Source organism: Desulforamulus putei DSM 12395 (genome assembly GCF_900129195.1).
Lineage (GTDB): Bacteria > Bacillota > Desulfotomaculia > Desulfotomaculales > Desulfotomaculaceae > Desulfotomaculum > Desulfotomaculum putei.
This window is the reverse complement of sequence record NZ_FQUY01000015.1, coordinates 1-57671: the sequence shown is the minus strand read 5'-3', so window position 1 is coordinate 57671 and position 57671 is coordinate 1. Positions and strand designations below refer to the sequence as shown.

54 protein-coding genes (1 of these 54 running past the window's edge) are annotated in these 57671 nt (G+C 48.7%); 3 read left to right on the top strand and 51 right to left on the bottom strand.

The window, feature by feature from the left end:
• From truB to pdaA, 11 genes are all read right to left on the bottom strand, one after another.
• Positions 1-796, bottom strand: the 5' portion of a protein-coding gene (gene truB, locus BUB67_RS10495) for a tRNA pseudouridine(55) synthase TruB (protein WP_073239383.1). It extends 137 nt beyond the left edge of the window; only the first 796 of its 933 coding nucleotides appear in the window; the start codon lies at positions 794-796; its stop codon lies off the left edge, out of view.
• On the bottom strand, positions 780-1769 hold the full coding sequence (locus BUB67_RS10490) for a DHH family phosphoesterase (protein WP_073239382.1): 990 nt from the start codon (positions 1767-1769) through the stop codon (positions 780-782). The genes truB and BUB67_RS10490 overlap by 17 nt, the downstream gene beginning before the upstream one ends.
• Positions 1762-2121, bottom strand: coding sequence for a 30S ribosome-binding factor RbfA (gene rbfA / locus BUB67_RS10485; RefSeq protein WP_073239381.1), 360 nt, complete (start codon positions 2119-2121; stop codon positions 1762-1764). Before rbfA ends, BUB67_RS10490 begins: the two co-directional genes overlap by 8 nt.
• A gap of 36 nt (positions 2122-2157) precedes the next feature.
• Complete coding sequence (infB, locus tag BUB67_RS10480; RefSeq protein WP_073239380.1) at positions 2158-4884, bottom strand: translation initiation factor IF-2; 2727 nt, start codon at positions 4882-4884, stop codon at positions 2158-2160.
• Positions 4885-4924: 40 nt separating this feature from the next.
• The gene (locus BUB67_RS10475; protein WP_073239379.1) at positions 4925-5236 is read right to left on the bottom strand and encodes a L7Ae/L30e/S12e/Gadd45 family ribosomal protein; all 312 of its coding nucleotides are present in this window, start codon (positions 5234-5236) and stop codon (positions 4925-4927) included.
• A 2-nt stretch (positions 5237-5238) separates the two neighbouring features.
• Positions 5239-5505, bottom strand: a complete 267-nt coding sequence (gene rnpM / locus BUB67_RS10470; protein ID WP_073239378.1) for an RNase P modulator RnpM — start codon at positions 5503-5505, stop codon at positions 5239-5241.
• 12 nt (positions 5506-5517) lie between these two features.
• A complete protein-coding gene (gene nusA / locus BUB67_RS10465) occupies positions 5518-6690 on the bottom strand; it encodes a transcription termination factor NusA (protein ID WP_073239377.1) in 1173 nt (390 codons plus the stop codon).
• 23 nt (positions 6691-6713) lie between these two features.
• Entirely contained in the window at positions 6714-7175 is a 462-nt protein-coding gene (rimP, locus tag BUB67_RS10460) for a ribosome maturation factor RimP (protein ID WP_073239376.1), read from the bottom strand.
• Between the two features lie 240 nt (positions 7176-7415).
• Entirely contained in the window at positions 7416-7721 is a 306-nt protein-coding gene (locus tag BUB67_RS10455; protein ID WP_073239375.1) for a LapA family protein, read from the bottom strand.
• An 88-nt stretch (positions 7722-7809) separates the two neighbouring features.
• A complete protein-coding gene (locus BUB67_RS10450) occupies positions 7810-8844 on the bottom strand; it encodes a CehA/McbA family metallohydrolase domain-containing protein (RefSeq protein ID WP_073239374.1) in 1035 nt (344 codons plus the stop codon).
• A gap of 179 nt (positions 8845-9023) precedes the next feature.
• Positions 9024-9977, bottom strand: coding sequence for a delta-lactam-biosynthetic de-N-acetylase (pdaA, locus tag BUB67_RS10445; RefSeq protein WP_073239373.1), 954 nt, complete (start codon positions 9975-9977; stop codon positions 9024-9026).
• 173 nt (positions 9978-10150) lie between these two features.
• Here pdaA and BUB67_RS10440 point away from each other — a divergent pair, with 173 nt between their 5' ends.
• Positions 10151-11440 (top strand): hypothetical protein, encoded by a 1290-nt coding sequence (locus BUB67_RS10440; protein ID WP_073239372.1) that lies wholly within the window; start codon positions 10151-10153, stop codon positions 11438-11440.
• Positions 11441-11498: 58 nt separating this feature from the next.
• On the opposite strand, the gene BUB67_RS10435 is transcribed toward BUB67_RS10440, so the two are convergent.
• The 37 genes from BUB67_RS10435 to BUB67_RS16640 form a co-directional block, all read right to left on the bottom strand.
• Positions 11499-15767: a PolC-type DNA polymerase III gene (locus tag BUB67_RS10435; protein WP_073239371.1), complete on the bottom strand. Its 4269-nt coding sequence runs from the start codon at positions 15765-15767 to the stop codon at positions 11499-11501.
• Between the two features lie 114 nt (positions 15768-15881).
• Positions 15882-17048 carry an MGDG synthase family glycosyltransferase gene (locus BUB67_RS10430; RefSeq protein ID WP_073239370.1) on the bottom strand — a complete coding sequence of 389 codons (1167 nt, stop codon included), beginning with the start codon at positions 17046-17048 and terminating at the stop codon, positions 15882-15884.
• An 8-nt stretch (positions 17049-17056) separates the two neighbouring features.
• Positions 17057-18766, bottom strand: a complete 1710-nt coding sequence (locus BUB67_RS10425; protein ID WP_073239369.1) for a proline--tRNA ligase — start codon at positions 18764-18766, stop codon at positions 17057-17059.
• Positions 18767-18871: 105 nt separating this feature from the next.
• Positions 18872-19921, bottom strand: coding sequence for a flavodoxin-dependent (E)-4-hydroxy-3-methylbut-2-enyl-diphosphate synthase (gene ispG, locus BUB67_RS10420; protein WP_073239368.1), 1050 nt, complete (start codon positions 19919-19921; stop codon positions 18872-18874).
• Positions 19922-19932: 11 nt separating this feature from the next.
• A complete protein-coding gene (gene rseP, locus BUB67_RS10415) occupies positions 19933-20970 on the bottom strand; it encodes an RIP metalloprotease RseP (RefSeq protein ID WP_073239367.1) in 1038 nt (345 codons plus the stop codon).
• Between the two features lie 10 nt (positions 20971-20980).
• Positions 20981-22141 (bottom strand): 1-deoxy-D-xylulose-5-phosphate reductoisomerase, encoded by a 1161-nt coding sequence (locus tag BUB67_RS10410; protein ID WP_073239366.1) that lies wholly within the window; start codon positions 22139-22141, stop codon positions 20981-20983.
• A gap of 20 nt (positions 22142-22161) precedes the next feature.
• Complete coding sequence (gene ytvI, locus BUB67_RS10405) at positions 22162-23259, bottom strand: sporulation integral membrane protein YtvI (protein WP_238457020.1); 1098 nt, start codon at positions 23257-23259, stop codon at positions 22162-22164.
• 17 nt (positions 23260-23276) lie between these two features.
• Positions 23277-24071, bottom strand: a complete 795-nt coding sequence (locus BUB67_RS10400; protein WP_333870513.1) for a phosphatidate cytidylyltransferase — start codon at positions 24069-24071, stop codon at positions 23277-23279.
• A gap of 4 nt (positions 24072-24075) precedes the next feature.
• Positions 24076-24864, bottom strand: coding sequence for an isoprenyl transferase (locus BUB67_RS10395; protein WP_073239364.1), 789 nt, complete (start codon positions 24862-24864; stop codon positions 24076-24078).
• Between the two features lie 57 nt (positions 24865-24921).
• The gene (locus tag BUB67_RS10390; protein ID WP_073239363.1) at positions 24922-25086 is read right to left on the bottom strand and encodes a 4Fe-4S binding protein; all 165 of its coding nucleotides are present in this window, start codon (positions 25084-25086) and stop codon (positions 24922-24924) included.
• Complete coding sequence (locus BUB67_RS10385; protein ID WP_073239362.1) at positions 25076-25291, bottom strand: hypothetical protein; 216 nt, start codon at positions 25289-25291, stop codon at positions 25076-25078. Before BUB67_RS10385 ends, BUB67_RS10390 begins: the two co-directional genes overlap by 11 nt.
• Positions 25292-25846, bottom strand: a complete 555-nt coding sequence (gene frr / locus BUB67_RS10380; protein ID WP_073239361.1) for a ribosome recycling factor — start codon at positions 25844-25846, stop codon at positions 25292-25294.
• Complete coding sequence (pyrH, locus tag BUB67_RS10375) at positions 25839-26567, bottom strand: UMP kinase (protein WP_073239360.1); 729 nt, start codon at positions 26565-26567, stop codon at positions 25839-25841. The genes frr and pyrH overlap by 8 nt, the downstream gene beginning before the upstream one ends.
• 77 nt (positions 26568-26644) lie before the next feature.
• Positions 26645-27298 carry a translation elongation factor Ts gene (gene tsf / locus BUB67_RS10370; protein WP_073239359.1) on the bottom strand — a complete coding sequence of 218 codons (654 nt, stop codon included), beginning with the start codon at positions 27296-27298 and terminating at the stop codon, positions 26645-26647.
• Between the two features lie 246 nt (positions 27299-27544).
• A complete protein-coding gene (gene rpsB / locus BUB67_RS10365; protein ID WP_073239358.1) occupies positions 27545-28243 on the bottom strand; it encodes a 30S ribosomal protein S2 in 699 nt (232 codons plus the stop codon).
• Positions 28244-28678: 435 nt separating this feature from the next.
• Entirely contained in the window at positions 28679-29464 is a 786-nt protein-coding gene (codY, locus tag BUB67_RS10360) for a GTP-sensing pleiotropic transcriptional regulator CodY (protein WP_073239357.1), read from the bottom strand.
• A 24-nt stretch (positions 29465-29488) separates the two neighbouring features.
• Positions 29489-30889: an ATP-dependent protease ATPase subunit HslU gene (gene hslU, locus BUB67_RS10355; RefSeq protein ID WP_073239402.1), complete on the bottom strand. Its 1401-nt coding sequence runs from the start codon at positions 30887-30889 to the stop codon at positions 29489-29491.
• 26 nt (positions 30890-30915) lie between these two features.
• The gene (gene hslV, locus BUB67_RS10350; protein ID WP_073239356.1) at positions 30916-31446 is read right to left on the bottom strand and encodes an ATP-dependent protease subunit HslV; all 531 of its coding nucleotides are present in this window, start codon (positions 31444-31446) and stop codon (positions 30916-30918) included.
• A 23-nt stretch (positions 31447-31469) separates the two neighbouring features.
• Entirely contained in the window at positions 31470-32366 is an 897-nt protein-coding gene (gene xerC, locus BUB67_RS10345; protein WP_073239355.1) for a tyrosine recombinase XerC, read from the bottom strand.
• Positions 32367-32482: 116 nt separating this feature from the next.
• Positions 32483-33808, bottom strand: a complete 1326-nt coding sequence (trmFO, locus tag BUB67_RS10340; RefSeq protein WP_073239354.1) for an FADH(2)-oxidizing methylenetetrahydrofolate--tRNA-(uracil(54)-C(5))-methyltransferase TrmFO — start codon at positions 33806-33808, stop codon at positions 32483-32485.
• Between the two features lie 113 nt (positions 33809-33921).
• Positions 33922-36051, bottom strand: a complete 2130-nt coding sequence (gene topA / locus BUB67_RS10335) for a type I DNA topoisomerase (RefSeq protein ID WP_073239353.1) — start codon at positions 36049-36051, stop codon at positions 33922-33924.
• Positions 36052-36193: 142 nt separating this feature from the next.
• Complete coding sequence (dprA, locus tag BUB67_RS10330; protein ID WP_073239352.1) at positions 36194-37288, bottom strand: DNA-processing protein DprA; 1095 nt, start codon at positions 37286-37288, stop codon at positions 36194-36196.
• An 81-nt stretch (positions 37289-37369) separates the two neighbouring features.
• Positions 37370-38281, bottom strand: a complete 912-nt coding sequence (gene ligD, locus BUB67_RS10325) for a non-homologous end-joining DNA ligase (protein ID WP_143157055.1) — start codon at positions 38279-38281, stop codon at positions 37370-37372.
• Between the two features lie 101 nt (positions 38282-38382).
• The gene (locus BUB67_RS10320; protein WP_073239401.1) at positions 38383-39666 is read right to left on the bottom strand and encodes an ArsB/NhaD family transporter; all 1284 of its coding nucleotides are present in this window, start codon (positions 39664-39666) and stop codon (positions 38383-38385) included.
• A 153-nt stretch (positions 39667-39819) separates the two neighbouring features.
• Positions 39820-41268: an SLC13 family permease gene (locus tag BUB67_RS10315; RefSeq protein ID WP_073239350.1), complete on the bottom strand. Its 1449-nt coding sequence runs from the start codon at positions 41266-41268 to the stop codon at positions 39820-39822.
• 292 nt (positions 41269-41560) lie between these two features.
• The gene (locus BUB67_RS10310) at positions 41561-41929 is read right to left on the bottom strand and encodes a Na-translocating system protein MpsC family protein (protein ID WP_200798162.1); all 369 of its coding nucleotides are present in this window, start codon (positions 41927-41929) and stop codon (positions 41561-41563) included.
• Positions 41930-42250: 321 nt separating this feature from the next.
• The gene (locus tag BUB67_RS10305; RefSeq protein ID WP_073239348.1) at positions 42251-42682 is read right to left on the bottom strand and encodes an HTH domain-containing protein; all 432 of its coding nucleotides are present in this window, start codon (positions 42680-42682) and stop codon (positions 42251-42253) included.
• Positions 42683-42783: 101 nt separating this feature from the next.
• A complete protein-coding gene (locus BUB67_RS10300) occupies positions 42784-44067 on the bottom strand; it encodes an ArsB/NhaD family transporter (RefSeq protein WP_073239347.1) in 1284 nt (427 codons plus the stop codon).
• A gap of 79 nt (positions 44068-44146) precedes the next feature.
• Positions 44147-45598 carry an SLC13 family permease gene (locus BUB67_RS10295; RefSeq protein ID WP_073239346.1) on the bottom strand — a complete coding sequence of 484 codons (1452 nt, stop codon included), beginning with the start codon at positions 45596-45598 and terminating at the stop codon, positions 44147-44149.
• Positions 45599-45862: 264 nt separating this feature from the next.
• Complete coding sequence (locus tag BUB67_RS10290) at positions 45863-46237, bottom strand: Na-translocating system protein MpsC family protein (protein WP_073239345.1); 375 nt, start codon at positions 46235-46237, stop codon at positions 45863-45865.
• A 304-nt stretch (positions 46238-46541) separates the two neighbouring features.
• On the bottom strand, positions 46542-46817 hold the full coding sequence (locus BUB67_RS10285; RefSeq protein WP_073239344.1) for a hypothetical protein: 276 nt from the start codon (positions 46815-46817) through the stop codon (positions 46542-46544).
• Between the two features lie 487 nt (positions 46818-47304).
• Positions 47305-49026, bottom strand: coding sequence for a SulP family inorganic anion transporter (locus tag BUB67_RS10280; RefSeq protein ID WP_073239343.1), 1722 nt, complete (start codon positions 49024-49026; stop codon positions 47305-47307).
• A gap of 131 nt (positions 49027-49157) precedes the next feature.
• Positions 49158-49694, bottom strand: a complete 537-nt coding sequence (locus BUB67_RS10275; RefSeq protein ID WP_073239342.1) for a CBS domain-containing protein — start codon at positions 49692-49694, stop codon at positions 49158-49160.
• A 26-nt stretch (positions 49695-49720) separates the two neighbouring features.
• The gene (locus BUB67_RS10270) at positions 49721-50551 is read right to left on the bottom strand and encodes a WYL domain-containing transcriptional regulator (RefSeq protein ID WP_238457019.1); all 831 of its coding nucleotides are present in this window, start codon (positions 50549-50551) and stop codon (positions 49721-49723) included.
• Positions 50526-50906 carry a hypothetical protein gene (locus tag BUB67_RS10265; protein ID WP_073239341.1) on the bottom strand — a complete coding sequence of 127 codons (381 nt, stop codon included), beginning with the start codon at positions 50904-50906 and terminating at the stop codon, positions 50526-50528. Before BUB67_RS10265 ends, BUB67_RS10270 begins: the two co-directional genes overlap by 26 nt.
• Before the next feature lie 14 nt (positions 50907-50920).
• Entirely contained in the window at positions 50921-51418 is a 498-nt protein-coding gene (locus BUB67_RS10260; protein ID WP_073239340.1) for a CBS domain-containing protein, read from the bottom strand.
• A gap of 59 nt (positions 51419-51477) precedes the next feature.
• Entirely contained in the window at positions 51478-51621 is a 144-nt protein-coding gene (locus BUB67_RS16640) for a hypothetical protein (protein ID WP_200798161.1), read from the bottom strand.
• A gap of 449 nt (positions 51622-52070) precedes the next feature.
• On the opposite strand from BUB67_RS16640, the gene BUB67_RS10255 reads away from it, so the two are divergent.
• Together BUB67_RS10255 and BUB67_RS10250 are read left to right on the top strand one after the other, a co-directional pair.
• Positions 52071-53618, top strand: a complete 1548-nt coding sequence (locus tag BUB67_RS10255; protein ID WP_073239339.1) for an ATP-binding protein — start codon at positions 52071-52073, stop codon at positions 53616-53618.
• A 13-nt stretch (positions 53619-53631) separates the two neighbouring features.
• The gene (locus BUB67_RS10250; RefSeq protein WP_238457021.1) at positions 53632-54951 is read left to right on the top strand and encodes a sigma-54-dependent transcriptional regulator; all 1320 of its coding nucleotides are present in this window, start codon (positions 53632-53634) and stop codon (positions 54949-54951) included.
• 34 nt (positions 54952-54985) lie between these two features.
• Here the strand turns inward: BUB67_RS10250 and ligD (BUB67_RS10245) are convergent, their stop codons facing one another.
• The 3 genes from ligD (BUB67_RS10245) to BUB67_RS10235 all read right to left on the bottom strand — a co-directional run.
• Positions 54986-55906: a non-homologous end-joining DNA ligase gene (gene ligD, locus BUB67_RS10245; RefSeq protein WP_143157053.1), complete on the bottom strand. Its 921-nt coding sequence runs from the start codon at positions 55904-55906 to the stop codon at positions 54986-54988.
• 60 nt (positions 55907-55966) lie between these two features.
• Positions 55967-56803, bottom strand: a complete 837-nt coding sequence (gene ku, locus BUB67_RS10240; RefSeq protein ID WP_073239336.1) for a non-homologous end joining protein Ku — start codon at positions 56801-56803, stop codon at positions 55967-55969.
• A gap of 227 nt (positions 56804-57030) precedes the next feature.
• The coding region (locus tag BUB67_RS10235) for a SpoVR family protein (RefSeq protein ID WP_143157052.1) at positions 57031-57671 on the bottom strand (641 nt) is incomplete at its 5' end.

Genomic DNA, 57671 nt, shown 5'->3' with positions numbered 1-57671 from the left:
ACCTGGAACGAACACCCGAGGGATAAAGGGTGGCGCCGGAGGTTACGGATTTCTGAGCGCTGGGAAGAATCTCCACCACCGGTAAATGCTGTACCGCCTGTGACATGGGTATGACCGCTTCCGCACAGCGTTTTTCCCTGGCTAATATTGTCAACTGTTCCAGTGTAACAGCGCTGTCCAGGTCAAAGGGACCCACCCGGGAGCGCAGCAAAAAGGACATATAGGCGCCACACCCCAATGCCTTGCCAATATCCGAGCACAGGGTACGCACATATGTCCCCTTTGAACAAGTGACATCAAACAAAATACGGGGATGAGGTGTTTGCCAATGCCAGCTGTCAATGATCTTCAGGTGATAGATGGTCACCACCCGGGTGGGAACTGCCACGCTCTTACCTCGTCGCTCCAATTCATACAGGCGCTGCCCCTGTACTTTAATGGCCGAAGCCATCGGGGGGGTTTGTTCAATATTTCCCAAAAAGGAAGGAATAATTTCCCGAAACCGTTCAATGGTAATGCGGGAAGCATCCTGACAGGCCAGAATATCTCCAAAGGCATCCTGAGATGACGTGGTGATGCCCAGGGTGATCTCGCCCCGGTAGGTCTTGTCCCCCTCAGTCACGAACCTGGCCAATTTTGTGGCTTTACCCAGGCAAATGGGCAGCACCCCGGCGGCCCCGGGATCCAGGGTGCCGGTATGACCACACTTTTTACTGCCGGTAACCCTGCGTACAAAAGCAACCACATCATGGGACGTCATGCCAGGGGGTTTTAATATATTAAGAATGCCGTCCATGGGAATCCCCCCGAAAAAGTTCCTTTGCTTCCTTCAGGACCAGTTCCTTTACCTGTTCAAGCCGGCCCTCTATGGTACACCCCGAGGCCCGTACATGCCCCCCGCCCCCAAATTTTTTGGCTAAAAGATTGACATCCACCCGGTATTTTGATCGAAAACTCACTTTAACCCGCTGCTCATCCAATTCCCGGAAAACAATGGCCAGCTCAACCCCTTTAATTTTCCTGGGGTAATTAATGAGTCCCTCGATGTGCTGGTCACCGGCTCCCACGGATTTTATCTGCTCCCTGGAAATACTCATCCAGGCTATTTGACCGCAGTGGCTGACCGCCAGGGTCCCCAGGGCAACTTCCAACAACCTTAATGAAACCAGAGGCTGCTCGCCAAAGATTTGATTGGACAGGCGGGAAACCGGAATGCCGCACGCCAACAGCCTGGCCGTCCTGGCATGGGTTTCAGCAGTTGTATTTTCATAGCGAAAGGACCCCGTGTCGGTAACAATGGCTGTGTAGAGATTGATGGCCAGATCCAGGTTTAAAGGGACCTGTAATAAATCCAGGAGGTCCATAATAATTTCCCCGGTGGCGGCAGCTTCGGCCCGTACATAGTTGTAATGCCCGAAGGGTTGGTCATTGACATGATGATCAATGACCGCAACGGGCAACCCGTTGTTTACGAAAGCTTCCAGGGCTGAACCCAGACGCTCAGGCACCGAACAGTCCACCGCAACCAGTAAATCATAACGGCCTTCTGGCACTTTTCCAACAATCACAGTTTCCACACCGGGCAGAAAGTGATAAAGATCTGGTATGGGATCCGAACTGACAATGGTTACCTCTTTACCCAGCAACCGCAGGCCCAAACCCAACGCTAGGACCGAGCCCAGGCTGTCACCGTCAGGCATAACATGACCGCACAGCAGAGGCCGCCGGGCTTTTTTGATGGCCTCTGCCACTGCCATCAGGTTATTCATGGGGCGTGTTCTCCTGACGGTTGATCTCTTGGAGAATCTCCATGATGCGAGTCCCATGGTCTAAAGAGGTATCCAATTTAAAAATGATTTCCGGTGCATGCCGGATTTTGATTCTGCGGCCGATTTCTGAACGCATGTAGCCAGCACACTTCTGAAGTACGTTTAAGGTTTCCTTTCGCTGGTCTTCCGAACCCATAACACTGATAAAAACTTTTGCGTATGACAGGTCTCTGGTGACTTCCACCCCGGTGATGGTGACAAAACCTACCCTGGGGTCCTTGATGTCATTTCTGAGTATATCTGCTGTCTCTTTTTTAATAGCTTCAGCAATACGTTCCGGTCGGTGTGACATGCTACACACCTCCTGTATTTTTTGTCCTTAATAATTTTATGCAAGTTCTCTCTTAACGGCCTCTACCGTAAAGGCTTCGATGATATCTCCTTCCTGGATGTCGTTAAAATTCTCAATGGTGATACCACACTCATAGCCCTGTGCCACTTCTTTGACGTCATCTTTGAATCGTTTCAAGGAATCCAGTTTCCCTTCATGAATGACAATACCGTCACGAATCAGCCGGATTCCTGAATCCCTGGTAATCTTACCTTCGGTGACATAGCAGCCGGCAATGGTACCGATTTTGGAGGCCTTGAAGATCTTTCTAACCTCCACGTGCCCCAGAATGACCTCCTTATACTCAGGATCCAAAAGACCACTCATGGCTTTCTTAACGTCATCAATGACCTCATAAATGACACGGTAGAGGTGAATATCAATCTTTTCCGCCTCGGCTATTTTTCTGGCGTTGGCATCCGGGCGCACGTTAAATCCAATGACAATGGCATTGGAGGCAGAGGCCAGCATAATATCAGTTTCATTGATGGCGCCAACACCGCTGTGAATCAAGTTCACTTTAACCTCATCGGTGCTCAGCTTTTCCAGTGCCTGGGCCAGCGCCTCAATGGAACCCTGCACGTCGGCTTTTAGGATAATCGGCAGTTCTTTAATCTGACCTTCCTGGATGTGTTTAAATAAATCATCCAGCGAGATTTTGGCAGTTGCTTTGAGAATTTCTTCCCTCTTGCGCATTTGCCGTTTTTCCGCCACTTCTCTGGCCAGTTTTTCATCCTCCACAACCACCAGAATATCCCCGGCTTCCGGCACATCGGACAGCCCCAGGATTTCCACCGGTGTACTGGGACCGGCTTTTTTCACCCGGCGTCCCTTATCATCGATCATAGCCCTGACGCGTCCGTAGGCATGGCCCACAACAATAGTATCTCCCACATTCAAGGTGCCATTCTGGACCAGCACGGTGGCTACGGGTCCTCTGCCCTTATCCAGTTCAGCCTCTACAACGGTGCCTCGGGCACGGCGGTTGGGGTTGGCTTTTAACTCATTCACCTCGGCCACCAGCAAAATCATTTCCAGCAAGTTATCCAGACCCATGCGTGTTTTGGCTGATACAGGAACCGCAATAACATCGCCACCCCAGTCCTCTACCACCAGTTCATGCTGGGTAAGTTCCTGCTTTACCTTGTCGGGGTTGGCTTCCGGTTTATCCATTTTGTTAATGGCCACAATAATGGGAACATTGGCGGCCTTGGCGTGGTTGATGGCTTCCACCGTTTGGGGCATGACCCCGTCATCGGCGGCCACCACCAGAATGGCAATATCGGTAATTTGCGCGCCACGGGCCCGCATAGCTGTAAAAGCGGCGTGACCCGGAGTATCCACAAAGGTTATTTTCTTGCCGTTGTGCTCTACCTGATAAGCGCCGATATGCTGGGTAATCCCGCCGGCTTCACCGGCAGTCACATTGGTTTGCCGAATGGCATCCAGCAGGGAGGTCTTACCATGGTCAACGTGACCCATGATGGTCACCACCGGCGGACGGGGAACCAGCTGAGCAGGATCATCCTCCGGTTCAGCCATGATCAGAGCTTCTTTATCCACCGCCACTTTCAGTTCAGCCTCCACGCCAAATTCGCCGGCAATCAGGGCAGCGGTATCAAAGTCAATCTCCTGGTTGATGGTAGCCAGGACTCCCAAGTTCATCAGCTTCTTAATAACCTCTGCCGCGGTTTTCTTAAGTTTCTCAGCCAATTCCTGTACTGTAATGGTTTCACCGATTTGGATGGGTCGCTTATCCGGTATCGGCGGCGGAGCGGGCTGTTCCTGTTTCTTTTTGGCCTTTTGCTGGCGGTGTTTATTCAGTTTGGTGTTTTCTATGTTCTGGTCAGCCCATTTACCGTCTTTTTCATAATTTTTACGGCGGTCGCCCTTGGTTTTATCCGGCGCCTTGGTTGGTTTCGGCTGGGCAATCTGTTCCGGCGGTTTGGGAATGGTAGGATTGACATTGCGCGCGCCGCCTGATCTTCCTCCCTGGGACGGCTTACCGCCACCGGTGCGGTCTCTGCCTGCGCCGGCAGGTCGGTCTCCCTGGGGTGGTCTGGCGGTGCCGCCGGCACGCTCTGCCTGATTGGTACGATCTCCATGGGGGGGCCTGCCTTGTCCCCCGGCATTATGTTCCCCAAGGGCGCTTTTACCCTGGGGCTGGTTGGTGCGTTCACGCTGGTCGGGTCTTCCCTGGTGAACCTGCGGGGAGCGTTCTCCCTGGGGAGACCTGCCGCCCCCCTGCTGCCTCTGGGGCCGGTTACCGGCGCCGGCTGCATGAGGAGCCGGTTCCTTTATTTCTGTTTTGGCGGCATCCTTGCCGGGAGCGGTTTTCACTCCCCGGGCATCCTTTGGCGGACGCGGAGGGGCCTTTGGTTTATCCTCATATCTTCGATCGGGTGGGCGGTTGGGAACCCTGTCTACCAGTCCCGGTCCCTTGGTGTTGTCAGGTCTGAAAAATTGATCTCTTTCTTTTTTGCCTTCCATTCCTTGCCCCCTACCCCGTTCATGCGGATTTTGTTTGGTTACCGGCTCCGTTTTATTTTCCATATTGGGACTTTTCTTTTTGCCGTATTCCTTTAAGATCTTTTGGACATCACTATCTTCTAAGGCACTCATGTGCGACTTCACATTAATTCCCATTTCAACCAGTTTATTGATAAGATCTTTATTTTCTATGTTAAGCTCTTTGGCCAGTTCATGGACCCGTTTTTTTGCCATATATTCACCTCCATAAATTCAGCAACCGCAATCAAATCTTTTATTCCTCTCCCTTCTCCAGCAGGCGTCCTATGCCCCGGGCAAAATTTGCATCCAAAATCGCCACTGCGGCACGGGGGGATTTACCCAGGGCGGACCCCAATTCTTCCTTGGTAAAGGCCAGCACCGTAGGAATGTTCTTTGACTGACCCATACGGATATAGTCCTGCTTAATTCTCTCGGAAGTATTGGTGGCAATCACCAGCAGCTGTACGTTGCCCCTGGCGATATGTTGCCGTACAGCAAAATCTCCCGATACGGCCTTGCCAGCCCGCTGGCTTAAGCCCAACAGATGAAAAACAGGCCCATGCACTCCTATTTCACCATTCCCTGCTTAAGCGTCTCAATAATTTCCGGTGAGATGGAACATTCCAACGACCGCTCCAACCTTTTCCCTTTGATGGCCTTTTGCAGGCAGTCAGGATTAGGACAAATATAGGCTCCCCGGCCTGACTTTTTTCCGGTGGGATCAATTTCGACCGTTTCCTGGGGAGTTCGCACCACCCTTATTAGTTCCCGCTTGGGCTTCATTTCCTGACAACCGATACACATCCTGAGCGGAACTTTTTTGACCTTGGGCACTGCAAAACCTCCTTACTTCTCATCTTCCTCAAACACAGCACCTTCCGCAGGGTATTGACCGTAATCATCCAAATAGTCTTCTTCCAAATAACCTTCCGGGCTGTTCGGTCCGTCTTCCATATCTTCCATATTATTGTATTCCGGATAAAGTTCAGCCATCTGGGACTCACTCTTAATGTCAATTTTCCAGCCGGTCAGTTTGGCGGCCAAACGGGCATTTTGCCCCTCTTTCCCAATGGCCAGTGAGAGTTGGTAATCCGGTACAATCACCCTTGCCACCTTTTCATCCTCCCAAACTTCAACGGCAACAACCTTTGCCGGGCTGAGGGAAGATGCTACATATTTGGAGGGGTCTTGATTCCATTTGACAATATCAATCTTCTCTCCGTTCAACTCATTGACAATATTTTGTACCCGCATCCCCTTGGGCCCGACGCAGGCGCCCACCGGGTCAACATTTTCATCCTTTGAGTAAACCGCGATTTTAGAGCGGTAGCCCGCTTCCCGGGCGATGGACTTTAACTCAACCACGCCGTCTTGCAATTCCGGAACTTCCATTTCAAACAGCCGTTTCAGCAGCCCCGGGTGAGTACGGGAAACCAGAATTTGCGGACCTTTGGTGGTTTTACGCACCTCAACGATATAGGTTTTTAACCGGTCACCCTGACGGTATTCTTCATTGGGCATTTGTTCGGAGGGTGTCAAGATGGCCTCGGTTTTTCCCAATTCAATATATACGTTTTTATTTTCAATGCGCTGCACAACCCCGGTAAGAATGTCTCCTTCCCGGTTGGAAAATTCTTCGTATATAATGTTTCTTTCCGCTTCACGGATGCGCTGGACCACCACTTGCTTGGCGGTCTGGGCTGCGATCCGTCCAAAGTCCCGCGGCGTAACCTCGTTTTCCACCATATCTCCCAGATTATAACGAGGATCAAGTTTTCTTGCTTCCTCCAGAGAGATTTCTAACCGGTCGTCTTGAACCTCTTCCACCACCGTGCGCTGGGAATATACTTTAAAATCGCCGGTAGTCCTGTCGATATGAACCCTGGCATTTTGCAAAGAGCCGAAGTTCCGCTTATAGGCAGACAACAAAGCCGCTTCGATGGCTTCCAGAAGCACATCTACCGAAATACCCTTCTCTTTTTCCAGATCCTTTAATGCTTCTAAAAACTCACTATTCACTTTTTGCTCCTCCCGTTAAAAAATCAAAATTCCACTGCCAGGCGTGAAGCTGCAACTTGCTGATGGGGTAAAAGTATCTGCTTTCCTTTCACATCCAGTCGAATCCCTTCATTGGTGTAGTCCAACAATTTGCCGGTGAAGGATTTGGCTCCGTCAACGGGGGCAAAGGTGGTAATATGGACCAGATGCCCTTTAAAACGGTGGAAGTCTTCGGGTTTTTTCAGCGGTCGTTCCAACCCGGGTGAAGATACCTCTAAAAAATAGGCCTGGGGAATCGGATCCAATTCGTCCAGAATTGTGTCAATCTTTTCCGACACAGCCTGGCAATCATCCAGATCTACACCCCCAGGCTTATCAATGAAGACTCTCAGGTACCAGTTACCGCCTTCTTTGACATATTCAACGTCAACCAGTTCTAAGTTTGCTTCATCAATGGCGGGTCTAATGGCTTCTGTCACTTTTTCTACGATGGTACTTTTGGCCAAAGCAAATCCTCCTTACCGTTTTTGCCCAATGTAATACGAAAGAGTGGGAATGACCCACTCCTCTCCTAGCAAAAAAGATTGAAAGGTACAATAACAATCAAAAAGCATAATAAGTATATCATGGAAACTATTTCTTGACAAGGCCTCTGGTTTCAAGGTTTTTCTGCTTTTTTGGGGCAATTCTTTTTTACTATCGTATCTCTTTCCTATTAAATCTATGCACGGAAAATACAAAAAACCTTAGGATGGTTGGTTATTTTTCTCCTTACCGTGGCTCCCGGGTTTATATTTCAGCAACTCCTGTTCCAACAGCCTGGCATAGTCTTTCAGTTCATTCAATTGTTTGGATAATTGGTAGCGACGGGAAAAACCAAAGAAAAAGGCAATAATCATTCCCCCCAGGGCGGCTCCTAAAATGACCATCACCTGGGGAACGCCGGGAAGTTGCCAGAACAGGAACCGTATGGTGACCAACTCGGAATTCTGAATGGCAAAGGCGGCAACGGCCAGGGACGACAGGGTGGCCAGGGCAAAATAGAACTGCATTTCCATCACCTCCGGTTGGTTAATTCGATAACAAACAGCAAATCCCTCTAAAAAAAACAATTCCAGGGATTTTCCCTGATCCCTGGATTTACGAAGCCCTTACATAAATATGATTGGAAAAAATCCATGGACGAGGCCAAAATGTTCCTTTATAGACCTCCACCCTGTAAACACCGGGTCCCGGGTTGGGCAGCCGCACGAAGCGGGTGGTGCTCTGGGAAAACAGCCTGCCGTCTTTGATGATCCTTACATGGGCTTTCTCGGGTAATTCAATTTTAAAAACCATCCCCGGGCAGTGCTGGGCTTCCTCTCCCATATGCCAGCACCGGTGTTGATGTTGAAGATAAAAAGAAAATTGTTTCACCTTACCGGCAAAGTGGTTGACCAGGTAGCTGCGTCCTTTTTTAATGGCAGATAAAATCATCCTGCGGTCCTTCTGCAAATCGCCCTGCAGGGGTTCCCGTGTCAATACATGGGTACGCAGGGTCTTAAACTGGTGTAAATAACTGCTGACAATGGTGGGCAGCCAGTTAAACTGCCTGCCCCCGTGGGCATCCACGCCGGCGATGGCGGGGACCGGCCTCACGCTTCCCAACCGGTCCCACCGCAGCAGGGTTTCCGGATGAGGAGGCTTCAGCAGGGCCTTGGGAAAGAAAATGCTCTTTAAGAGTCCCTTTACGGTCTTAAAACTTCCCATCCACTGAGAAAAGAAGTTCCATATCTCCACCCCGAAGGGCATGTCCAAATCCCAGTTTTCCCAGTGCATCCGGCCGGGAAACAAGGGGTTTTCCTTTTGGTCGGGATGGGCCAGAAAACCAAAACCACCCTGCCTGTACACTTCCCCCACGTATTCCTCCGGCCTTAAATGCCTGCTGGGCACGGTTTCAATATCGTAACATAAAAAATGATTGCGCCTGGGGGTAACCTCCGACCCCACCAGCACCAGAACGCCGTGCATGTAGCATTCCCCTTCAAGATACAGGCCCTTGAGGGTATCATGGTCGTTGATTAAAACAAAATTAGCGCCGGATTTATAGGCTGCCCTGGCAATGCCCTTTAAATCCGCCGACCCGTCGGAGTATTTTGTATGAATATGCACAACGCCGGAATAGTTGTAGAGCATGGGACATACCTCAATCAGTCAGTTATGTAGGAAACACAATTATTTTACAGGAATTTTGCGAAGAAGTATAAAGGTAATATCTTGTATCTGTGCATAAAAAAGCCTGGCAAAGTGCCAGGTGTAAAGTGAAAGATTGGTTCCTACTCGGAAAAGCCTGGCACTGTGCCAGGCTTTTTTGGCTATCTAATTTCATCCAAACTTTTAAACTGATACCCCTTTTCTTTGCACTCTTTAATCAAATCCGCCAGCATATCTGCATTGGCCTTGTTGACGGCGTGTAGTAAAACCACCGCCCCGTTATGCAGCCGCTCCATGACGGTATTCTTATTTTGCTCCGGGCTGCCGGCGTCCGGGCGCCAGTCCACCAGGGCCACACTCCAAAAAACATTGCGATATCCCATCTCATGGGTTAATTTTAAGGTCCGTTCGCTGTATTCTCCCATGGGTGGGCGCAGGTACTTCATTTTAGCCCCGGTTAATTTCTCGAAGTCCTCACTGAGGGACTCAATTTCTTTTTGCACCGTAGCGTCACTTACCTGGGGTAAGCTGGGATGGTGATCGGTATGGTTCCCTACAATATGCCCTTCATGGACCATGCGTTTTACCAAGTCCGGGTGCCTGCGCAGGTAATCTCCGGTAATGAAGAAAGCTGCCTTGACATTGGTTTCCTTTAAGGCATCCAGAATTTTTGGCGTATATCCGTTTTCATACCCCTCATCAAAGGTGAGGTAGATATTCTTACCACTGGTATCCCCGTGATAAATGCCGTTATACTTTTCCAACAAAGCCCTTCCCCTGGGGTTTACCTCGGGCAGTTTATGCTGCTTGTTGGGTTTGTAATACCAGCCCATTTTTTCGTTAGCAGTGGTCTGTGCACCGGAACCGGCCTGGTTGTGGGAATTACTTTGGGTCTGCTCTTTTGCCGGAGAATTACTTTCTACCTTTTCTGCCCCCTGTTTGACCACTTTCTCTTGGGTTATCGGCGGTACTGCCGGTGATGGCATGGACTCTGTGGTAACGGACGGCGTTCGGGCCGCCTGTTCCTGAGTATTTTTACTGTACATCAGGGCCCCGGTGCCGATGGTCAAAGCGGCAGATAAAATGATAGCAGCGGCCATCTTGCCTTTTTTCATATGGATAAACCTCCCAAAGTTTTGCCTGCTTCTATTATTTCCTTTCTTTCGGAATATAGTCATATTCGACCATCATTGGAAATATATAACTTACGAAACCATTAATCATTTACTTAAAACAGGTTGATCCTTAACCTGGTGGACAAAACTAAAACATTTGGGGGAACCTTTGCATGATTGTCCAAATCAGTCGGACCCGTATCATTCAATACGCAATCATTTTCTTCATTACACTGGCCCTCTGGATCGCCATCGGATTTTTTGTCACCCAGCGTATTGAGGACAGTGTTGAAGGGGAAGTGATCGTTACCTTTAAATTTCTGGCGCCTATGAAACCTTTGGCTGCCCGGGACCTTGTTATAGAACGGGCGGACAACGGTCGGCCGGCCCCCTTTACCTACCATTGGATCACCGCCAGTACCCTGCAGGTTAAAATCCCGGAAAAAAGCTATCCCCGGGGACAGCGATACCATTACAAATTTAAGTCTGCCCCGGCCATGATATGGCCCTTTTATGTTTGGGCCTCCGGAGAATTTCAATCCCGGGTAAAACTAAGATTTGTAGGGATCGAAGCCAGCAACACCGTCCCCTCCCGGGGGCCGGTTATATTACAGTTTAACACCAATGTCAGCCCCCGGGAAATACATAATTATGTAAAGGGACCGGTACCGGGGAAACTGGAGCCTGTAAAGACCCATATAGAGGGAAAAGGTTCTGTCTTTGATTACAGCCGCTGGCTGTACTGGCCCGGCAAAAAGTTAAGAAACCTGCACCGGTATTCTATAGAGATTAAAAATGGCCTGCCCGGCGAAAGCGGTACTGTGCTGGAGGAATCCGTCAAGGCAAATTTTAAAACCACACCGGAGTTTTTAATTCAGCAGGTTTTTCCCAAACCCGGTTCGGACAGTGTATGGTTAACCCGGGACATCCTGATTGAGACCAATCAACAGCTAAAGTCCGGTACTCTTTCAATTAATGGGTTACCCGGCCGGGGCGAGATTAAAAACAACCAGATCAGATTTATTTCCCACCGGGTGCTAATGCCCGGAAAGACCTACAAAGTGAAGGTACATCTTATTTCCACCAGTAATGAAACCCTGGACTATGAGTATTCCTTTACCACCACCAACCTGGGGAACAGCAAATGGCTGGAATTAAAATTAGGCCCCTCGCCCACCCTGTGGCTGTTGGAAGGGAATAAAACCGTTAAAAAGATGGAGATCGCTTTAAAGTCCGATCAACTTCCGGTAGGAACCCTCTACGAGCAAAGCCGTCAAAGGGGAACACCGGGCTGGATGCGGCTCAATGCCGATATCCTGCTGCACAGCCTGCCGGAAAGCATGTCCGATAATCACCAGGCCCTGGGCCTCCCGAAAACCTACAGTTGCGTTTACCTTAAGGAAGAGGACCTGGAACTGCTTATAAACACGCTTCCCCAGGGATTTATGCTAATATGCCATTAGTGAAGGTACAAAAAGAGACCCTGCATCTGCAAACAGCAGGGTCCTTTTACTTTGGAGATTAAAACAGGGCCATTTGATCGGATGCCTGCAGATTGGCCAGGCAGCCATGGTTTTGTAACACCTCAATGACGGTTTTCGAGACTTTAGCCCGGTTCCGCAGGTCATCGATAGAAGTAAAGGGGGCTTCCTCCCTGGCGGCCACGATGTTTTGGGCTGCGGCGGCGCCTACGCCCTGCAGTCCGGCAAAGGGGGAAAGCAGTCCTTCGGGGGTAATGATAAATTTAGTGGCATCGGATTTTTCCAAATTTACAGGCAGCAATTTAATCCCCCGGCAGTTGGCCTCCAGGACCACTTCCAAAATGGTGAGCATGTTCTTTTCTTTCTGGGAGGCACCGTTTCCCTTCTCTTCAATTTCTTCAATCACCTGCCGGATTTTCTTGGGGCCCTGGACCATCAGTTCCGCATCAAAGTCATCGGCCCGCACCGTAAAGTATGCGGCGTAGAAGGCCTCCGGGTGGTAAACCTTAAACCAGGCGATGCGGAAGGCCATCATGACATAGGCCGTGGCATGGGCCTTGGGGAACATGTATTTAATTTTTCGGCATGACTCAATATACCATTCCGGCACCCCGTGGGCCCGCATGGCCTCGGCGTCTTCCTCCTTAACGCCCTTTCCTTTACGCACGCCCTCCATGATTTTAAAGGCCTGTTTGGGCGGCAGCCCTTTATAAATTAAGTAAACCATGATATCATCCCGGGCCGAAATGGCTTCTGACAGTTTGCAGGTGCCGGCCCGGATTAAGTCCTGGGCGTTGTTTAACCAAACATCGGTACCGTGCGAAAAGCCGGATATGCGGACCAGTTCGGAGAAAGTCCTGGGCTTGGTATCCACCAGCATCTGGCGCACAAATTTGGTGCCAAATTCCGGAATGGCATAGGTCCCCACCTGGGAGCGGATCTCTTCCGGCGTCACCCCCAGAGCTTCGGTGGAAGAAAACAAACTCATGGTTTTTGGATCATCCAGGGAAATTTCCCTGGCATTGACCCCGGTTAAATCCTCCAGCATACGGATGACCGTAGGGTCGTCGTGTCCCAGAATATCCAGTTTCACCAGACTGTCGTGAATGGAATGGTAATCAAAGTGGGTGGTAGTGATATCGGAATTAACATCATCGGCCGGCCGCTGTACCGGGGTAAACATGTGCACGTCCAGGTTGTTGGGTACTACCATCAATCCGCCGGGGTGCTGACCGGTGGTTCTTTTCACACCGGCACAGCCCAAAACCAACCTCTTTAATTCGGCATTTCGCTTTTTGATATTTCTTTCCTCAAAATAATTTTTCACAAAACCAAAGGCCGTTTTTTCCGCAATGGTGCCGATGGTACCGGCCCGAAACACGAAATCCTTGCCAAACAGTTCTTCGGTGTATTTATGGGCCCGGGGTTGGTATTCCCCGGAGAAATTCAAATCAATATCCGGAACCTTGTCCCCGTCAAAACCTAGAAACACCTCAAAGGGAATATCATGGCCATCCTTCAGATAGGCAGTCCCGCAGCGAGGGCATGTTTTGTCCGGCATGTCCGCACCGCAGCCGGCGGAACCGTCGGTGATAAATTCGCTGTAGCGGCAGTTGGGGCACCGGTAATGGGGCGGCAGCGGATTTACTTCTGTGATGTTAGTAAGGGTTGCCACCAGGGAGGAACCCACCGAACCCCGGGAGCCCACCAGGTACCCGTCGTCCAGAGACTTTTTCACCAGTTTATGGGCAATTAGATATAGCACCGCAAAGCCGTTGCCGATAATAGACTTTAGCTCCTTATCCACCCTTTGCTGTACCACTTCTGGTAGCGGGTCCCCGTACAGTTCCCTGGCCCTCTGTAAAGTCATATCGGTAATTTGCTGTTCCGCCCCTTCGATATGGGGGGGATGCAGAGTATCCGGGATGGGTTTAAAGGATTTAACCAGGGAAGCGATCTGCCGGGGATTTTTAATAACAACCCGGTAAGCGGTTTCTTCTCCCAGGTAGGAAAACTCTGCCAGCATTTCGTCAGTTGTTTTAAAGTATAGGGGAGCCTGGTTGTCGGCATCCTCAAAGCCTTTACCGGCCATGAGGATTCTGCGGTAAATTTCATCCTCCGGGTTCAGGAAGTGCACGTCTCCGGTGGCCACCACCGGAATGCCCAGCCTGTCACCCAGATTGACGATTTTACGGTTGAGTTCTTTTAAATCCTCCAGAGAATTGACCTGACCGGAGCGTACCATAAATTCATTATTACCAAGGGGCTGTATTTCCAGATAGTCATAAAAGGAAGCAATCTCTTCCAATTCCTCCTGTGAAGCCCCGGCCAGCAGGGCCTGGTAAAGTTCCCCGGCCTCGCAGGCGGAACCAACCAGCAGTCCTTCCCTGTGTTTGATCAGTTCCTGCCTGGGGATTCTCGGCTGGCGATGGAAATATTCCAGGTGAGACAAAGTGATGAGCCGGTATAGATTCTGCAAACCCACCTCATCTTTGACCAGGATGGTCACGTGCTTGGATTTGAGCTTATCTTGATTGACACCCTTGCCCATCTCACTGAGGCCCTTTAAGTCTTCGATCCCTTGTTCAAGGACTTTTTTCAGCAAGACCTGCCATAGTTTGCCGGTGGCCGCCGCATCATCCACCGCCCGGTGGTGATTGGCCAGTTCAATTTTAAATTCCTTAACCAGGGTATCCAGCTTGTGGTTTTTAAGGTGCGGCAGTATCACCCGGGCTACGCCTAGGGTATCGATAACCTGGTTTTTTATCTCTTGCTGCAAGTGCTTGCGAAAACCCATTTTGAGAAATCCCACATCAAAGGACGCATTATGCGCCACCAGCACGGCGTCCCCGATAAAATCCCGCAAAGCAGCCAGGGCTTGTTGACCTGCCGGGGCTTCCCTGACCATCTCAGGCGTAATTCCAGTCAACTTGGTAACTTCAAAAGGAATCTCTTTCTCGGGCTTTACCAGGGTCCCGTAACGATCAATCTCTTCCCCGTTTCTGTACTTCACAGCGCCAATTTCGATAATCTCATCGGTTCGGGGGGAAAAACCGGTGGTTTCAAAGTCCAGCACAACGTATTCTAAATCCCTTAACAAACCGTTATCTTTGAAATTTAATACGGTGGCAACTCCATCATCAATGAGGTAACCTTCAACGCCGTAGATCAAATTGATGCCCGCTTTTTTGGCCGCCGCATAGGCTTCCGGAAAGGCCTGCACAACCCCGTGGTCGGTAATGGCCACGGCCGGGTGACCCCAGGCCGCCGCTAGTTTTATTACATCCGCAGCGCTGCACACGCTGTCCATGGCGCTCATTTTGGTGTGTAAATGAAGCTCTACCCTTTTTTCCTGGGCCATGTCTTCCCGGGCAGTCGCCCTGGCCAGGTTGATATCATTGGCCATCACAGTCAGTTCTTGGGAAAATTTATCATACTGGACCGGCCCCCGAACCATCACCCATTGCCCGTCTTTCAAGCGCTGGGGGGTGGCCGTATCATCTTCGTCCAGGAATTTTTTTACTTCAATGGAATCCGTATAGTCGGTTATGTTAAAGGTTAAGATTTGTCTGCCTGATTTCAACTGTTTTATATCCAGATCAAAGACCTTGCCCCTAAGTACAACCGTCCGTTCTTCTTCCTGAACTTCTTTAATGGGCTTGGGATCTCCTTTGATCAACCTCCCGATAATAATATTCTCATCGCCGGAGGTATTGGAGGAACCCGCGTTCTTTTCTCTCTGTACCGGAGCCTGTTCAACAGCCAGTTTTTCCCACAGGGCCCGCTCCAGTTGATCTTGCATTTCACACCAGGAGGGTCCCGGGTCAGCCTCCTGCTGCACCTTTAAATTGATGTTATAGTCAAGGCCGAAATTGGATTTGATGCAGTTCTGTAAAAACAAATCGCAATCCCTGCCCTTTAACAGTTCCAAACTCACTTCGTCCGGCAGGTAAAGGGTCAAACAGTCCTCTTCACAAACCCACCGGGTATTGTTTAACCAACCCCGCACCACCGGAAACCTGTGCATCAGCTCCGCCTTAAGAAATTCCACATCCGGCTGCCCAAAGGAGGTCTCCGGCGGTTGAACGGCAATCTCTAATAAAACCGGCCCCGGTGTCAGGGCAGCCAGGGCCGACTTGAGTTTTATGATTTCCTCACTGGTTAGTTGTTGATCAAGTTTTAATTGTAATTTCCACTGCCTTCTGGCTACATTAACAACAACGCGAACCACCTGGGCATGTTTGAATATTTCTTGCAAATCATTATTGTATTTCTGTTTATCCAGCACATTGATTAACGAAACCGCCAAGTTTAAACCCTCCAAAGTAAAGGCCTGGCGCCAAATCGCGACAACCCAGGTCGCCTGCAAAAAACAGGTTACGAGTTGCAATATCCCGCAGTTCCGGAGATGGGGTGAAAATGTTTAATTGATAGAATGCAACGATTGGCTGTTCTTCTTAACCAGCTCTTCAATTGCCGAAACTGCGGCGGCGGCGGATTTGGGGCGTCCGATGGCTCTGGCCGCTTCGGTCATAGATTTTTGCAGAGACGGGTTGTTCAGATAGTTTTTTACTTGCTGAATAAGATCCTTGTAACCCCTTACCAGCCTGGCCGCCCCCATGCCTTCCAGGAACTCTGCGTTTCGTTCCTCCTGTCCGGGAATGGGATCGGTGATAAACATGGGGAGGCCGCTGGCCATGGCTTCCGAAGAAGTGAGCCCGCCGGCCTTGCCCACCATCAGATCGCAGGCAGCCATCAGATCGTGAATGTTGTGAATATACCCCCATACCTTGACCCTGCCGGGCAAACCGGGCAACATTTTAAGCAATTTGGTCCTTAAGGCCTCGTTGCGCCCGCAGACAACCACCAATTGACAGGGCAGCCCGGCAGAAGCCAGTTCTTTTACCACTTCACCCAGGGGCCCCATGCCTAAGCCGCCCCCCATAATCAGGATGGCCGGCAGTTCGGAAGCCAGGTTCCATTGTTGGCGCAGCAAATGCCGGTCTTTGGGAACAGCAAAGCGGGGATCAATGGGTATGCCGGTGGCCTTGATTCTGACCGCTTCTATACCATGGTCCACAAAGGACTTTACCAGCGGTTCGGCAGCCACCAAATAACAATCCACATCATGAAACAACCAGAAGGGATGCACCGTAAAGTCGGTAATGGCCGCAATCATGGGCATCGGGCATTTTCCCTTGGCCCGCAAATGGGTTAAGATGCCCAAGGGAAAGGGATGGGTGCAGACGATGGCCTGGGGCTGCATCTGCTCAATGAAAGAAATTAGCTTTGGCGCTGCCAGCCGGTTGAGAATGCGGTTAAATTCCTGCTTGGCAAAGCCGGAAAAGGGTTTTTCCTTTTCCGCCTGCCTGTACAAATACCCGTAAATGACCGGGGACATCTTGATAATTTCCATATAGGTTCCCAGTACCACTTTTTCAATGAGAGGACTGGCGTAGCGGAAGGTATCAAGAATAATCACCTCGGCATCAGGGTTTCGCTGCAGAATTTCTTCCTTGATGGCCGCCGCTGCCCTCATATGGCCGTCTCCGGCGGAGACCGACAATACCAGAACTTTCTTTAATATCATAAGAACTCCTACAGGGTTGGTAATATTTCTCGCACCTTTGCCACCGCTTCGGAAAGGGGGATCAAATCCGTTTGACCGGAACGGCGCCGGCGAACCTCCACCAAGCCTTCCTGCACGGCCTTATTCCCCACCACAACTCTAAGGGGGTAACCCACTAAATCAGCATCCTTAAATTTAACACCGGGTCGCTCGGGACGGTCATCCAGTACAGCTTCCACCCCTGCCTGGTTAAGCTCCCGGTACAGGGTTTCAGCCAGATTCATCTGGGCTTCATCCTTGGCGGACACCGGAATCACCACCACATGGTAGGGGGCAATGCTGGCAGGCCAAATAATGCCGTCTTGATCGTGGTTCTGTTCAATGGCCGCAGCCATGGTTCGGGTGACCCCGATACCGTAGCAACCCATCACAATGGGCTGTTCCTTACCGTTTTCATCCAGGAAGGTTGCTCCCAGGACTTTACTATACTTGGTTCCTAACTTGAAGATCTGACCCACTTCGATTCCCCGGGCCTCCTGCAGCCGGGCGCCGCACTTGGGACAAGGTTCTCCAGCCTTAACGATGCGGATATCTTCCACCATGTCCGGCTTAAAGTCCCGACCCGGATGAACATTCATCAGGTGAGCATCTTGTTTGTTGGCCCCGGCTACCGCATTGGCAAGGGCCATGACCTCCGGGTCCGCCACAATGCGTATGTTCTTTAAACCAACAGGACCCACATAACCGGTGGGCGCGCCGGTGGCTTGCCGGACGGTTTCTTCGTCGGCCAGTTCAAGGTTGATTGCATTAAGGGCATTCAGCAGTTTCACTTCGTTGACATCCCGATCGCCGCGCACCAGCGCTGCCACAATTTCCTGATCGGTTTTATAAATCATGGTTTTAATGATGTGACAGGGTTCCATCTGCAAAAAGGCCGCCGCTTCCTCGGCAGATTTTTTGCCGGGAGTACTGACTTCCTGCAGTTCCAAGGGCTGCATACCGGGGTCAAGCCCGGCTGCCGGGAGGGTTATGGCCTTTTCCACGTTGGCTGCGTAATCACAAGCGGTACAATAAAGAATGGCTGCTTCTCCGGATTCCGCCAGCACCATAAATTCATGGGTGGTGCTGCCGCCAATGGCCCCGGAGTCGGCTTCCACCGGGCGGCATGTCAGCCCGCAGCGCCTAAAGACATTGGTGTAAGCCTCGTGCATTTTGCGATAACTGATATCCAAACCCGCCTCATCCTGGTCAAAGGAGTAGAGGTCCTTCATAATAAATTCCCTGCCCCGCATGAGACCAAACCGGGGACGTCGCTCGTCCCGGTATTTATTGGTGATATGGTACAGCAGTAAGGGTAATTGTTTGTAAGAACGAACCTCATTTCGTACGGTAACTGTAATAACCTCTTCATGGGTTGGCGCCAGGCAAAAATCCCGGTGATGGCGATCTTTTAAACGGAACAACTCCGGTCCATAAACATGCCAGCGACCGGATTCCAGCCATAATTCAGCCGGTTGGATAATGGGCATTAACATTTCCTGCCCACCCTGCCTGTCCATCTCTTCTCTGATAATTTGCATGATTTTCTTGAGTACCCGCTGGGCCAGGGGTAAATATGTATAAATGCCGGAAGCTGTCTTCCGAATAAAACCGGCCCGCAGTAATAGCTGGTGACTGACCACTTCTGCTTCAGCCGGTACCTCTCGTAGTGTTGGCAGTAACATTTGACTAACGCGCATATGGTGATCCTCCTGGTATTGGCTTTTGGCTATTGGCCTTTGGCTTTTAGTTATCGTAATTATACGGGTTACCTTATCTTAATTATAGACTTCTTTTTCACTGGTTTATAACTTCTCTATTTCTTTCATCAATTCTTCCAATAGTTTTTCCTCGGGGACCTGGCGGATGATTTCGCCTTTGCGGAAAAGCAAACCGACACCCCTGCCGCCGGCGATGCCGACGTCGGCCTCCCGGGCTTCGCCGGGGCCGTTGACGGCGCATCCCATAACAGCCACTTTAATGGGCTTGTCCACAGGGGCTAACTTTTCTTCCACCTGCTCGGCAATTTTTATCAGGTTTATCTGCGTTCTGCCGCAGGTGGGGCAGGAAATCAATTCCACGCCTCGCCGCCGTAAACCCAGCGCCTTCAGGATCTCCCATGCCACGTAAACCTCATGTTTCGGGTGGCCTGTCAGAGAGACCCGAATGGTATCCCCGATTCCCTCGGCCAGCAGGACGCCGATACCCACGGCTGATTTGATGGTACCGCTTTTTACTGTGCCGGCTTCGGTGACTCCCACGTGCAGCGGGTAGTCCACCCGGGCAGAAAGCTTCCTGTATGCCTCCAGCATCAGAGGTATATGGGAGGCCTTGAGGGAGACCTTGATTTCCGGGTAGTTGAGTTCCTCCAGCAGTTGAATATGGTTTAAGGCGCTTTCCACCATGGCATCGGCGGTGACCCCGCCATATTTTTTTAACAATTCCTTTTCCAGGGAGCCGGCGTTTACCCCGATGCGAATGGGTACCCTGCGCTCACGGGCAGCGGCCACAACTTCCCGCACCCTGGCTTTGCCGCCAATATTGCCGGGATTGATTCTTAGCCCGTCAACACCGGCCTGTAAAGCAGCTAGGGCCAACCGGTAATCAAAATGAATGTCCGCAATAAGGGGAATGGTAATGCCTGCTTTAATGGCAGGCAAAGCAGCCGCCGCTTCCTGATCCGGCACGGCGACCCGGATCACTTCACATCCCGCCTGAGCCAGTTCATTGATCTGACTGATGGTAGCCAAAGCATCCCGGGTATCGGTGTTGGTCATGGACTGGACCGCGATGGGAGCGCCCCCGCCGATCTGTACAGGACCCACCATCACCGGGCGTGTTTTCTTAAATTCCATTTTAACCTCCGTCACCGGTTGCCAAACATGAGAGAAACAATATCGTTATAGGTGATTACAACCATAAGAAGCAGCAATAAACCAAAGCCCACCAGGTGGATAAAGCTTTCCTTGGAGGGTTCCACCGGCCTGCCGGTGATCTTTTCCCATAGCAGGAACAACACTCTGCTGCCGTCCAGGGCAGGGATGGGCAGCAGGTTGAACAGGCCCAGGTTAATGCTTAAAAAGGCGGCCAGCTGCATCACTTGAAAGATCCCGAACTCTGCGGCCTTACCGATTTCACTGACCACTCTGACCGGACCGCCCAAATCCAGCGGGGCCTGTTGGGTAAACATTTGCCCGAGGAAAGCCAGGATTAAACCGGAAATCTGAATTGTAAAGGCTGTACCTTTAGCCAGCGCAGAGAAAGGATCCAGTTTCTTCAAGGCGGGCTTGATCCCCATTTTGTACTGGCCCGATTTGTCTTTAACGGTGGTGACCGTCAGGCTAAGCTCCTGCGTGTCCCTTAATACTTTGATATGCAAAGGCTGACCCGGGGTTTTGTTGGTTTCCGCAACCAGCTGATCCCAAGTTTTAACAGGGTGGTTATTGACAGCAGTGATGACGTCCCCTACTTTCAGGCCGGCCCTTTGGGCAGGGGAGTTATCGAGAATTTCCCCCACTTTGGTGGTGGAGGGGTCAGGAACCCCCTGTAGCATTAAAATAAGGGCAAAGAGAACTGCGGCCAGAACAAAGTTCATCAGGGGACCGGAAATAATGACCGCTGCCCTTTGCATGGCGGTTTTATGATTGAAGGTTTTTTCCACGGGAATTCCCTTATCTTCTTCTTCATTGGGGTCCATGCCGGCCATGCGGACAAAACCACCCAGAGGTAACAGGCGAAGGTTATACCTGGTTTCGCCCCGGTGGATGCCGAATATTTTAGGCCCAAACCCCAGTGAAAATTCATGTACCATAATCCCTACTCTTTTAGCAACCAGGAAATGGCCTAATTCATGAAAAAAAATCAGTAAACCAAAGACAACCACCGAAGCGATAAATGTTTGCATAACTTCACCTCTACTGTTTCCTGATGATTTTAAGGGCTTCTGACCTGGCCCAGCCGTCGATTTCAATAATTTCCTCCAGGCTGGAAGGGGTTATTACTTTGTGTCTGTCAAGGGTCCTTGCCACCACGGCAGGAATTTCTAAAAAATTGATTTCTCCTGCCAGGAACGCGTGCACAGCAATTTCATTGGCGGCATTCAATACCGCCGGCGCTGTTCCCCCCTGTCGTCCGGCCTGGTAGGCCAGGGCCAGAGAGGGAAAGCGCTCGGTATCCGGTTCCTCAAAGGTCAACCCCTTGAGTTCGGTTACATTCAGCCGCGGCAATTGATTAAACCAGCGATCCGGATAACTGAGAGCATATTGAATGGGTATCCGCATATCCGGCATTCCCAGGTGAGCCAGGATGGAACCGTCGCTATATTCCACCATGGAATGAATGATACTCTGGGGGTGAATCACCACATCAATATCGTTATAGTCAAGATTAAACAGCCACTTGGCTTCGATGACCTCCAGGCCTTTGTTCATCAAGGTGGCGGAATCGATGGTGATCTTTTGCCCCATGAACCAGTTGGGGTGTTGCAGGGCCATTCGGGGCGTGACCTGTTCCAAAGCGCCACGGTCCAATTGACGGAAGGGTCCACCGGAAGCGGTTAGCAGGATTCTTTTTACGGAATGTCGGGCCTCGCCGTGTAAACACTGCCAAATGGCGGAATGTTCGCTGTCCACCGGGAGGATTTGCACCTTATATTGTTCCGCCAGTTTGGTCACATAATCTCCTGCTGCCACCAGGGTCTCTTTATTGGCCAGGGCAATTTGTTTCTTTGCCTTAATGGCGGCACAGGTGGGGATTAAACCAATGGCTCCGCTCAAAGCGGTTACCACCACGGATGCCTCATGACAAGTGGCCACCGCCAACAAGCCATTTAACCCGTAGTGAATTTCCGGCAGGTAATCCTCACCGGCCAATTGTTCTTTCAACCATTTTGCATCTTCCTCCAGTTCCAGGGACACCACCAGAGGCTTGTGTCGCATGCATTGCTGCAAAAATGTCTGGCGGTTTCTGCCTGCCGCCAGTGCAACCACTTTCAGGTTATGTGGAAAAAACTCTACAATCTCCAGGGTCTGTCTGCCAATAGAGCCTGTACTTCCTAAAATGGCAATTTGCTTCATTGTTTGGCACCTCAGTTATTTTATTTCACCCTTGGAGTGGGAATTCCTGCTTTGATCACTGCTTGAACTGCAATTAACAAAATAGGACCCGCAATCATGCCAACAAAGCCCAGTACTTTGAAGCCAACAAACAAAGCAACCAGCGTGGCCAGAGGATGAAGTCCCAGGTTGGTGGCAACCACCTTGGTTTCCAATAGCTGCCTGGACACCAGAACCACCAGGTATAAAACAAGGAGTTTTATACCGAAGGCAGTATCTCCGGAGACAAAGGACCAGCCTACCCAGGGCAAAATGACTGTGCCCGGCCCCAGGACGGGAATAATGTCAAAAAAACCGATCAGAAGGCCCATGGTCAGGGCATATTCCGCGCCAATAATGTATAACCCGGTAATACTGATGAGCGTGCTGATGCTTACCAGAATTCCCTGGGCCTTTAAGTAGGAAATAAAGGCCCCAACAACCTCTTTTATAACATGCAGGCTCTGTTCGCCATAGGGGGCCGGCAGGGTCCGGATCCATTGCCTTGCTAACCGCCGCCTGTCTTTGCTGATAAAATAGGTGGCCAGGAAACTGACAATGATTAAAGTAATAATACCTGGAACGGCTGAAAATGTATTTAACAGAGAGTTTAACGTAATGCTTAAGAAATTCTGCAGGGTTTGTGCAACGGACCCGAAAGACTGTTGGATGTAATCCGTAATGCCCGGCGGCAGTTCACCATAAAGTCGGTGAAATTTAGGTAAAGATATTTCAACCCAGTTTTGGATGTCAAGCATTATGTAAGGAATCGTTTTGGATAAATGAATGAGTTCCGTAATTAACCTCAGCAGCAAAAGGGTAATAATGGTCCCCAAAAAAGAAAATAAGGACAGCATGGATAGCGCCACTGCCGGTCCTCTGGACAGGCGGGCTTTATTCTGCAGAACACTTACCATTGGTTCCAGCAAAAAGCTGATGAAAACGGCAATAATAAAAGGAGTAATCAGCGGCACAACAAAGGAAAAACCTCTGATAACGTACTGTGAAATTTTATCAATGATAAAGAAAGCTACTAAAAGAAGTAGACCCGCCAACACATAATTCAGGGCGGTCTTTAGCCAAGATGGCAAACTTCTCACCTCTATGCCATTTATACTCAAATTATAAACAGTTTAACAGAGTAGTATACCACAGGGGCCGTAAACAGCAGGCTGTCAAACCGGTCCAGCACACCCCCGTGGCCGGGTATAATATGTCCGGAATCCTTAATGCCGGCCTGCCTTTTTAATGCCGATTCAACCAGGTCCCCCAGTAAAGAGGCAATTCCGATCAGCACTCCCAATAGTAAAACCGGCAGTAGCGGCAGGGAAGGAACAAACTGAACAAAAATATAGGAGACCAGTGCAGAACTGAGGAGCCCTCCCGCTGCCCCTTCAACGGTTTTCTTCGGGCTGAGAACCGGCGCCAGTTTATGCCTGCCGAAGGCCCGCCCCACAAAATAGGCAAAGGTATCGCTGGCCCAGGTGGTCGTTAGTAACAGAATCAACCATATAAAACCGGTTGTTAACTCCCGGGTCAGGCAAAGGAAAACCAGGTTGCTTAAATATAAGACAGCACCCAAATTACCGAACATATCCACCGGCGTGGTACTTGGATATAGAAAGGCCAACATTAAAAGATTGGCAATCACTAAAAAGACAACCACAGGGCCGATGATTTCATCATTATATAGGTATGCGCAGGCAAAGGTGATTAACCCACCGATTTGGATCATCCAACCGGCAGGTTGCAGCCCCAAACCTTTGAGAATGGCAGTTATCTCCAATGAGGCAAAAATAAATATGACAAAGGTTAAAAGCCAGAGTACCCAGCCACCATGCCATGCGGCAAGAATGGCTACCGGTATTCCTACAATCGCGCTAAGCACTCGCAAGTGCAGCAATTTGTCCACCAACCTACTTTTTGATTAATCCTCCAAAGCGTCGTTCTCGACATTGAAACTCCAGAATGGCTTGTAACAGATGAATTCTTTTAAAATCAGGCCACATCACATCAGATAGCCAAAATTCTGTATAGGCAAGTTGCCACAGGAGAAAATTGCTGATCCTGAAATCACCGGAAGGTCTCACCAGCAAGTCGGGGTCCGGCATTCCCGCCGTATAAAGATGCTCTTTGATAAGGCTTTCGTTGATTTCGTTTATTTCAAGCCTGTTATCTTTTACCAGTCGGGCGATCTTAACAACAGCGTCAGTAATTTCCCTGCGGCCTCCGTAATTGAGCGCCAGGTTCAAAAGCAATCCTGAGTTGTTTTCAGTCTTACGAAAGGCCCTGTCCAGCGCCTCCCGGGCCGGTTGAGGCAGTTCTGCCAGGCGGCCGATGGCATTTATTTTTACACCGTTGCTGTGCAGTTCCTCTAATTCTTTATCCAGGTACTCCACCAGTAAATTCATTAAAAAAGATACTTCTTCCTGTGGGCGTTTCCAATTCTCGGTGGAAAAGGCATAACAGGTTAACACTTTAATGCCTAACTCGGAACATAATTGAACAATGCTGCGCAAAGATTCCACCCCGGCCCGGTGCCCCAGGGACCTGGGCATTCCCCTCCGCTGGGCCCAGCGACCGTTCCCGTCCATGATGATGGCAATATGATTAGGAAGCCTGTTCCGGTCTATGGATTGCAGAAGTTTGTTCTCGTCCTCCGTAACCTTTTGTCTGTTGAACAGACCGGTTATCCTTTTTAACATCACAATAAGCCTCCAATATAAGCAACCCCCTTCCGGATCTGAAGGGGGTTTACCGCATTACTCTTCAATAATGGCTCCGGTAGGGCAGATATCCACGCATGTCCCGCAATTCTCGCATGCCATGGTGATTTTAAAGATGTCGCCCTCCTCAATGGCATTGTTGGGACAAGATTCCAAGCAGGTGCCGCAGGCCATACACTCGTCAGTGATTTTATAGGCCATTGTGTATACCTCCTTTCCCCTTCTCCTCACATGCCACCGTTAACACCACTTCATCAGAGCCCTTTGCTTCCAATCTCACCACTCGCTCAGGTCCGCCGGGGCTTCCCCCGGGCGGATCGGTGATGACAACTGTTACCTTATAGCCCGAATTTTTCAGCAGGGAAACTGCATCGTTTAGCCTGTAACCCAGTACATCAGGTATCATCTAAACTTGCATAATCTCCTGTTCTTTGGATTTTACCATTTCATCAATCTCTTTGATATATTTGTCGGTGATTTTCTGTAATTCATCCTGTCCCCGTTTCACTTCGTCTTCGGGAACACCTTCTTTCTGCTTGGCCTTGAGGTTATCATTCACGTCCCGCCGAATGTTACGGATTGCCACCCGGCCTTCCTCCGCTTTTTTCTTAACAACCTTAACCAACTCTGTCCGGCGTTCCTGGGTTAACTGAGGTATAACCAGGCGAATAACAGTACCGTCACTGGTGGGTGTAATGCCCAGATCGGACTTTAAAAGGGATCTTTCAATTTCAGGAATGGCGCTTTTATCCCAGGGTTGAATAACCAGCATACGGGCTTCCGGTACAGAAATATTGGCAAGTTGGTTTAACGGGGTAGGCGTTCCGTAATACGAAACGGTCACCTTATCCAACAAAGCAGGGGTTGCACGACCGGCCCGTAAAGAAGCAAACTCCTTACGGACGACTTCCACAGTTTTTTTCATATTTTCTTCTGCAGAAGAAATGATCTCTTTAACCATTTAATTCCCCCCCAACAAAGGTTCCTATCCGTTCCCCTAAAATTGCTCTTTTGATATTTCCCTCTACATTTAAATTAAATACTAACAGCGGTATTTTGTTATCCATGCAAAGCGAAACGGCAGTGGAATCCATCACCTGCAGGCCGCGATTGAGTACTTCAATATAAGAAAGTTCATCAAACTTCTTGGCATTCTGGTTCTTTAAAGGATCGGCTTCATAAACCCCGTCTACCTGCTTGGCCATCAGAATAATTTCCGCCTCAATTTCCGCAGCACGCAGGGCTGCGGTTGTGTCGGTGGAAAAATAGGGGTTGCCGGTGCCAGCGGCAAAAATAACCACACGACCCTTTTCCATATGTCTGATGGCCCGGCGGCGAATATAAGACTCGGCAACAGCTCTCATTTCAATGGCGGTTTGTACCCGGGTGTCCACGTCAATCTTTTCCAGGGCATCTTGCAAAGCCAGGGAATTAATGATGGTGGCCAGCATGCCCATATAATCGGCAGTGGCCCTGTCCATACCCTTGGTGCTGCCGGAGATCCCCCGCCAGATATTGCCGCCGCCAACCACAATGGCCAGCTGTACTCTCAGTTCAATAATGTCTTTTATTTGCCTGGCAATTGAGTTTACCACATCCGGGTCGATGCCATATCCTTTTTGACCTGCCAGGGCTTCGCCGCTCAGTTTCAGGATGACCCGCCGAAACTTGGGAGTTACCATTAAGGGTGTCCTCCAGTCTGGTAGTTCTGTATTCTACAATCTTTTAAAAAATCCTTTAAGTCTCGGATGAAAAGTGTTTAGCCCTTAATTTGTGCTGCTACTTCAGCGGCAAAGTCATCCTGGCGCTTTTGCAGACCCTCGCCCATTTCATAACGGGTAAAACGACGAACATCAATCTTTTCGCCGATCTTGGCAATGGCTTCGTTAACAACCTGCTGTACGGTCTTATCGCTGTCCTTAATAAAGGGTTGTTCAAGCAGGCATACTTCTTTGTAGTACTTCTCAATGCGCCCTTCAACCATTTTTTCAACAATTTTTTCGGGTTTGCCTTCATTTAATGCCTGAGCCCGTAAAATTTCACGTTCTTTTTCAATAACTTCGGCCGGAACTTCCTCACGGCGCACATACTCTGGTTTGGCAGCGGCAATCTGCATGGCGATATCCTTGGCCAACGCGCGGAAATCTTCGTTTTTGGCTACGAAGTCGGTCTCACAGTTAATTTCTACCAAAACACCGATACGGCCGCCACCATGTATGTAAGCTTCTACAATACCTTCAGCAGCAATTCTGCCGGCTTTCTTGGCGGCAGCTGCCAGTCCCTTTTCACGCAGGAACTCAATGGCTTTTTCCATATCACCGCCCACTTCAGCCAGGGCTTTTTTGCAGTCCATCATACCGGCCCCGGTACGCTCTCTTAACTCTTTAACCATGCTTGCAGAAATCTCTGCCATGATCAAAATCCTCCTTTATTCTACGCTCAGATTAGATAAATTATATGGAAGACAGCATAAGGCACCCATTAACCTTGTGGTATTATAACCATAATCTTTGCCTGACAATCATTTGGAAAAACTTGGCTTGCGCATGGCACAAGCCTTTATTTGCTTATACTTTCATCCATAAAATGTTAATCTTAAATGAAAGTATAAAAAAAGGTAGGGGCCCCCCGTGTTTGCAGACGCCCTCTACCTAACACTCTACTCTGCGACTTGTTCACCCTGTTTACCTTCCAAAACAGCATCAGCAATCTTGGCGGTAAGCAGTTTTACTGCCCGAATAGCGTCATCGTTACCGGGAATTACGTAATCAACCTCATCAGGATCGCAGTTTGTATCAACAATGGCTACAATGGGAATGCCGAGCTTGCGAGCTTCTGCCACTGCGATGCGTTCCTTCCGGGGATCAATTACGAACAGAGCCCCGGGCAGACGGCGCATATTCTTAATTCCACCAAGGAATTTATCCAGTTTCTCTTTTTCATGCAGAAGCCGGGCAACTTCCTTCTTAGGCAGAACTTCAAAGGTGCCGTCCTCTTCCATGCGCTCCAGTTCATGTAATCTATCAATACGATGACGGATGGTTTGGAAGTTGGTTAACATACCACCCAGCCAGCGCTGATTTACATAAAACATCCCACAACGTTCGGCTTCTTCCTTAACGGCTTCCTGAGCTTGCTTTTTGGTACCGACAAACAAAAGGGTACCGCCTTCAGCAGCCAGCTGCTTTACAAACTCATAGGCCTCTTCCACTTTCTTAACGGTTTTCTGAAGGTCAATAATATAGATACCGTTGCGATCAGTGAAGATATAGGGAGCCATTTTGGGGTTCCAGCGACGGGTCTGGTGTCCAAAATGAACGCCTGCTTCCAGTAACTGTTTCATGGAGATAACTGCCATAGCTAGTTACACCTCCTCCCTACCATGTTTTTAGTCCTCCGTTACCCTCATCTCCGGCAAGACCTTTAAAGATAAGGCAACCTTGCACGAATCCGACAACGTGTGTAATTAACACCAAGGGATATTTTAGCACAATACATCATGTGGCGCAAGTGCTAGATGCTTATTCTGCATTTCTTTTATGTCAGGCCGTCGGCCGTCAGCCATCGGCCTATTACAATAAGCTAACAAAACGGTACCAGGTACCCTTGTGGGCTATTGGCTTTTTCTTTTGTTTTGCTTTTGGGCCAAAGGCTAATGGCCAATAGCCAACGGCCTTTCAAATATTGATTTAGTCAACAACCAATTTTCATAATATGATAATATGTTAAGTGCCTGGTACCTGAGTTATTCATTAAAAAACCTACAGCTTGCGCTGTAGGTTTTTCGGCTTTCCTAGTTGTGCTTGAGTCTTTGCAGTTCTTCCAAAAGTCTGTCATTCAGCACCCTGATGTAGGTGCCTTTCATACCCAGGGACTTGGATTCGATGACGCCGGCGCTCTCAAACTTGCGCAGGGCGTTTACGATAACGGAGCGGGTAATGCCGACACGGTCAGCGATTTTACTGGCCACCAGAACGCCTTCGTCCCCTTCCAGCTGCTCGAATATGTGCTGCACGGCATCCAGTTCAGAGTAGGACAAGGTTCCCAGGGCGATCTGTACAGCCGCTTTTTTACGGGCTTCTTCTTCCATACGGCCTGCCCTGGCCCGGAGGATTTCCATGGCCACAACGGTGGCACCATACTCGGCCAGGATCAAATCTTCGTCGGTAAAGCTCTGGTTAAACTTGGCCAGAACCAGGGTACCCAGACGAGAACCGGCGCCCACAATGGGAACCACCGTGGTTACTTTGTTTTGCCCCTTGCATTTCTCTTCATCAAAGAAAACGCATGCATCATAGGTCTGGCAGAAGTTGGCGTGGGTCTCGTTAATGTTTAACAGACTTTCATTGTACTCTTCCGGGAAACGCTTGGAACCCTCCACAATGTCTTTCATGATGTCGCAGGAAAAATGCGGCATAAATTTGTAACCCAGGGCACGTCCACGGCGATCGATGATGTAGCAGTTGCATTCGATATTATCGGACAGCACTTCTGCGATCTCACCAAAGTCAACCGGGTATCCTGCAGATTTCTGCAATAGCTTATTAATTGTGCGAGTTCTTTCCAATAGGCTTCTCAATTCTGTCACTCTCCCCTGCTTTGATTAAAGAATATAACGACTGAGATCACGGTTTGCTACGACGTCCTTTAACTTCTCACGAACATATTCACTGTCAATAGTGAGGGACTGTCCTTTGAGTTCGGGAGCCTCAAAAGAAATGTCTTCCAGTAACTTCTCCAGGATGGTGTGCAGACGCCTTGCACCAATGTTTTCGTTTTGTTCATTTACAGTATAAGCAATATCTGCAATTTCTACAAGTGAATTTTTTGAAAATTCTATCTTAACACCTTCGGTTAACAATAGTTCCGTATACTGTTTAATAAGAGAATTCCGGGGTTCTGTTAATATTTGTTCAAAATCGCTTCTGCTCAGGCTTTCCAGCTCCACACGGATGGGAAAACGCCCCTGTAGTTCGGGAATTAAATCAGAAGGTTTAGCAATATGAAAAGCGCCGGCGGCAATAAAAAGTATGTGGTCGGTCTTGACCGGGCCATATTTTGTCATCACCGTAGAACCTTCCACGATGGGCAAAATATCCCTTTGCACCCCGCCCCGGGAAACGTCAGCGCCTGCATGTGTGCCCTCCCGGGTGGCAATCTTATCGATTTCGTCCAGGAAAATGATCCCGTGTTCCTCAGCCCGTTTCACTGCCTGGGTGGTCAATTCATCCATATCGATTAGTTTCTGGGCTTCCTGCTGGGTAAGGATCTTGCGGGCTTCCTTGACCGTGACTTTGCGTTTGCGTTTTTTTCTTGGGAAGATGCTTCCCAAAACGTCTTGCATGTTGACGCCCATTTCTTCCACACCGCTGTTGCTGAAGACCTCCAGCATGGGCAGGTGATGATCTTCTACCTCGATTTCCAGCAACTCGTTTTCCAACTCACCCCGGGCCAGCTTTTCCCTTAAGGTTTCCCTTTCGAATTTAATCCTGCTATGTTGCTGCTCCCAGGCCTTGTTGTCTTCCTGGTTGTCTTGCATCCCGCCAAACAACATTTCAAAGGGATTTTTGGTTTGTACCGGCCGGCCGGGCAGAGGGGCCAGAAGTTCCACAATTCGCTCATCGGCCATACGCCTGGCCCTTTCCTCAACCTCCTCCATCTTTTCCTGTTTCATCATACGGATGGAGGTTTCCACCAAGTCCCTCACCATGGACTCAACATCGCGTCCCACATAACCCACTTCGGTAAACTTGGTTGCCTCAACCTTAACAAAAGGCGCCTTGACCAGTTTGGCCAACCGGCGTGCAATTTCCGTCTTCCCTACACCGGTGGGACCAATCATTAATATATTTTTAGGAACCACTTCGTCAATCAAATCTTCCGGCAGCTTGCTGCGGCGGTACCTGTTTCGCAAAGCAACAGCCACTGCTTTTTTGGCCTTTTCTTGTCCAACAATATATTTATCCAGTTCGGCTACAATTTCCCGGGGTGTCAGGGCCTCCATCGGCTCCACTCCTTTAAATCTTAATTTCAAATTTCCTCCACCAGAATATTTTTATTAGTGTAAACACAAATATCTGCCGCTAAACTAAGGGCTTCCCGGGCTACCTCTTTGGGCGACAGGTCGGTGTGTTTGAGCAAAGCCCTGGCAGCCGCCAGCGCATAGGGACCTCCGGAACCGATGGCTGTGACTCCTTCATCGGGTTCAATAACTTCGCCGTTGCCGGACAAAACCAGCAAGTGTTCTTTGTTTGCTACAATCAGCATGGCTTCCAGGGTCCGCAGGTACTTGTCAGTTCGCCAATCTTTGGCCAATTCCACAGCAGCCCTCATTAGATTGCCGTGATATTCTTCCAGCTTGCCTTCAAATTTTTCAAACAAGGTAAATGCATCTGCCACGGAACCGGCAAACCCGGCCACCACTTGACCCTGGTGCAGCCGCCTGACCTTACGGGCAGTGTGTTTCATAATTGTATTCTGACCAAAGGTTACCTGCCCGTCACCGGCAACGGCCACTTTGGTTCCTTTTTTCACCGCAACAATGGTTGTCGCATGGAACATAAACATCCCTTCCTCTAACTAAACTACGCCCTCGGGTGGTTCATCTTATAAACCCTCTTTAGCTTTTGCTTGGTAACGTGTGTATAAATCTGGGTGGTGGATAATGAAACATGGCCCAACAATTCCTGGACGCTGCGCAAGTCCGCACCGTTATCCAGCAGGTGTGTGGCAAAAGAATGCCGGATGGCGTGGGGACTGATGTTATTTTTCAGCCCCGCTATATGGCAATATTTATCGATAATTTTGCGAACGCCCCGGTCACTGAGTCGGGTACCCTTATAATTGACGAATACCGCGGGGCAATCCTGTTTCACCAGGCCGGGTCTTACGTGTCGTAAATAATAGTCCAGCGCCGCCACCGCCCGGTCATGCAGCGGTACCATTCGTTCTTTGGCCCCCTTGCCCAGCACCCTCACGTAACCACGGCTCAATTCAAGGTCATGCAAATCCAGTGAAACCAGCTCAGATACCCGGATTCCTGTGGCATAGAGGAACTCCAGCAAGGCCCTGTCCCGGCAACCTAGGGGGGTAGCATCCGGGGCCTCCACAAGTTGTTTCGCCTCTTCCTGGTATAAGAATTTGGGCAGCCGTTTTTCCCGCTTGGGATTGGACATCTTTACCATGGGATTGGCTTTAATCAACCTGTCATTGTATAAAAACTTGAAAAAAGACCGCCATGAGGCCAGTCTCCTGGCCACAGTGGCCCTGCTAAGTTTTCTTTGCTGCAAATGGGCCAGATAGCTTCGCATCAGCTTACTGTCAAGGGCAGAGGGCTGGATCTGTTCCACCGGAAGGGCAAGGGCGGAAGAAAAAAAGTCCAACCCGTCAAATAAATCCTTCTGGTAGGCTTCCACCGTGCGGTCTGAAAAATTTTTCTGAAATTTTAAATAATCAATAAAATGATCTATTATTATATACATCACAAACCATCGGCGTGTCGAAATGTGGCGCTTAATAAAATATATCATAAGCGAACTTTAAATTGCAACTACCTTTTGACAATTTAAAAGGAAATTGTTGTCACATTTTGAAAATTTCACAGTTCATTTACCTTTTCCATTTCCGACCATTCTTTGAGCTTCTTTAAAGCCCTTGCTGCATGGGCCTGGCCCCTTTCTTTCTTCCCTTTGATTCGTACGGGAAGATCGGGAAACAACCCAAAGTTAACGTTCATCGGTTGGAAGTTACCGCTGGAAGCAGTGGTAATATAGTGAACAAGGGCTCCATGGGCCGTCTCCACAGGAAATTCCAGTAATTTCTGCCCTGTTACCAGCCTGGCGGCATTAAGCCCCGCTATCAAACCGGCAGTGGCAGATTCCACATAGCCTTCTACGCCGGTAATCTGACCTGCAAAAAAGATTGTTTCATGTTCTTTCATTTGCAGGGTAGGCTTTAATAGGGCCGGGGAGTTGATATAGGTGTTCCGGTGCATGACCCCATAGCGTACAAATTCTGCATTTTCCAGTCCGGGGATCAAACTAAAAACTCTCTTCTGCTCTCCCCACTTGAGATTTGTTTGAAAACCAACCAGGTTGTAAAGAGTCCCCTCCGCATTATCCTGCCTTAACTGAACAACCGCATAGGGCCTTTTCCCCGTGCGCGGGTCAGTCAGACCCACCGGCTTTAAGGGCCCGTAAAGCAGTGTGTCCTTCCCCCGGGAAGCCAGGACTTCGACCGGCATGCAACCTTCAAAATGGATTTGTTTCTCAAATTCTTTCAAAGGGGCCCTTTCGGCCTCAATTAATGCTTGGTAAAAGATTTCATATTCTTCCCGGTTCATGGGGCAGTTTAAGTAGGCCTCTTCCCCTTTGCCGTACCGGGACGCCCGAAAGACCTTCGTCATATCCAGAGACTCCAGGGTTACGATGGGGGCAGCTGCATCGTAAAAGTAGAGGTACTGTTCCCCCGTCAGCCTGGATATTTCCTGTGACAACGCCTCTGAAGTGAGGGGGCCGGAGGCAATGATAACAACCCCCCGCCCGGGCAATTTTGTTACTTCCTCCCGGTGGACACGGACCAGCGGGTGTTGCTCCAGCGTCTCGGTAACGGACTTGGCAAATCCTTCCCGGTCCACTGCCAGTGCCCCACCGGCCGGTACCCGGTGGGTATCTGCGGCGGAAATAATTAAAGAGCCCAGCTGCCGCATTTCTTCCTTCAGCAAACCTACGGCGTTTTCTATGGCAGCGGCTCTCAGGGAATTACTGCAAACCAGTTCTGAAAAGTACGGGGTGTGGTGGGCCGGCGGGTACTTGCGGGGCCTCATTTCATAAAGATCCACTGCCACTCCCCTGCGGGCCAACTGCCAGGCCGCCTCGGAGCCTGCCAAGCCGGCGCCGATAACCATAACCCTGTTTTCTGACATTTCTGATTAGCCTCCTGGTTGGGATGTGAGAAATGAGAAGGTTGGAAGTGAGATAATCAGGAATCTAATTCATCCCTCAATCCTCTCACCTCCGACTTTCCACATCTGATTACTTATTTAGCAGTAGTTTTCTTCTTACCGGCGGCTGCCTTCTTTTCAGAAGCGCCGGTTTCTCCTCTGGTTGGACAATGTTCGTTCACACACTGCAGCAGTTTTTCCCTGCTGCGGTTCATTTTTTCTACCATCATTTCACCGCAGTGGGGACACTTTTCATTGGTAGGTGTGTCCCAGGTAACAAATTCACATTCCGGGTACCTGCTGCAACCGTAAAATTTGCGTCCCTTTTTGCTGCGTCTTAATACCATTTCGCCTTCACATTTGGGACATTTCACTCCCGTTGGTTCCAGCAGCGGCCTGGTATTGCGGCATTCAGGAAAGCCGGGACAGGCCAGAAACTTCCCATACCGCCCCAGTTTTATGACCATATTTCTACCGCATTGTTCACAGATCTCATCCGTCACTTCATCGGCAACCTCAACTTTGCCGATCTTCTCCTCTGCTGTTGCCAGGGTTTTGGAAAAGGGGACATAAAATTCTTTCAGGACGCCTGACCACTGTTGTTCACCTTCGGCAATCCGGTCCAGCTTTTCTTCCATTTCTGCGGTAAATTCCACATTAATAATCTCAGGAAAATATTGTTTAAGCAGATCCACCACAATCATACCCAACTCGGTTGGATAGAACTGCTTATTTTCCCTTACCACATAACCGCGCTTTTGAATGGTTTCCACAATGGGCGCATAGGTGCTGGGGCGCCCGATCCCCTTTTCTTCCAATACCTTAACCAGTGTGGCGTCGGTATAGCGGGGCGGTGGCTGGGTAAAGTGCTGCTTGGGCATTAAAGACTTGACCTGGACTTTATCCCCTTCTGCCAGTTCCGGCAGTAGTTTTTCTTCCTCCTTGATCCCGTCATCATTGCCTTCAATATAAACCTGCATAAATCCGGGAAACTTAACAATGGAACCGGTGGCCCGGAATACATAATCCCCTGCCACAATATCCATGCTGGTGGTATCAATCACCGCCGGTGCCATTTGGCTGGCCAGAAATCTCGACCAGATCAATTTATAAAGTTTGTATTGATCATTGGTTAAAAATTCTTTAACGGATTCCGGATCGCGGTATACCGATGTAGGGCGAATGGCCTCGTGGGCATCCTGTACCTTACCTTTGCTTGTAGTGTGCCTTGGCTGTTGAGGGACATAGGCCGGCCCAAATCTTTCCTTGATGAATTCTCTGGCCTCTTCCACAGCAGTCTCTGATACCCGGGTGGAATCAGTACGAATATAGGTTACCAGGCCCACCGGGCCTTCCCTGCCCAGATCGAGACCTTCGTAGAGCTGCTGGGCCACCACCATGGTTTTCCGGGAGGTAAAGTTCAGCTTTCTGGAAGCTTCCTGCTGCAGGGAACTGGTGGTAAAGGGAGCCGCCGGGTTGCGCAGCTTCTCCTTTCTTGTCACATTGTCAACGACGTAGGAAGCTCCCTTGAGATCGGCCAGAATTTTATCCATGGTCTCCTGGTTGGGGATTTCTATTTTTTGGTTCTGATATTTATGGAGCTTCGCCTCAAAGGGAGATTTTCCCGACTTTATAAATTTGGCTGTAAGACTCCAGTATTCCTCCGGAATAAAGGACTGAATTTCCTCTTCCCGGTCACAAATCAACCGGACGGCAACAGATTGTACCCTGCCCGCGGACAGTCCTTTCTTTACCTTGCGCCAGAGCAGCGGGCTTAAATTGTATCCCACCAACCGGTCCAAAATCCTTCTGGCCTGCTGTGCATTGACTCTGTCCAGGTCAATGGGACGCGGGTGTTGTACCGCCTGTTCAATGGCCCTGGGCGTAATCTCGTTGAACTCTATGCGGCAAGGGCTGTTTTCATCAATATCCAGCAACTTGGTCAAGTGCCAGGCAATGGCTTCTCCTTCCCGGTCAGGGTCGGAGGCCAGCAGGACCCGGTCCGCCTTCTTAACAGCGGCGCGAAGTTCTTTGATAATATCCCCTTTGCCCCGGATGGCAATGTACTTGGGGGAAAAGTCATTTTCTACATCTACACCGAATTGACTTTTGGGCAGATCCCGCACATGCCCCATAGAAGCCTTTACGGTATAGTTTCTACCCAGATATTTGCCGATACTTTTCGCTTTGGCAGGTGATTCTACAATTACCAGTGTTTTACTCAATCGGTACACCCCATTTTACGAAAGCCTACTTTTCGTGCTCTCATTGTGTAAGGGTTTTTCGTTCCTCTACAGGAACTATTATTACCGTCCCTTACTTCTTTTACAATGTATCAAAATTTATAACCTTTTAGAACAATGATCGTTACAGCCCGGCCGTCACATACATCTTGCCCGGCAGGACCCTGGCTAAACCCTTAAGCTCCAGGATGGTGAGAGCTGCCGCAACCTCTCTGGGCTCTAACCGGCATACCTCAATAACCTGCTCCAATGACATGGGCAGGTGGGTTAAAACATTCAGCACGTTCTTTTCAACGCCGGTTAAACCGAAGGAATCCAAACCCTTCCCGCTCTGGCGGACGGACAGTTCCCCAAGACCCAACTCCTCCAAAACATCCGCCGGTCTTGTTACAAGTCTGGCTCCCTGCCGGATCAGTTTATTGGTGCCTGCACTTTTGGCGCTGCTTATATTCCCCGGAACAGCCATAACCTCCCGGCCCTGCTCAAGGGCAAAATCGGCCGTAATCAGAGCGCCGCTTTTTTCCGCTGCTTCCACCACCAGCACCCCATCGCTCAAGCCGCTGATAATTCGATTACGGCTGGGAAAATGCCACGGTCTGGGCGCCGTACCCGGCGGAAATTCCGTGAGCACCGCTCCTTTTTCCAGAATCTGTTTCATCAATCTCTCATTTTCCCTGGGATAGACAACATCCGGGCCACAACCCAAAACAGCAACGGTGCTGCCATTGACATTTAAAGCTCCCCGGTGCGCCGCACTGTCAATCCCCCTGGCCATACCGCTGATGATGGTAAGTCCGGCCCCGGCCAATTCACCGGCAAAGGACTCGGCGGCAGCCAAACCGTAGGGAGTCGGCTGCCTGGAGCCCACCATGGCCAGAGCAGCCTTTTCACCGGTTGGTAACACACCCCTGACAAAAATGGCCGGCGGCGGGTCATAAATGGTTTTCAGCAATGACGGGTACGTGTCATCTTCGATGGTGATGATGGCACAATTTAACTTATTGAGATATTGAATCAGCCGGTCGTATCGTAAACTTTCCCGCCGCTTAACTAATTTTTGGGCACCATCCCTTCCTACAAAAGGGACTTCAGACAGTTCGGACTCTGTGGCCTGCCAGGCCTGTTTGGGGGAACCAAAATAATTTACCAAATCCCAGACCCGGCGACCGGCGCCGGGCATGAGCAGTTGCCAGTAGATCCAATATTCACGGTTTTGCAAGCGACCACCCCTGCAGTAGGATTTCTACCACTTTCGGGATGGTAATTGGTTTTTCCTTCCAAGATGTTAAATTTTTACGAACTATTTATGTATGGCCAGAATATGAGATAAATCCTGGGGGTGCTTTGCTATATCCCGGTGTAAATCCCCAAACAACCGAAGGCGCCGAAAGATGGTGTTCATAGTAAAATCTGCCGGCGTGATTCCCATGCGTTCAATTTCCTCCCATAGAACAGGGGTTGAAACAGGCGCCCCGGGCAACGGCCTTAAACTGTAGATCCAGGCCATGCTTTTACCTCTGGTATTTTGCAAGTAATCTACATATACCTTATTCTTCTCTCGCTTTTCCAGTGATCTTTCGATGGTCGCCTTGTTCGGAAAGACTTCTGCCACCAATCCGGCCACCAAACCCATGGCTCTGGTGACCTCCCGGAAAGTATGGACCGGTTTTAACGGAATTAATATATGAATACCGCTGGCGCCGGAGGTTTTGGGGTAGCCTTTTAAATGAAGATGATGTAATGCCTGGCGTACTACCAGTGCCACTTCCATGACATCTTGAAAACCGGCCTGATCCCCGGGATCCAGGTCGATGATGGCAATATCGGGACATTCCACATTGGATTTCTGCGATAACCAGGCATGAATTTCAATACAGCCCTGATTGGCCAGCCAAACCAGCGTGGGTACATCTTCACAGACAATATAATTGACCCTTTTCTCTGTGTGCGGAATGCTGACGGTTTGGATCCATTCAGGAGCATAGTCCGGGCACTCCTTCTGGTAAAAATATTCTCCCTCAATGCCATGGGGGTATCGCTTCATCACCAGGGGACGACCTTTAATGTAGGGAAGCAAATAGGGCGCAATGTCCGTATAATACTTTACCAAATGGGCTTTGGTCAAGCCCTCCGGCCACATTAACTTGTTTAAATTGGTAAGTTTGATATTTTTTCCTTCCAGGGTTACTTCCGTAGCGGTTGCCGTTGCCAACTTATTTCCCCCCTTCATGTCTGCTACTATTTGTCCCCCGGACCGTGAGAAATATAATAGCCCGGCCAGTATTCAACCGGCCGGGCTTGTTAGTATACAAATTAAGTTAAATAGAAGAAGTACAGGTACACGGAAGACAGAACAATGGATACCAGCATCAGCGGGAAGGCCACCTTCATAAAGCCGAGGAAGGTGAAACGTATACCTTGCTTTTCAGCCATACCGGCCACCACCACGTTAGCCGAGGCGCCGATGATGGTGCCATTGCCGCCTAGGCAGGCGCCCAGGGACAGGGACCACCAGAGGGGATCCAGATTGGTGATGCCGCCGAGGCGTCCCATATCCTGAATAAGGGGAATCATGGTGGCCACAAAGGGAATATTGTCAACAAAGGCTGATGCAATGGCGGACAACCAGAGGATTAACATGCCTGTGGTCAGCATTTCCCCACCGGTTAATTCAAGGGCTTTTTGGGCAATCCATTCAATGACACCCACTTCTTCCAGGCCACCCACCAGGATAAACAGGCCGACAAAGAAGAAGATCACAGGCCATTCCACCGCCTCTAAAGCATGCTCCGGTTCTTCCCTGGTAAGCAGCAGCAGCAGGGCCGCACCGGCTAGGGCGATGGTAGCGGACTCCAGGTGCACATACTGGTGCAGCAAGAACCCGCCTATGGTAACGGCCAGAACAAATAAGGATTGCTTCAGCAGTTTGGCATCTTTAATTTCGTCGTTTTCATTCATGGTCATTATGTTTTGCTTTAGTTCTTCTCGAACTACAAATTGCTTGCGGTAAATCCATTTCAACAAGTAAATGGTGACAACCATAATGACGATAACAATGGGGGTTAAGTTGATTACAAAGTCCATAAACCCGAGGCCGACGGCGGAACCGATCATAATATTGGGCGGGTCACCGATCAGGGTGGCGGTGCCGCCGATGTTGGATGCCAGCACTTCGGCAAGCAAAATGGGCATCGGGTTGATCTCCAGCGCCCTGGCGATGGAGAAAGTGACGGGTACGATCAACAAAACGGTGGTTACGTTGTCAAGCAGGGCGGACAAAACTGCAGTAATCACAGATAAGGCCACCATAATGGCTAAAGGTTCACCCTTGCTTTGCTTGGCAGCCTTTACGGCCAGATACTCAAACACCCCGGATCGCCTGGTAATACCTACAATAATCATCATTCCCACCAACAGGCCAATGGTATTGAAATCAATGGCCTTAATGGCTTCTTCCTGGTGCAGCACGCCGGCGATAATCAGGATCATGGCGCCAAAAAGGGCCACAACGGTACGGTGAATCTTTTCAGAAATAATTATAGCATAAGAAATTAAAAACACGGCGGTCGCTAAAATGACCTGGCTGTTTCCCTCCACATGCATCACCTCTACACTAAAGTCTTTATTGGTATTACCACCGTCACCACACAGTATTATAATCTTATTGCAATGTCATTACAATGTATTTATGGTAAACATTTTATTTAAAGAAACCCTGGTTTTGTAAACCAGGGTTTCTTACCTTAATCCTTAATGAAGAACAGCGGGAATGCCGATCATGGGCCAGAAGGTTAAGGAGAAGATGGCCACCATGGCCAGGATGGCCAAACTGGCTGGGATCCCGGTTACAAAGAATTCCCCGGTGCTAAACTGCTTGGATTCGTAGGCAATGGCGTTGGGGGCGGCGCCGATCAGCAGCAGAAAAGGCATACCGGCCATGGCTACGGATGAGTACAAAACGATTTCCGGGTTGACACCCAAATATTTAGCAATAACCAGGGCTACGGGCAAGCAAATGGAAATGGCTGCCACGTTCATAATAAAATTGGTTAAAATAAGTACCAGGAAAGAAATGCCCAGCAGGAACACCAACCAGGGAGCATCCTTGATGAGGGACAGCCAGCTGACAGCCATCCATTCGGCTGCACCGGTCTGCCACAGGGCAAAACCGATACTCATGGCCCCGGAGAATAGCAGCACAATGTTCCAGGGTATGGATTTTTCCAGATCTTTTACAGTAAGTACTTTCGTAATAAAGAAAATCAGGCCTGCTGCCAGCAAAGGTACGGAGCGGTCCATCCCCTTCAAAGCAGGAATGAATTTTTGGAAGATTAAGGTGCACAGGGCAATGGTTACAACGGTTAGCACAAAAATCTCCTGCTTGGTAATGGGACCTAACTTTTCTAATTCGTTTTGGGCACGCTGGCGGAGACCGGGTACCTTTAATTTCTCGGGCTTAAAGATGGTTATCATTAAGAAAAAGATCAGGAAAACGGTGGCCCAGCCAAAGGGGGCCAGAGCCGCGGAAAATTCCAAAAAGCTGACGTCCTGGCCGGTGAATTCTTTAAAAAAGCCGACGGCGGCAGGGTTCCGGGCCCCACCCATTAAGGTGCAAATACTGCCTGCACCGGCGGCAAAGGCCATGCCGATAAACAACGCTTTGCCAAATTTACTGGGCTTCTCCACGTCACCGCCGTACAGGGCTAAAATGGACATCAAGATGGGAAACATGGTGCCGGCCACCGCGGTATGGGCCATGACGTGAGTTAACAGGGCCGTTAAAACAAAGACTCCCAACAGGATCTTGCGGGTATCTTCGCCAACAATAACCAGCATCTTATAGGCGATTCGCTTGGTGATACCACACTGGGTAAAGGCAACGCCCACCAGCAGAGAGCCTAAAATAAACATCACGGTGGGATCCATAAAATCCCGAAAAGCATCTTTCGCCGGGCGAATACCAAATACAGGTTGTAAAATACCAATGGCAATACTGGTCACGCCAATGGGGATCACTTCAAAGACCCACCAGATGCCGGCTAACAGAAACAGCCCCAATCCTGCTTTTCCTGCCTGCGACAATTCAAAAGTTTTGCCCATGGGGTCCACGGCGGGATTCAGGGGAGGCATAAAGTAAAACAACAACAGTACCGCAAACCCAAGAAATACAAAGAAATACCGTTTCATTTCACTGGTCATAGCAATCACCTCGATAAAAATAATAAAGGCGCTTTATTGTTGCAATGATTTATTTACTACTCCAACTTTTGTTCCGGTAAAATGTCTGTATCGTAAGGCTGCTGTTAATTTGGCTTGCCACTGAACTTAAGGTATAGCCCTCCCTTCCTTAAAAATTAAAACCAACGTTATTTGGCCCATAAAGAACCAAGATAACGTTGGTTTACTTTATACCAAGCCTTGCGGCTTCGCATCGGTCTACCAACATTCCACCTGTAAACTCGCCTGCCACCTTATCCAAGTTTCAGGCCAGTCAGTTCGTCTTTAACTTTTTTTCTAAATCTGTATTTAAAATAAAAACTTCAATTTGTTCCCCTGTTCGGATACTGATGTCACCGTGACTGCTCACCACCTGGCATTTGGTTAAATCAGCCACCATTTTTTCAATTTGTTCCAGGTAAGACTCTCGAAGTTCCATTCTTAGCTGTTTAACCAGGGCTCTACCTTTCCGGGTATTGCTCACATGTTTTTCTTCTTTGGTAAGGACTCCTTTGGAACGAACAATTACCATATCACGGCAAATCATCGCCTTTGCGGTTTCCGGTCCCCGTCCCACCAGTTCCCGTTGGAATTTTATAAAGGCCTCACATATTTGTTTTTCTAACAATATCTGTTGGCTCAAGTACCCTCCCCCTTTACACTGTATATTCCGAAACATATGTTTATAATAAGGCGCTTTATCTTAAAAGTGATTAAATTATTCAGTGCGGCTTTGTTACAATAAACACAAAACTTCGGGCCAATTCATTGTTAATTCTTAATGACAAAATTTTGTGTCTTGTGATGACAAACTTTTGTGTCTCTAACGTACAGATTTAAAATAATTATGTACAGCTTGATATATTTGCTTGTACTCTAATTTTTATAAACTATCTCTTTTTCCCTTTGCATTGATATTTATTTCACATCTTTTAAATTTTCTTAATAAAAAATGAGTCTTTTCTCAAGGAGCGAGAAAAGACTCGATTTCACAATAAGTTAGATTTGATAATTTAATCGCTGTATTTTTCGTCATAAAGTTCAGCGGAAGCTTAAACCCGTAACGGACCGCCATACTATAGATAATTAATTCCTTTAAAAACATCATCTGATGACGATAGAGACAGCACCATGCCAGCATTTGATTTAAAGCCACTATTAACATGGTTTCACCCATAGCTTCACCGGACTGATGGTCCCTCAATTTATAGCGTCCCCCACCGGGCTTGCCCGGTTGGATAATCTGCGGCCTTTCTATGGGTACTCCCATCTCCTCTAATTCCCTTAAATACCGGTAAATATGGCGTTTGCTTACCCCACAAACATTTACCAGGTGCTGCAGAGTTACCCCTCCGGCCTGGGAGCTGTCCCTCAGTTCCTTTAAAACGATCCCCAAGTTTGTCTCATGGTTATGCTTGCCCCGCCTTTGTGTGGATTTGAGAGTATCCGGTACTTCCAGAGGACATCACTCCCCCAATACCTGAAATCCCCGGATGATTAGGTTAAATAAAAGAAATACAGGTAGACGGTAGAGATCACAATGGAAACAAGCATTAAGGGGAAGGCCACTTTCATAAAGCCCACAAAGGTCCATTTAAAACCGCGCTTTTCAGCCATACCCGCAACCACTACGTTGGCAGAAGCCCCAATGATGGTGCCGTTGCCGCCAAGACAGGCCCCCAGGGATAAGGACCACCACAGGGGATTCAAGTCGGAGATGCCGCCCAGTCTGCCCATGTCCTGAATTAAAGGAATCATGGTAGCCACAAAAGGAATATTGTCAATGAAGGCAGAAGCAATGGCAGACAGCCACAGGATCAACATGCCGGTGGGTAGAATTGCTCCCCCAGTGAGTTTTAGGGATTCCTTGGCAACCCATTCAATGACCCCTACATGCTCCAGGGCGCCTACCAGGATGAACAGGCCAACAAAGAAGAAAATCACCGGCCATTCCACCGCGGCCAAGGCATGTTCCGGCTCATCCCGGGTGAGCAACAGAAGCAGCGCCGCACCGCCCAGGGCAATGGTGGCGGACTCCAGGTGAACATACTGGTGAACCAGGAACCCGCCGATGGTCAGCGCTATCACGAATAAGGACTTCTTTAAAAGAACGGCATCGCGGATTTCGTCGTTGGGATTCATATTCATGATGTTCTTCTTTAATTCCTCGCGGGTCACCAGTTGCTTGCGGTAAATGATTTTAAGCAGAAAGACGGTCACCAGCATAATAACAATAATTACCGGGGTAAGATTTATCACAAAGTCCATAAAACCAAGACCGGTGGCAGAACCGATCATGATGTTGGGAGGGTCGCCAATTAAGGTTGCCGTACCACCGATATTGGACGATAAAACTTCCCCCAGTAAAATGGGCATAGGGTTGACTTCCAGGGCCTTGGCGATGGAGAAAGTGATCGGTACAATCAGCAGCACCGTTGTTACATTATCAAGGAATGCAGACAAAACTGCCGTTATAACCGAGAGGGAGACCATAATCTTAACGGGGTCTCCCTTACTTTGCTTGGCCGCCCGGACCGCCAGGTATTCAAAAAGACCTGAGTTTCTGGCGATACCAACAATAATCATCATACCAACCAACAGACCGATGGTATTAAAGTCGATGGACTCAACGGCCTTTTCCTGGTGGAGAATGCCACCGATAATAACCAGCATGGCCCCAAACAGGGCAACCACTGTACGATGAATTTTTTCCGAAATAATAATGGCATAGGATAGTAGAAAGACTGCAGTGGCAAATATGACCTGGCTGTTTGCTTCCAAAACCGATCCCCTCTCTTGTCAATAGGAGTATAAATTTCTGATACACCCGGTCTCCCCGGGTGTATCAGACAATCAGATACTATTTAATCAGTGCTGACATACCGATTAAAGGCCAGTAAGTAAAGGTCATCAATACCAAGAGACATAAGATCATGGCACTGGCGGGAATACCGGTCATAAAGAATTCTCCGGTGGTAAATTGTTTGGATTCATAGGCCATGGCATTGGGGGCGGCGCCGATCAGCAGTAGGAAGGGCATACCGGCCATGGCGGTAGCGCCGTATAGAATTAATTCAGGGTTGACACCCAGGTATTTGGCAATGACCAGGGCTACAGGCAGGGTAATGGCAATGGCCGCCACATTCATGATAAAGTTGGTCATGATTAGCACCAGGAAGCAAATCCCCAGCACAAATACCAGCCAGTGGGCATCTACCAGCATTGCCAGCCACTTAACGGCAATCCATTGAGCGGCACCGGTTTTCCACAGGCAGAAACCAATACTCATGGCACCGGAGAACAGCAGCACGATGTTCCAGGGAATTTTCTTCTCCAGATCTTCCACGGTTAAGATATTAGACAGGAAGAACAGCAAACCGGCAGCCAGCAGGGGCACAGAACGATCCATAGTCTTCAGAGCCGGAACGATGGCCTGCAGTACCAGCATGGTCAGGGCACAGAAAACCACAATACCCACAAAGATTTCCTGTTTGCTAACCGGTCCCAGCTTCGCATACTCTGCACGGGCCTTTTCCCTTAAACCAGGAATCTTGGTTTTTTCCGGTTTGTAGATAACCAGCAACAATGCCCAGATTAAGAATACGGTTAACCAACCGAAGGGAGCCAGGTGAACTGAAAAATCAATAAATGAAACATCTATACCGGTAAATTCCTTATAAAAGCCTACAGCCGCAGGGTTGCGGGCGCCGCCCAGCAGGGTGCAGATACTGCCGGCGCCTGCTGTATAGGCCATTCCTATGAACAAAGCCTTGCCAAATTTGGTGGGTCTGCCGTCCGCGTTCTCACCGTACAGTGCCAGAATGGCGACCAAAATCGGGAACATGGTGGCGGCCACAGCGGTGTGGGCCATAATATGGGTTAATAAAGCTGTGATAGTGAATACTCCTAATAAGATCTTTCTGGTGTCTTCACCCACCACATCTAACATCTTATACGCGATTCTTTTGGTAATTCCTGCCTTGGTAAAGGCCAAACCAATAAGTAAGGAGCCCAAAATAAACATAACGGTGGGATCCATAAAATCCCGGAAAGCCTCTTTGGCGGGACGAATTAGGAATAAGGCCTGAAAAACACCGATGGCGATACTGGTAACACCAATGGGGGTTACCTCAAAGACCCACCAGATACCTGCCAGCAGGAACAAACCGATGGCAGCTTTACCTTGCTGCGTTAACTCAAAGGATTTGCCGGACGGATCAATGGCCGGACCGAATTGGGGAGCATAATAAAAGGCGAAAAAGGCAGCCAATCCCAGCAATATAAAGAAAATGCGCTTAATGTTTGTATTCATTTTAGCCACTCCTCTCTCTTAGTTTTTTCACTAAAGCGCTTATTTATGGTTTATCTTGCTGCATATAATGTGCATGTTCTTGTGAAATTGAAAATTTTTGGCAAATCCACCCCCTTTTTAGAACATAAAAAGACCAGCGACCAATAAAGCATGCCTGCCTTTTGATAACGCTGGTCTACCAACACCAAGATCCACTTCGTGCAAAGCCTACCAACCTTCAAGAAAACTGACAAGTTGAACCCGTGTATCTTTAGATACAAAGACTCACCCTGCCAGTGATTTTTTTAACTTTTTCTCTAAATCTGCGTCCAGAATAAAGACTTCGATATGTTCACCGGTTCGCATACTGATATCCCCGTGGCTGCTTTTCACCTGGCACCGGGTAATATCACTGATGATGTTTTCAATTTGTTCAATGTACGTTTCTCTAAGCTCCATTCTTAATTGTTTTACCAGCGCTCTCCCCTTACGGGTTCCGCTGACGTGTTTTTCCTCCTTGGTCAGGACGCCGGTTGACCTGATAATCACCATATCCCGGCAGATTATGACCCTGGTGCACTCTGGTCCCCGTCCAACCAGTTCTCTCTGGAATTTGATAAATTCATCGCATATTCTCTTTTCCATGGCGGACTGTGACATATACGCAGCCCCCTAACTTGGATGACAATCCATTAAACTTCTTGATTGACAAATCGTTCTGTCATTGTGCTATTAGCGTAATAAAACGGGGAATTATTGTACAGGGCCAAAATTCCCTGTTTTTGTGATTTTCTACACTTGCACTCTCTCAATTGCCCTACCGCTCACTTTACCGCCGGAATAAATTTTTTGTCACTACCGACAGCCTCTAATAGCTTAGAAATTGGCGGTTCATGACTACGCTTTGTCAACAAAAAATGCTCCTGATTTGTCAGGAGCGGTAAAGTCATTCATTTATAAACGATTATATGGCCGTAGGGGCTAGGGTTCTCCCCAGGAAAAACAAGCTTTCTCTTTCACTTTGTTCTTCTTTTACTCCGTCCAGACTTACATAATTCTGACACCGGGTAGGGATGACCGAAATGTCCGTTAGTATCATATAGTCAATCTCCCTAGGCGCCAGTCTTTTTACTTCCGTTTCAGCATTCTTGATGGCTTCTTTAATAATCTTGCTAAGATTCATCCGGATTTCACAGGTCTCCTTATTGGCACATTTTCCGCACTTTGAGGTCCCGTACATCGCTTCTACCCCCTTAACCTATAGTATGGCCGAACTGAAAAGGCCAGCACAAGCCACGGAAAACTTTCCGTCACACTGTGCCGGCCTACCCAATGCCAAGTCATCCTTCGCACTTTGTCTGCCCAACTGTTTTTAGAAATAAAGTTAAGAGTGACATTTTGCTTTGTCTTAAAATAACTGTTTAGTGAATTTTTGTACAGCCCTATTCAAGCTAAATATTTATATTTATCTCCCAGTATCTATTTATACATTCCTTTATCTTGAATTTACAAAGCATTAAAAAAAGCGGCCCGGTGAACCGCTTTTTTGTTAAGAATTCTTCACTTATTTTTTTACCCTGAACATAATAACAAAAAATAATTTAAAAGGATTTTTTCTTTTTGATTGTTATAATTAATTAAAAAATGTATAATATTGTTTTGTATCGCAGCAATGTACTATGCAGGGCAACTACAGGTTAAAAACCTGTAATTGCCCAAGTCTCAAATTATGCCTGGACGGTTCTTTCCTGCGTGCTGTAACTGATATTCCGAACAAAGGAGCTGGCTTCGTCAAGGGCTTTCCCGGAGGTGGCAAATACTTCATCGTCCTCCATAAAGACGTTATCTTTGCCGACATGCTCAATGATATGCATTTTATCCAGCATCTTATAAATCTTTGGCGTGACGCCGGATAACATCACTCTCTTGCCATCTCCTAGGGCTCTGTTAATAAAGGCCTCGATCACCTCCAAAGCGGTGATGTCAATGACCGAAACGCCCTTAAAACGGATTAAAAACACCTTGGCGTCGGAATAACCGTCTGCTAATTTCTTTTCCAAATCTGAGGCGGAACCAAAATAGAGGTTGCCTTCCAGTTGGAAAATGGAGATGGAAGGATTCTCGCCGTTAATGGTCTGCTCCACAAATCTTCCATCACTGGCCCTGACGGGAGCCAGGGTTTTCACACTGGCCACACCGGAGTCTTTTAGATAGAGGATCAGGGAAATGGCCACCCCGGCGTAAATGGCCTGTTCAAGTTCAGGAGCAAAAATGGTGGTCAGCATGGTAACCAGCAAAACGATGGCATCATTACGGTTGGTCTTTAAGACTTTAATCAGCGCCTTTTTGTCAATCATGGAATAGGCCACAACCATGATAACACCCGCTAGGCTGGCATTGGGGATATACCTGGCATAGGGCGCGAAGAAAATCAGCACCGCCAACATGATGATACCGACCAGTACGCCGGCCAACCTGGTTCTCCCCCCGTTCTGATAGGTAATGGCGGAACGGGTGAAGGAACCGGAACCCGCGATGCAGCTCAGGAAGGCGCCAACCATGTTGGCCATACCCTGACCGATAAATTCCTGGTTGGGGTCGATTTTCTGCAGGGTTTTGGAAGCAATGGCCTTGGAGATGGAGACCGCTTCCACCAGACCGATAATGGCGATCACCAATGCGCCGGCACTTAAATCAGCAATGGCCGAGGGACTAAAGTTGGGCATGCTGAAGGGAGGAATGGCCTGGGGAATCTTACCGACGACTTTTACACCGTATTTCTCCAGCCCCAAGGTCATCACTAAAATCACTGAAAAAATAACACCCAATAATGCGCCGGGTAGATTCTTATTAATCCTTTTACAAATTAAGATAACCGCAATAGTAAAGAGACCAATACCAAAGGCAACATAATTCATTTTATCGATGTTTTGGAAACAAATAACCACCTTATCAATGCTGGAAAGATGCCCTTTGGGTAATTTGATTCCCAACAGGTTATTGAGCTGTCCCATGGCAATGATAATACCGGCGCCGGCGGTAAAACCAACAATGACCGCGTGAGATACATAGTTAACAAGAGAACCCAGTCGAAAGACACCCATTAAAAATTGGATGGCGCCCACCAGAAAGGTTAGCAAGAACAGGTTGGCAAAGAAATTGTCCTGCCCCGCAAAGGGCACCATATAAGCCGCAATTAATAAGGAAATGGCATTGGTGGGACCGGTGGCCAGTTGGTGAGAACTACCAAAGGAAGATGCAATAATGGTAAGGACAATACCCGAATACAGGCCGTAGGCCGGGTGGACACCGGCAATCATGGCATAGGCCATGGTTTGGGGTAAGGCGACCACAGCTACAGTGAGTGCGGCAATTAAATCAAATCGAAAGTCTCGTTTGTCATAGTTTTTTAAGGTCTCCAAAATTGGCACGTACTTTAAAATATTCATAGTAATAGCCTCCAAAATCAGTTTAGTTAAAGAGAAAGGTGCTCTAAAAATACTGTCAATTTAAGTGTTTGTGAAACAAAGTACTTCCAAGGTTAAACTATATGAAAGGAGCTTACACAATTAATTGATCATTAGCTGGTTAACTTGTAAGAATCATTGTCCAGTGACTCCATCAGCAGGCAAATTTCATTCATCACAGCATCTGCTGACAGCAAGCCCACCGGGCAATCCCTGCAAAAGACAACCAAAACCGCGGAACCGCTTCGTGCAAACTTTTCTGCAGCGCTCATCAGGGTTTCGTCATCCGCAATGCTTACCTCTTTTAAGTCCCTCATCCATTGATAAACCGGGGATTTCATTTCCTCCTTGCACCGCCGGGTAAACAACCCCTCCCACATCAGCGGTTTAACAACAAAACCTGAAATATTCCACCCTCCATAATGTTTTTCGGGGGAGAGTGTTTTGGGACTTATGGCCTTAAAAATTTCCTGAAAGGTAAAGAGCCCCACCGGTTTATGCCCGGCGCCAACCACCAGTACACCGGCAGTTCCGCTTTCCGAAAAGCCTCCGGTTAATGCTTTGACGGCGGAAGCGAGACTGTCCTCCACGCCGATGGTTAAATCCGTCTGTAAAGGGTACATAATATCTTTAACTCGTCTTTCGCCCACACCCCTCTCTCCTCTCTTGTTTTTCCTTAATAACTAACCAAATATTTGCCAGCCGGAGAATAAAGATTGGTTTTATCTATTTTTCTCAGCCGGTTCGCATGAAGAATGGATTTGCAGTTTTCCAACATCCTGTGCCTGAGCCACCCGGGTTCAATAACCTCTATTTCACCGCCCCATTGGGTCAACAAACCCGCCATTTCCCTGACCCTGCCGGTCTTTATCTGGACGTTAAACCAGCCGTCCTTTTGTTTTTGTTTGGAAATAATCTCCGCAGCCAAACTCTGGGTGACACTGCTGATCACCTTAGCGGATACTCTGATCTTGATATCTTCGCAGACACCTTCCGTTGTATTAGAAAAAACCAGTGTTTGCCTGCTCAAGGTGACAGCATCATCGTGATCAAAGGCCAGGATCGGAATGGTTAACGGTAAAACCATTCCCAGTTTGTTCATCCATAATCGAACTAACAATTCTTTGATGAACATTTTTGCCAGGGTGATCTGGCTCTTTAATCTTTCCAAATCATCCAACATATTGAGCAACGGCAATTCCCTGTGTTGATCCAGCTCCATTTCCTTCAAGGTATACCCGCCGGAGCATTCGGAATCCCGAGGAACCGTCTTTAAAATTTCGTACCCTAAACTTTGCAGTTCGTTCAAGTAACGATAAATCTGCCTGGTGCTGACCCCACACTGAAGGGCCAGGTATTCCAGCGTTACACCCCCCTGTTCACTGTGCTGTCTTAATTCCTTTAGTACAATTTCCAAGTTGCGGGTATGGTTGTGTTTTACTTTTTTAAAACGCTTTTTATCCAATACCATCACCCCATTGTTATGAATGGCAGAAATATTGGACAATCTTTGCCTCACCCCGGGCAAAATCCGTTTGTGCCGCCACAAGAACATTCAGGATGTTAAATTTTTCCTCAATGTCCATGTCCTCTAGAACTTCCATAACCCCCTGCAGCCCGGCAGGCAAGCGTCCTTCTTTAACAAGGGGGAATAATAGCATGCTTGCCATGACTACATCCCTGTTAAGGTGAGGATAGGCGGCACAAAAATCTCCGGCTGTAACCGTCCTTTCCAAAACCCCTTTGTATTCTGTTGAAATTTTAATGCCGGCACCGTTTTCCAACCGGTTTATCAATTGGTCTAACAGTTTGTTACCAGCCACCCTTGCTTCTGTTCTCTCCGGGTAAGATAAAGAACTCATTTCCTATACCCCCATTATGAAAAGGCATTAGCCTCAACCAGTTCGCTGACCTCTTTAAAGATTTCAACTGCCCTGACCATCCCCACGATATGACCTTTTTCCTCAACCGGGATCAGCTCCAGATCCTCATTCATCAGCAGGTAAATGGCATCCAGAATGCTGTCCTCAGCATTTACCCTGATTTCCCCAACCGGTCTCATAACCTCTTTTACCTTCTTGGCAGCCTGGGAAAGACACAGGCGTGTAAAGGCGCCTTCCCAATGTTTGGGCCCTTCGCCCTGTGTCTTTAATGAACTGATAATGTCCCGGAAACTGAGGGTTCCAACCAACCTTTTATGATGATCAAACACCAACACCGACCGGTGAGCCTGCGACCCGGCTGTACAACTGGCAAAGAAAGTGTTTTTCAGAACAAACATGGCATCTCGTAAGGAGTTTTCTAAAAAAACCGTTGCATAATCCTGGATGGGTACCATAATGTGTTTTACTTTTTTTTCTACCTGCTCGGGCATCCAGTCGTCACACCCCTTATTGAAACCACCACGCAAACCCGGGTTAACGGTTAACACAATTAATTTTTCTGTTCCTCTTCTTTCCCCAGGGAAAAGAATTTTTTCATCACTTCCACGATCACCTTACTGGTCTCAATTTCATCATGAATGTTGCAGGAGTCAAACTTCTCTTGAACCCATTCCGCAAACTGAGCGCCGGTCATCAATATTACCTCCCATGTGAATGGCCAGAATCATCATTCCACACCTCAACCAAAGGTATTCTGTTTGTTTTCAGACAAGCAAAAGGTCTTAGAATAAAATTTTTGCTGATATATGTATAAAATCAGTCATTCTCCTTTAAACTTTTTTAGCCATTATGGTATAATTAATTGAATTTCCATTAAGAAAAACCTTGGGCTATTCTTTTTGTCTTATACTCACGCAAAAACCATGCCAATATTTTGGCGAGCTTTCTCCGGCTAACCAGCAAACCAACTGTACGTTTTCAAACACTATTTTCCCGGAAGACTCGACGATACACTGTCCTCTTTAACTGAGGCTTTATTTTGCAAGTATTTGTGCTTGTTATAACAAAGCCGGCTGTTTTGTATGTTTTTATGCAATTGCTTTTGCATCTGTTTGTTATCATGCACCAGGAGGTGAAGATTTTTTGTTGCGGATTTTAAAAAATACGTCCTTTGCCACACAAATCATGGTTACAGTTTCAGCCATTCTATTAATTCCCATCCTGGTCATGGTCTATGACATCTTTTTTTCCGGGGCCAAGGATGAAATGCTATTAAAAACCAAAGAAGAACGACTGGGAACGATGGTAAAAGCCACTGTCCGGGAATTAAATCATTATCTCGACCAGGCGCAGCAAGACGGGCATGAAACTTCAGCTGGGAACCTCGAGGGACTGGCAAATGCCTTTAAGATGGCCGCCAAACCGTTGTCCGATGCCAACCCGGGGGTTCGCCTGGGTCTATATATTCCTGCAACGAAGGACCTTTACGTTTATGGCTTCTTACACCAGTACCGCCCCCAAACGCCGGCGGAGAAAAAAGCCAGGGAGCAGCGAATCTTAAATGAAGCTTCTTCCGGCATCACTGCGGTTACCGCTACCAAGGAGCCACTTTCTCGCATCACCGGCTCCCTGGGGGATCAAACCTTTGAATATCTAATGCCGGTAATGCATAAGGGCCAACTGATCGCCATTGCCTGGGCGGACGAGCAAGTTCACCCGGTATTTGCTCAGAGCAGGCAATTCAGCCTGATCGCCCGCTACCTAACGCTTTTTGGCCTGATCTTTGGTCTGGGGGCTGCTCTCTACGTCATTCACAATTTGGCATCTGAAGTGCAAGTTATTAAAAAGGGCCTGCTCAGCATGGAGGAAGACATTGATAAAAGATTGCCTGCCATGCCGGGAGAAATCGGTGAAGTGGTGCAGGCCATCAATAACATGGCGGATTCTTTAAAGGAAAAGAAAAGATTGCAGGAGGAATTGATGCGTTCCGAGAGGCTGGTAGCCCTGGGCCGTCTGGTGACAGGTGTTGCCCATGAACTGAGAAATCCCCTGGGGATTGTCAAAGCAACGGTCCAGGTCATGGAGGGTGAATTTAAATCATTACCGGAAATAAAAGAATATACCAGGGTTATTTGCGAACAAATCGACCGGGGCAATAAAGTGATTCAAGAATTATTGGATTTTGGACGCCCCAGCAAACCCATCGTCAGCCCCACGGATTTAAATGCACTTCTGGAGTCGGTTTTAACCTTCACCTATCCTATGCTGAGACAAAATAAAATTCAGCTGGCTAAAGACTTTGCCTCAGATCTGCCTCCGGCCGCCATCGATGGGGACAGAATAAAGCAGGTTTTTGTTAACTTAATCTTAAATGCCATACAAGCCATGCCCGGGGGCGGCAAACTGACAATACAAACCAGGGCTGAAAAGGACACCATACAGGTTCACTTTACGGACACCGGCAAAGGAATTGACCCCCGGAACCTGCCTCGTATATTCGATCCCTTTTACAGCACAAAGGAAGACGGCGCCGGGCTGGGCCTGTCCATCAGTCACCAGATTGTTCACATGCACGGGGGCAAAATATGGGTGGCTGAAACCTCGCCGTCCGGTACTACTTTTACCGTAAGCTTACCCCAATCCAACCCGAAGGAAGGAAGTGTTTTAATTGAACAAAATACTAGTCATTGATGATGAAGAGCATATGTGTTGGGCCTTGGAAAGGGGGTTGCGCCAGGAGGGCTACCAGGTGCTGACAGCCACCAGAGGCAAGGAAGGGCTGGAACTGATCCGCAAAGAAACGCCTTCCCTGGTGATCCTTGATTTAAAAATGCCGGAAATGGATGGTTTGGAAGTACTGGTGAGGGCAAAGGACTTGCTGCCAAAGCTCCCGGTTATCATGATCACCGCCCACGGCACCATTGACACAGCCATTGAAGCTATGAAACTGGGAGCCACCGACTACATCACCAAGCCCTTTGATTTGGACGAGCTGAAATTGGTGGTCAAACAGGCATTAATGGTAAGTCAACTGCAGGAGGAAGTGACATTTTTACGCTCTGAATTAAGTAAAAAATACGGTCGTATTATTGGTAACAGCCAGGCCATCCAGGATGTATGTACACTGGTGGAAAAGGTGGCAGACAGCAATGCCACTGTCCTAATCACCGGTGAAAGCGGTACCGGCAAGGAAGTGACCGCCCTGTCCATTCACCAGCTCAGTTCCCGCCGGGACAAACCCTTTGTGCCCATTAACTGTGCAGCTTTGCCCGAGTCTTTATTGGAAAGCGAGTTATTCGGGCATGAAAAGGGAGCCTTTACCGGCGCCGTGGCCCGCAAGTTGGGACGCTTTGAGCTGGCCAACCACGGGACTTTGTTTCTGGATGAGATTACCGAGATGCCCCTTTCCATGCAGGTAAAACTGCTTCGGGTGTTACAGGAAAAGCAATTTGAGCGGGTGGGAGGAACCGAAAGCATTAAGGTGGATGTAAGAGTGATCGCCGCCACCAACCGGGACCCCATAGAATGCATCCGAAAAGGTACCTTCAGGGAGGACTTATATTACCGTCTGAATGTGTTACCGATTCACCTTCCTCCCCTGCGGGAAAGGACCGAGGACATTCCTCTGTTAGTCATGCATTTTTTGCAGAAATTTAATCCTTCCCAGGAGCAGCTCATATCTCCGGAAGCTATGGGACTTCTTACATCCTACCACTGGCCCGGTAACATCCGTGAACTGCAAAATGTTATTGAAAGGGCTGTTATCCTGTCCCAGGGGCAAGAGATTAAACCCCACCATTTACCCAAGGAGATTCAAAAGACTGACACCGGCAAGGGGGAGGCCGGTCAGGGCTTGATTATCAACTTTCCCGACGAGGGTATCTCCTTTGAAGAAGTGGAAAAGGAACTGATTATCAAGGCGTTGGAGAAAAGCAACGGCAATCAAACCCGGGCAGCCCAGTTGCTGGGTATCACCCGTTCGGCGTTACTTTACAGAGCCCAAAAATATCAAATTAAACTGTAAGATTAAAAAACACAACCGGTTATGGTTGTGTTTTTTAATCCACCTGTATGGTACACTCCTGGGGCAGTTTATCCGGCCTGATTCCTTTGTAGCTGGGATGTCGCAACCTGCCGTCGGGGCTGATCTCGCTAAAGGTAACCTCGCAGACCAGTTCCGGTTTTACCCAGGTGGGTTGCCTGAGTTCCCCCCTGGGCGGTGAAAAAACAGGGGAAGGGATTTTTAACGGCGCCAGCAGTTCCAACAGCCTTACTTCTTCATCTCTGGTAAAGCCGGTGCCCACTTTACCCATGTAAATCCATTCCCTGTCACGGTACCCTGCCAGGATAAGGGCGCCCAGGCTCCTTACACCTTCCCCTTTCTCCCAACCGCAAATAACCAATTCCGCCGACCGGACCATACGGACCTTTTTCCAGGCTGCGGATCTTTTACCCGGCAGGTAAGGACTATCCAGACGTTTGGCCACCACGCCTTCCAGGCCGGCGGCAGTCACTGCCCGGTAAAAGTCAATACCGGAACCGATCACATACTGGGAAATGATTAAATCCGGGCCCTGTTCGATGATCTGCTCTAATATTTGTTTTCTTTCCCGGATGGCCATCCCCATCACGTTTTCCCCTGCCCTGTACAGAACATCAAAGGCGACAAATGTGGCGGGAATTTGCCGTGACAGTCTATTAACCTTGAGGATATCGGAAGTTTTACCCCTGGCCTGTAAGGCGCTAAAGGATGGCTTGCCGTCCCGGAGGATGACAATTTCACCATCCAAAACGGCGGGCTTCTCCTTCACCCTTAAATGCAACCCTTGCAACTCGGGAAATCTCGGGGTTAAATCCAGCTGATTGCGGGAAAGCAGCGTTGTTTGATCATCCAGGTAAGCCAGTCCCCGGTAACCGTCCCATTTTATTTCGTACAGATAATCAGCATGATCAAAGGGCCGGGCTTGCACTGCCAGCATGGGTTTTAGTTTAGGCAGTTTTCCGTTTATATTGACCGCTCCCTTCCCCGCCGGCTGTTTTTAAGACGCCGTTGCCTTCCTGGACCTGGTTGTTTTTTTGGCGCCCGCCTTCTTCTTACCCTCTCTCTCCTGTTTCGCCAGGTCAATGCTGGCCTTGAGGGCAGACATCAGGTCAACCACTTTGTCGATTTGCGGTACAGGGGCCACCTCTACCCCTTCACCCGCCACCCTGGCCTGAATGACTTCCATTAGTTGCTCCCGGTAATGGTCGGTATACTTCTCCGGCTGAAATTCCGCAGAAAGGTTATTGATTAAGTTTACCGCCATTTTCAGTTCGTTGTCGTTGACATCCACATGATAATCCAGTTCCGGTATGGCTAACGGTTTTCTCACCTCATCGGGATAAAACATGGTGCTCATGGTCAAGACTCCGTTTGCCACCCTTAATACTGCCAGGGATTCTTTGTTCCGAATGACCACCCTGGCCACTGCCACCTTGCCGGTTTCCTGCATGGATTTTTTAAGGAGCTCGTAAACCTTTTGCCCACCCTCACCGGGCGCCAGGTAATAGCCCTTGTCATAATAAAGTGGATCGATGTCTTGCAAGTTGACAAAATCCACAATGTTGATACTCCGGGTATTCTCTCCGGGCAAATGCTCGAAATCCTCTTCCTTCATCACCACGTATTTGCCCTTCTCATACTCGTAGCCCCTTACAATTTCTTCAATGGCCACCTCAGTATCGCAATAGGGGCAATAACGACGGTACTGAATGGGAGTCTTGCATTTCTCGTGCAGATAATTAAATTTAACATTCTTCCTTTCCGTGGCGGCATACATTTTCACCGGCACATACACCAATCCGAAACTTACCGCACCTTTCCACAGGGGTCTCATGTTACCTTCACTCCAATGTTTTTGTTGTAGTATACCCCTGGTTTGTTTATCAAATTTATAACAATTTTGTTATATAGCTTAAGCCTTGCCGTCAAATACACCCCCGCAGTGGATCAAAAATAAGAAGATTCCCCGGCGCTCATTCTGCAACGCGGGAAGGCTTAAGCTTATAACCTAAGAGGTCAAAGCTTAAGCCTATGGTTATAGGGCAGTCAAACACCATTGAACTAAAGAAACTTCCTGCTTCCCTTTTCTCCGTCAAAGGTGAACAGGGCAGGTTTGTTGTCAATCCTGGTTTCCAGATGGACCGGCCTGTTCCAAAGTTTATGCACATGGACCAGCGTCTTCTCCAAATATTTGATGTCCAGTTCCCTATCCTCAAAGACATGGCGTAGATACAGTTCACCCCGTTTTCCGTAATCCCCGTCTTCCACAACAATCACCGGATAACCGCAATTGGTCATGCTGCTAACCAGGTGGTCCCGTACCTTTTTCCAGTTTTTCTCGACGATTTTCCAGTCGTGGCCGATTTTACGGTACAAATATAGATCCAGTTCTTCCACCAATTCCTTTGTCAGGTAGTTGCGCAGGAAAGAAATGTCGTTATCCATTTCCCTGACTTCAAACATTTTTTCCCGACCGGCCCCTTCACCAAATTCTTTATCCCAGCGTTTCTCGATATCCTCAAACATTTTTAAACCCAAAAAATAGGGGTTGATACTGTTGCGGGAAGGCAAGACGACCCCCGCATGCATTTTGGCAAACTCAATGGCCTCTGCTTCTGTTAACTCCATTTCCCGCATGATTCTTAAATGCCAGTAAGTGGCCCAACCTTCGTTCATGATCTTTGTCTGCATCTGGGGCCAGA

Bases quoted from the DNA above. Each gene is read 5' to 3' on its own strand.
- BUB67_RS10490 (WP_073239382.1), bottom strand. From the start codon at position 1,769: ATGAATAACCTGATGGCAGTGGCAGAGGCCATCAAAAAAGCCCGGCGG.
- rbfA (WP_073239381.1), bottom strand. From the start codon at position 2,121: ATGTCACACCGACCGGAACGTATTGCTGAAGCTATTAAAAAAGAGACA.
- infB (WP_073239380.1), bottom strand. From the start codon at position 4,884: ATGGCAAAAAAACGGGTCCATGAACTGGCCAAAGAGCTTAACATAGAA.
- BUB67_RS10455 (WP_073239375.1), bottom strand. From the start codon at position 7,721: ATGCAGTTCTATTTTGCCCTGGCCACCCTGTCGTCCCTGGCCGTTGCC.
- BUB67_RS10450 (WP_073239374.1), bottom strand. From the start codon at position 8,844: ATGCTCTACAACTATTCCGGCGTTGTGCATATTCATACAAAATACTCC.
- pdaA (WP_073239373.1), bottom strand. From the start codon at position 9,977: ATGAAAAAAGGCAAGATGGCCGCTGCTATCATTTTATCTGCCGCTTTG.
- BUB67_RS10440 (WP_073239372.1), top strand. From the start codon at position 10,151: ATGATTGTCCAAATCAGTCGGACCCGTATCATTCAATACGCAATCATT.
- BUB67_RS10430 (WP_073239370.1), bottom strand. From the start codon at position 17,048: ATGATATTAAAGAAAGTTCTGGTATTGTCGGTCTCCGCCGGAGACGGC.
- BUB67_RS10425 (WP_073239369.1), bottom strand. From the start codon at position 18,766: ATGCGCGTTAGTCAAATGTTACTGCCAACACTACGAGAGGTACCGGCT.
- ispG (WP_073239368.1), bottom strand. From the start codon at position 19,921: ATGGAATTTAAGAAAACACGCCCGGTGATGGTGGGTCCTGTACAGATC.
- rseP (WP_073239367.1), bottom strand. From the start codon at position 20,970: ATGCAAACATTTATCGCTTCGGTGGTTGTCTTTGGTTTACTGATTTTT.
- BUB67_RS10410 (WP_073239366.1), bottom strand. From the start codon at position 22,141: ATGAAGCAAATTGCCATTTTAGGAAGTACAGGCTCTATTGGCAGACAG.
- BUB67_RS10395 (WP_073239364.1), bottom strand. From the start codon at position 24,864: ATGTTAAAAAGGATAACCGGTCTGTTCAACAGACAAAAGGTTACGGAG.
- BUB67_RS10390 (WP_073239363.1), bottom strand. From the start codon at position 25,086: ATGGCCTATAAAATCACTGACGAGTGTATGGCCTGCGGCACCTGCTTG.
- BUB67_RS10385 (WP_073239362.1), bottom strand. From the start codon at position 25,291: ATGATACCTGATGTACTGGGTTACAGGCTAAACGATGCAGTTTCCCTG.
- frr (WP_073239361.1), bottom strand. From the start codon at position 25,846: ATGGTTAAAGAGATCATTTCTTCTGCAGAAGAAAATATGAAAAAAACT.
- pyrH (WP_073239360.1), bottom strand. From the start codon at position 26,567: ATGGTAACTCCCAAGTTTCGGCGGGTCATCCTGAAACTGAGCGGCGAA.
- tsf (WP_073239359.1), bottom strand. From the start codon at position 27,298: ATGGCAGAGATTTCTGCAAGCATGGTTAAAGAGTTAAGAGAGCGTACC.
- rpsB (WP_073239358.1), bottom strand. From the start codon at position 28,243: ATGGCAGTTATCTCCATGAAACAGTTACTGGAAGCAGGCGTTCATTTT.
- hslU (WP_073239402.1), bottom strand. From the start codon at position 30,889: ATGGAGGCCCTGACACCCCGGGAAATTGTAGCCGAACTGGATAAATAT.
- hslV (WP_073239356.1), bottom strand. From the start codon at position 31,446: ATGTTCCATGCGACAACCATTGTTGCGGTGAAAAAAGGAACCAAAGTG.
- xerC (WP_073239355.1), bottom strand. From the start codon at position 32,366: ATGTATATAATAATAGATCATTTTATTGATTATTTAAAATTTCAGAAA.
- trmFO (WP_073239354.1), bottom strand. From the start codon at position 33,808: ATGTCAGAAAACAGGGTTATGGTTATCGGCGCCGGCTTGGCAGGCTCC.
- BUB67_RS10315 (WP_073239350.1), bottom strand. From the start codon at position 41,268: ATGACCAGTGAAATGAAACGGTATTTCTTTGTATTTCTTGGGTTTGCG.
- BUB67_RS10295 (WP_073239346.1), bottom strand. From the start codon at position 45,598: ATGAATACAAACATTAAGCGCATTTTCTTTATATTGCTGGGATTGGCT.
- BUB67_RS10290 (WP_073239345.1), bottom strand. From the start codon at position 46,237: ATGTCACAGTCCGCCATGGAAAAGAGAATATGCGATGAATTTATCAAA.
- BUB67_RS10285 (WP_073239344.1), bottom strand. From the start codon at position 46,817: ATGTACGGGACCTCAAAGTGCGGAAAATGTGCCAATAAGGAGACCTGT.
- BUB67_RS10280 (WP_073239343.1), bottom strand. From the start codon at position 49,026: ATGAATATTTTAAAGTACGTGCCAATTTTGGAGACCTTAAAAAACTAT.
- BUB67_RS10265 (WP_073239341.1), bottom strand. From the start codon at position 50,906: ATGAGTTCTTTATCTTACCCGGAGAGAACAGAAGCAAGGGTGGCTGGT.
- BUB67_RS10260 (WP_073239340.1), bottom strand. From the start codon at position 51,418: ATGCCCGAGCAGGTAGAAAAAAAAGTAAAACACATTATGGTACCCATC.
- BUB67_RS16640 (WP_200798161.1), bottom strand. From the start codon at position 51,621: ATGACCGGCGCTCAGTTTGCGGAATGGGTTCAAGAGAAGTTTGACTCC.
- BUB67_RS10250 (WP_238457021.1), top strand. From the start codon at position 53,632: ATGTGTTGGGCCTTGGAAAGGGGGTTGCGCCAGGAGGGCTACCAGGTG.
- ligD (WP_143157053.1), bottom strand. From the start codon at position 55,906: ATGCTGGCAGTGCAAGCCCGGCCCTTTGATCATGCTGATTATCTGTAC.
- ku (WP_073239336.1), bottom strand. From the start codon at position 56,803: ATGAGACCCCTGTGGAAAGGTGCGGTAAGTTTCGGATTGGTGTATGTG.